The sequence below is a fragment of the Aeromonas sp. s11 genome, from assembly GCF_040907945.1.
GTDB classification, from domain to species: Bacteria; Pseudomonadota; Gammaproteobacteria; order Enterobacterales; family Aeromonadaceae; genus Aeromonas; species Aeromonas veronii.
The window spans coordinates 1-43369 of the sequence record NZ_JBFOCU010000017.1 but is presented as its reverse complement, the minus strand read 5'-3'; the positions used below and the strand labels follow the sequence as shown (position 1 = coordinate 43369).

40 protein-coding genes, 1 tRNA gene and 1 riboswitch are annotated in these 43369 nt (G+C 60.8%); of the genes, 24 read left to right on the top strand and 17 right to left on the bottom strand.

The window, feature by feature from the left end; translation table 11 throughout:
• Positions 1-95 precede the first annotated feature (95 nt).
• Both AB5Y84_RS03680 and AB5Y84_RS03675 read left to right on the top strand, forming a co-directional pair.
• Complete coding sequence (locus AB5Y84_RS03680) at positions 96-1232, top strand: ISAs1 family transposase (RefSeq protein ID WP_024943479.1); 1137 nt, start codon at positions 96-98, stop codon at positions 1230-1232.
• A 530-nt stretch (positions 1233-1762) separates the two neighbouring features.
• Positions 1763-2527, top strand: a complete 765-nt coding sequence (locus AB5Y84_RS03675) for a helix-turn-helix transcriptional regulator (RefSeq protein WP_005336490.1) — start codon at positions 1763-1765, stop codon at positions 2525-2527.
• A 40-nt stretch (positions 2528-2567) separates the two neighbouring features.
• On the opposite strand, the gene AB5Y84_RS03670 is transcribed toward AB5Y84_RS03675, so the two are convergent.
• Positions 2568-3377: a UTRA domain-containing protein gene (locus tag AB5Y84_RS03670; protein WP_081043469.1), complete on the bottom strand. Its 810-nt coding sequence runs from the start codon at positions 3375-3377 to the stop codon at positions 2568-2570.
• A gap of 219 nt (positions 3378-3596) precedes the next feature.
• Between AB5Y84_RS03670 and AB5Y84_RS03665 the strand changes: the two genes are divergently transcribed.
• The 6 genes from AB5Y84_RS03665 to AB5Y84_RS03640 are packed head-to-tail and all read left to right on the top strand — an operon-like array spanning position 3597 to position 8876.
• The gene (locus AB5Y84_RS03665) at positions 3597-4658 is read left to right on the top strand and encodes an ABC transporter substrate-binding protein (protein ID WP_005355254.1); all 1062 of its coding nucleotides are present in this window, start codon (positions 3597-3599) and stop codon (positions 4656-4658) included.
• A gap of 9 nt (positions 4659-4667) precedes the next feature.
• On the top strand, positions 4668-5501 hold the full coding sequence (locus AB5Y84_RS03660) for an alkaline phosphatase family protein (RefSeq protein ID WP_368176408.1): 834 nt from the start codon (positions 4668-4670) through the stop codon (positions 5499-5501).
• Positions 5501-6400 (top strand): ABC transporter permease, encoded by a 900-nt coding sequence (locus AB5Y84_RS03655; protein WP_368176407.1) that lies wholly within the window; start codon positions 5501-5503, stop codon positions 6398-6400. The genes AB5Y84_RS03660 and AB5Y84_RS03655 overlap by 1 nt, the downstream gene beginning before the upstream one ends.
• Positions 6393-7169, top strand: coding sequence for an ABC transporter permease (locus AB5Y84_RS03650; RefSeq protein ID WP_005355251.1), 777 nt, complete (start codon positions 6393-6395; stop codon positions 7167-7169). Before AB5Y84_RS03655 ends, AB5Y84_RS03650 begins: the two co-directional genes overlap by 8 nt.
• Positions 7170-7175: 6 nt before the next feature.
• The gene (locus AB5Y84_RS03645) at positions 7176-8183 is read left to right on the top strand and encodes an ABC transporter ATP-binding protein (protein WP_368176406.1); all 1008 of its coding nucleotides are present in this window, start codon (positions 7176-7178) and stop codon (positions 8181-8183) included.
• Positions 8184-8222: 39 nt separating this feature from the next.
• The gene (locus AB5Y84_RS03640) at positions 8223-8876 is read left to right on the top strand and encodes an HAD family hydrolase (RefSeq protein WP_368176405.1); all 654 of its coding nucleotides are present in this window, start codon (positions 8223-8225) and stop codon (positions 8874-8876) included.
• 112 nt (positions 8877-8988) lie between these two features.
• Here AB5Y84_RS03640 and AB5Y84_RS03635 read toward each other — a convergent pair whose 3' ends face one another.
• A complete protein-coding gene (locus tag AB5Y84_RS03635; RefSeq protein WP_368176404.1) occupies positions 8989-10623 on the bottom strand; it encodes a diguanylate cyclase in 1635 nt (544 codons plus the stop codon).
• Positions 10624-10706: 83 nt separating this feature from the next.
• Here AB5Y84_RS03635 and AB5Y84_RS03630 point away from each other — a divergent pair, with 83 nt between their 5' ends.
• Together AB5Y84_RS03630 and AB5Y84_RS03625 are read left to right on the top strand one after the other, a co-directional pair.
• A complete protein-coding gene (locus AB5Y84_RS03630) occupies positions 10707-11147 on the top strand; it encodes a DUF2214 family protein (RefSeq protein WP_005355246.1) in 441 nt (146 codons plus the stop codon).
• A gap of 137 nt (positions 11148-11284) precedes the next feature.
• The gene (locus tag AB5Y84_RS03625; RefSeq protein WP_368176403.1) at positions 11285-12184 is read left to right on the top strand and encodes a DMT family transporter; all 900 of its coding nucleotides are present in this window, start codon (positions 11285-11287) and stop codon (positions 12182-12184) included.
• Positions 12185-12249: 65 nt separating this feature from the next.
• Here AB5Y84_RS03625 and AB5Y84_RS03620 read toward each other — a convergent pair whose 3' ends face one another.
• The 3 genes from AB5Y84_RS03620 to AB5Y84_RS03610 form a co-directional block, all read right to left on the bottom strand.
• Complete coding sequence (locus tag AB5Y84_RS03620; RefSeq protein WP_368176402.1) at positions 12250-12876, bottom strand: glutathione S-transferase family protein; 627 nt, start codon at positions 12874-12876, stop codon at positions 12250-12252.
• Between the two features lie 106 nt (positions 12877-12982).
• Positions 12983-14251: an aminotransferase class I/II-fold pyridoxal phosphate-dependent enzyme gene (locus AB5Y84_RS03615; protein WP_335827780.1), complete on the bottom strand. Its 1269-nt coding sequence runs from the start codon at positions 14249-14251 to the stop codon at positions 12983-12985.
• A gap of 152 nt (positions 14252-14403) precedes the next feature.
• Entirely contained in the window at positions 14404-14580 is a 177-nt protein-coding gene (locus tag AB5Y84_RS03610) for a hypothetical protein (RefSeq protein ID WP_005355239.1), read from the bottom strand.
• 100 nt (positions 14581-14680) lie between these two features.
• Between AB5Y84_RS03610 and sgrR the strand changes: the two genes are divergently transcribed.
• From sgrR to AB5Y84_RS03590, 4 genes are all read left to right on the top strand, one after another.
• Positions 14681-16384, top strand: a complete 1704-nt coding sequence (sgrR, locus tag AB5Y84_RS03605) for an HTH-type transcriptional regulator SgrR (protein ID WP_368176401.1) — start codon at positions 14681-14683, stop codon at positions 16382-16384.
• Between the two features lie 145 nt (positions 16385-16529).
• A complete protein-coding gene (katG, locus tag AB5Y84_RS03600) occupies positions 16530-18707 on the top strand; it encodes a catalase/peroxidase HPI (RefSeq protein ID WP_368176400.1) in 2178 nt (725 codons plus the stop codon).
• Between the two features lie 265 nt (positions 18708-18972).
• Entirely contained in the window at positions 18973-19368 is a 396-nt protein-coding gene (locus tag AB5Y84_RS03595; protein WP_368176399.1) for an acyl-CoA thioesterase, read from the top strand.
• 44 nt (positions 19369-19412) lie between these two features.
• Complete coding sequence (locus AB5Y84_RS03590; RefSeq protein ID WP_042081272.1) at positions 19413-20114, top strand: hypothetical protein; 702 nt, start codon at positions 19413-19415, stop codon at positions 20112-20114.
• Positions 20115-20150: 36 nt separating this feature from the next.
• Here the strand turns inward: AB5Y84_RS03590 and AB5Y84_RS03585 are convergent, their stop codons facing one another.
• From AB5Y84_RS03585 to tyrS, 3 genes are all read right to left on the bottom strand, one after another.
• Positions 20151-20900 carry a lipase secretion chaperone gene (locus AB5Y84_RS03585; RefSeq protein WP_368176398.1) on the bottom strand — a complete coding sequence of 250 codons (750 nt, stop codon included), beginning with the start codon at positions 20898-20900 and terminating at the stop codon, positions 20151-20153.
• Positions 20897-21808 carry a lipase family alpha/beta hydrolase gene (locus AB5Y84_RS03580; protein ID WP_368176397.1) on the bottom strand — a complete coding sequence of 304 codons (912 nt, stop codon included), beginning with the start codon at positions 21806-21808 and terminating at the stop codon, positions 20897-20899. The genes AB5Y84_RS03585 and AB5Y84_RS03580 overlap by 4 nt, the downstream gene beginning before the upstream one ends.
• A gap of 168 nt (positions 21809-21976) precedes the next feature.
• The gene (gene tyrS / locus AB5Y84_RS03575; RefSeq protein ID WP_368176396.1) at positions 21977-23242 is read right to left on the bottom strand and encodes a tyrosine--tRNA ligase; all 1266 of its coding nucleotides are present in this window, start codon (positions 23240-23242) and stop codon (positions 21977-21979) included.
• Positions 23243-23388: 146 nt separating this feature from the next.
• On the opposite strand from tyrS, the gene AB5Y84_RS03570 reads away from it, so the two are divergent.
• The gene (locus tag AB5Y84_RS03570; protein WP_368176395.1) at positions 23389-24246 is read left to right on the top strand and encodes a LuxR C-terminal-related transcriptional regulator; all 858 of its coding nucleotides are present in this window, start codon (positions 23389-23391) and stop codon (positions 24244-24246) included.
• Between the two features lie 12 nt (positions 24247-24258).
• On the opposite strand, the gene AB5Y84_RS03565 is transcribed toward AB5Y84_RS03570, so the two are convergent.
• Entirely contained in the window at positions 24259-25035 is a 777-nt protein-coding gene (locus AB5Y84_RS03565; RefSeq protein ID WP_368176394.1) for a substrate-binding periplasmic protein, read from the bottom strand.
• A gap of 109 nt (positions 25036-25144) precedes the next feature.
• Positions 25145-26389 carry a hypothetical protein gene (locus AB5Y84_RS03560; RefSeq protein ID WP_368176393.1) on the bottom strand — a complete coding sequence of 415 codons (1245 nt, stop codon included), beginning with the start codon at positions 26387-26389 and terminating at the stop codon, positions 25145-25147.
• A 223-nt stretch (positions 26390-26612) separates the two neighbouring features.
• On the opposite strand from AB5Y84_RS03560, the gene AB5Y84_RS03555 reads away from it, so the two are divergent.
• Positions 26613-26930: a YnjH family protein gene (locus AB5Y84_RS03555; protein WP_368176392.1), complete on the top strand. Its 318-nt coding sequence runs from the start codon at positions 26613-26615 to the stop codon at positions 26928-26930.
• A 309-nt stretch (positions 26931-27239) separates the two neighbouring features.
• Here AB5Y84_RS03555 and AB5Y84_RS03550 read toward each other — a convergent pair whose 3' ends face one another.
• Positions 27240-28688 (bottom strand): catalase, encoded by a 1449-nt coding sequence (locus tag AB5Y84_RS03550; protein ID WP_005355226.1) that lies wholly within the window; start codon positions 28686-28688, stop codon positions 27240-27242.
• 161 nt (positions 28689-28849) lie between these two features.
• On the opposite strand from AB5Y84_RS03550, the gene AB5Y84_RS03545 reads away from it, so the two are divergent.
• The gene (locus AB5Y84_RS03545; protein ID WP_368176391.1) at positions 28850-29347 is read left to right on the top strand and encodes a GNAT family N-acetyltransferase; all 498 of its coding nucleotides are present in this window, start codon (positions 28850-28852) and stop codon (positions 29345-29347) included.
• 4 nt (positions 29348-29351) lie between these two features.
• Positions 29352-30212, top strand: a complete 861-nt coding sequence (locus AB5Y84_RS03540; RefSeq protein ID WP_368176409.1) for a GyrI-like domain-containing protein — start codon at positions 29352-29354, stop codon at positions 30210-30212.
• Positions 30213-30309: 97 nt separating this feature from the next.
• Here AB5Y84_RS03540 and AB5Y84_RS03535 read toward each other — a convergent pair whose 3' ends face one another.
• Positions 30310-30897, bottom strand: a complete 588-nt coding sequence (locus tag AB5Y84_RS03535; RefSeq protein ID WP_005336432.1) for a superinfection exclusion B family protein — start codon at positions 30895-30897, stop codon at positions 30310-30312.
• Between the two features lie 169 nt (positions 30898-31066).
• A riboswitch (yybP-ykoY riboswitch) is annotated at positions 31067-31173 on the top strand.
• Positions 31174-31261: 88 nt separating this feature from the next.
• Here AB5Y84_RS03535 and AB5Y84_RS03530 point away from each other — a divergent pair.
• Positions 31262-32248, top strand: coding sequence for a sodium:calcium antiporter (locus tag AB5Y84_RS03530; protein ID WP_368176390.1), 987 nt, complete (start codon positions 31262-31264; stop codon positions 32246-32248).
• Between the two features lie 67 nt (positions 32249-32315).
• Here AB5Y84_RS03530 and AB5Y84_RS03525 read toward each other — a convergent pair whose 3' ends face one another.
• From AB5Y84_RS03525 to pepA, 3 genes are all read right to left on the bottom strand, one after another.
• Positions 32316-35168, bottom strand: a complete 2853-nt coding sequence (locus AB5Y84_RS03525; RefSeq protein ID WP_139406568.1) for a valine--tRNA ligase — start codon at positions 35166-35168, stop codon at positions 32316-32318.
• A 64-nt stretch (positions 35169-35232) separates the two neighbouring features.
• Entirely contained in the window at positions 35233-35688 is a 456-nt protein-coding gene (locus AB5Y84_RS03520; protein WP_368176389.1) for a DNA polymerase III subunit chi, read from the bottom strand.
• Positions 35689-35862: 174 nt separating this feature from the next.
• The gene (gene pepA, locus AB5Y84_RS03515; protein WP_005336423.1) at positions 35863-37371 is read right to left on the bottom strand and encodes a leucyl aminopeptidase; all 1509 of its coding nucleotides are present in this window, start codon (positions 37369-37371) and stop codon (positions 35863-35865) included.
• A 172-nt stretch (positions 37372-37543) separates the two neighbouring features.
• Between pepA and lptF the strand changes: the two genes are divergently transcribed.
• A complete protein-coding gene (gene lptF / locus AB5Y84_RS03510; protein ID WP_005356742.1) occupies positions 37544-38656 on the top strand; it encodes an LPS export ABC transporter permease LptF in 1113 nt (370 codons plus the stop codon).
• A 25-nt stretch (positions 38657-38681) separates the two neighbouring features.
• Complete coding sequence (gene lptG / locus AB5Y84_RS03505) at positions 38682-39752, top strand: LPS export ABC transporter permease LptG (protein WP_005355217.1); 1071 nt, start codon at positions 38682-38684, stop codon at positions 39750-39752.
• A gap of 74 nt (positions 39753-39826) precedes the next feature.
• Here lptG and AB5Y84_RS03500 read toward each other — a convergent pair whose 3' ends face one another.
• Positions 39827-40360 carry an RDD family protein gene (locus AB5Y84_RS03500; protein WP_368176388.1) on the bottom strand — a complete coding sequence of 178 codons (534 nt, stop codon included), beginning with the start codon at positions 40358-40360 and terminating at the stop codon, positions 39827-39829.
• A 143-nt stretch (positions 40361-40503) separates the two neighbouring features.
• Between AB5Y84_RS03500 and AB5Y84_RS03495 the strand changes: the two genes are divergently transcribed.
• From AB5Y84_RS03495 to AB5Y84_RS03485, 3 genes are all read left to right on the top strand, one after another.
• Positions 40504-40589 (top strand) — tRNA-Leu (locus AB5Y84_RS03495).
• Between the two features lie 264 nt (positions 40590-40853).
• A complete protein-coding gene (locus tag AB5Y84_RS03490; RefSeq protein ID WP_368176387.1) occupies positions 40854-41078 on the top strand; it encodes an Arm DNA-binding domain-containing protein in 225 nt (74 codons plus the stop codon).
• 299 nt (positions 41079-41377) lie between these two features.
• Positions 41378-42067: a tyrosine-type recombinase/integrase gene (locus tag AB5Y84_RS03485; protein ID WP_368176386.1), complete on the top strand. Its 690-nt coding sequence runs from the start codon at positions 41378-41380 to the stop codon at positions 42065-42067.
• Between the two features lie 71 nt (positions 42068-42138).
• Here the strand turns inward: AB5Y84_RS03485 and AB5Y84_RS03480 are convergent.
• Positions 42139-43301 (bottom strand): IS3 family transposase gene (locus AB5Y84_RS03480; RefSeq protein WP_368176341.1). Its coding sequence is split into 2 segments (ribosomal slippage): positions 42139-43046 and positions 43046-43301, totalling 1164 coding nucleotides; the frame shifts between segments, so codons are not numbered across the junction.
• Positions 43302-43369: the final 68 nt, after the last annotated feature.

Genomic DNA, 43369 nt, shown 5'->3' with positions numbered 1-43369 from the left:
CAGGGCAAGATCGCGAACGTTTTTTAAGCAGGGCACGAGGATTTGACCGACCGAACAGGGTGTGATCTTATACTCTCTTTTACGGGAGTTTCGTCATGAACCATCAAGCGGCATTTACCCAATTCTTCTCCGAACTTGAAGACCCTCGTCAGACAACCAAAATCGCGTACCCCTTCTTCGATGTGGTTTTTCTCACCGTCTGTGCTGCTATTGGTGGAGCTCAAGGTTGGGAAGATATCGAGCTTTTCGGCGAGGCACATCTGGAATGGTTTCAGCGTAATGGATTGTTTCATAACGGATTACCTGTTCACGACACCATAGCCAGGATCATCTCCCGTATTCAACCGGAGCAATTCCAGAACGCCTTCGTCCGCTGGATGCAAGCAACATCAGAACGTACCGATGGTGAGCTGATTGCCATTGACGGCAAGACCTTACGCAGCTCTTACGACCGAGACAGTCGTCAGTCTACCATTCATATGGTCAGTGCCTTTGCCGCTGAGAATCGTCTGGTGCTCGGGCAAGTCAAAACAGATGAGAAATCTAACGAAATCACCGCCATTCCTGAATTACTGGCACTCCTCGATATAAAAGGCTGCCTGGTATCCATCGATGCCATGGGCTGCCAGACTGGAATAGCCTCAACCATAGTCAAGGGCGGTGGCGACTACTTGCTGGCGGTAAAAGGTAACCAGCCCACACTGCATAATGCAGTACGCGCAGCTCTGGCCGAGTCGACCAAGAAGCCGCTGAGTGAAGAAACGCTCAGTGTCGAGAAAGAGCACGGTCGCATCGATGGCCGCGAGTACCATGTGTTACCAGCCGGAGCACTATCAGAGCAATTTCCAGAGTGGAAATCGCTGAAGACTGTCGGTGTCGCAATATCCTATCGAATTGAAAATATGGAAAAATTTTCGATGGAGTATCGCTACTACATCAGCTCGGCTGAACTGACACCAGAGCAGTTTGCTTCAGCGGTACGAGGGCACTGGGCAATTGAAAATAGCCTGCACTGGGTTCTGGATGTCGTGATGAATGAGGATGCCTGCCAGATATATCGAGGTGATGCCCCTCAAATATTGGCCTGTGCACGACACATGGCGCAAAACATGCTGCGAGCCGAAACCAGCCGTAAGGCAAGCTTGCGGAAGAAGCAGCAATTTGCGGGCATGAGCAGCCCATATCTGGAAAAGGTATTGGATTCAGGGCTGGCTGAATTGAAGTCAATTTAACAATATGTTCACGCTCTCGCCCTGCAATAACACGGTATTGACGACCGTTTAGAATACCTTGCCAGAGAGGTCGTGGTGGCTGGTGCATCAGTGGGCGGCGGGTGGCCTGTCACACTTCCCCTTGCCGGGGCCCTTGACCTGACCTGCGAATTCAGGGAAAAGAAAAGGGCGGTGCTATCAGCGCCGCCCAATGCCAGGAAAGAGAAAAAACCTTACGGTTTAAAAGATAAAAATTTGGAAGCAAACAATCGATTTCTCAACCAGGAAGGGTCTTGAATTCGATACGTTTCGATTATGCGCGATGTTCTATGCAGCACTAGCAAAATGTTTGCGGGTTGAAAGATATGCACTGTCTGGTGTCAAATTTTGCTACCTCATCGTTCAACTGGTCTGTCCTGATGGGCGTTGTAGGCGATTTTTTCTCTAGGCTGTTTTTTCGGTGTCAATATCTGAGCCTTGAAGGTAAAAACAGGTCAGAAGCTGACTCGGCATAACCATGCAATGAAAGTGCGATAACAAGGAAGAGTGGCATGACCTACAGCCAGACGCTGGCCAACAATATTCTCGACACCCTGAAGAAGACCCTGACCGACAAGGGGATCCGCTATCAGACCCTGGCAGAAGCCATGGGTGTCTCCATCGCGACCGTGAAACGGATGATGAACAAGCCCTCGCTACCGTTCGATACTCTGCTGGAGATCTGCCATCTGGTGGGGCTCTCGTTCGAGGAGTTGCTGGATCGCACTCAGGACGCCCAGAGCCGCCGCGCCGTCTTCACTCAGGAGCAGGACGAGGCGTTTCACAACGAGCCGGGGCTCTACGCCTTTCTCGCCAATATCTTCTGGCGCGACAAGACGCTGATCGATCTCAAGCGGGAGTACGGCCTGACCGATGCCTCCTGCTACCTTTATCTGCGCAAGCTGGAGAAGCTCGGCATTTTGCAGCTCGGTATCGACAACAGTTACCACTTCCTGATCAGCGAGCGGATCAGCTTCGAGCAGCACAGCCGTTTCGCCCGCCAGCAGGCGCGGCAGGCAATGTCGGTACTGGGGGAGTATCTGGTGGAGAACATGCACAAGTCGAACAACTATATGGCGCTCTGCCAGCTGCACCTCAACGAGGGGGAGGCGATGGCGCTGATCGACCGGATGAAGGAGTACTGGCATCAGGAGATCAAGCTCAACCGCCCCGCCATCGGCCAGCAGGAGCACGCCAAGACCTACACCATGTCGCTGCAACTGGCCGACTGCGGCTACCAGAGCTTTGACGACATGATCCCCAATATCGACAACTGATCCCGGCGGATCCTGTGGGATCCGCTCTGTTGGCTGGAGTCTAATCTGCGACCCGGGTTTGTTGCAGCTTGCCTGCGAGCGGCTGCAATGCTCGCGTATCCAGACAAATGCGGATGGCATCCGGCCGCCAGTGCTCGATATCGCAATCCACCAGACCACCCCGCTCGTCATAGTTGACCCGCACCAGCCGCAGTACCGCGCTCCCCTCCGCCAGATTGAGGGCGCGGGCGATGGCGCCGCGCGCCGCCGAGGGGGTGATCTCGAGACTCGCCCCACCCTGGCCTATGCCATAGCGCTGCTGATAGAGCTCGGTTAGGGAGCTGGCCAGCGGTGCGCTGGCGATATCGGGAAAGCGACTCGCCAGCAGGTGGTGGCTGACATGAAGCACCGGGCGACCGTCGATCAGCCGCTGGCGGCGGATTTCATAAAGTGGGGTGAAGGGTTCCAGCCCCATCCAGCGGCACAGCTCGCTGCTGGCAAGCTCGCTGCCGTGGGCCAGCACCCGGGTTTCGGCGGTGCGCTGCTGTTCGCCGATCCACTGGTGAAAGTGGGTGTGGATGGCGGGATCGTAGGTGAGGCGGGGTGGCGCCACAAACCAGCCGCGCCGCTCGGCACGGTAGATAAGGCCGTCTGCTTCGAGGCTGGAGAGCGCCTCCTTGATGGTGATGCGGGTGGTGGCGAAACGCTCGCTCAGGGCCCGTTCGGCGGGTAGCTGCTGCCCGGCCCCCAATTGGCCGCTGCCGATATAGCGGCGCAGGGTCTGGCAAATCTGTTCGCACTTGGAGGAGGAGCGGCCATCGGCCATGCTCTGTTCGTTTACTCTCTGCTCGCTCAATCTCGGCTCGGTCACACTCTTGTCCCTGTTGCTTATTCAGAAGGCGGGTGGCTGGCCAATCCCTTACTGGAATAGTCCAGCCTCACTCGGGTTCAGAGTTGTAACTGCTGTGGATGACAGCGCCATGACAGGGTGATTGTCATCAAACTGCCATTAAAGCGCCCCGCCACCGTCACAATTCCCCTCTAGCATCCCTCTCGAACCTTAACTGACCTAGTCCAGAGGGATGGGATGATGAAAAGCGTGATCGCAAGTGCACTGGCCATGGTGGCCATCAGCCAACCGTTGTTTGCCACAAATAGCTATGCAGCCGAAAATATCGCGGATCTCGAAAAGGCCGCCCGTGGCGAAGGCCAGCTCCACAGCATCGGCATGCCCGACAGCTGGGCCAACTGGAAGGATACCTGGCAGCAGCTGGGCAGCATCTACGGCATCAAGCATCAGGATACTGACATGAGCTCGGCGCAGGAGATCGCCAAGTTCGCCGCCGAGAAGGCCAATGCCACCGCCGATATCGGCGATGTGGGCGGCGCCTTCGGTCCGGTTGCGGTCAAGCAGGGGGTTACCCAACCCTACAAACCCTCCACCTGGGCTGACATTCCCAACTGGGCCAAGGATGCGGACGGTCACTGGATGCTGGCCTATACCGGCACCATTGCCTTCCTGATCAACAAGGATCTGGTCAAGGCCGCCCCCACCAGCTGGCAGTCCCTGCTGGGTGGCGACTACAAGGTGACCCTGGGTGACGTGGGCGTTGCCTCTCAGGCCAACAACGGCGTGCTGGCGGCAGCCTATGCCACCGGCGGCAGCGAGAAGAATCTCAAGCCCGCGCTGGAGCTGTTCGGCCAGCTGGCCAAGCAGGGTCGTCTCTCCCTGAACGATCCGACCATCGCCAACATCGAGAAGGGTGAGGTGGAAGTGGGTGTGCTGTGGGACTTCAACGCCCTCAACTACCGCGACCAGATCGACCCCAAGAAGTTTGATGTGGTGATCCCGAGCGACGGCTCCGTCATCGCCGGTTACACCACCATCATCAACAAGTGGGCCAAGAACCCCAACGCCGCCAAACTGGCCCGTGAATACATCCTCTCCGATGCCGGTCAAATCAACCTGGCCCGCGGCTACGCCCGCCCGATCCGCAGCAACGTGACTCTGCCGGATGACGTGAAGGCCAAGCTGTTGCCAGCCGAGCAGTACGCCAATGCCAAGCCGGTGCAGGATCACGCCGCCTGGGAGCAGAGCTCCAAAGCCCTGCCGCGCCAGTGGCAAGAAACCGTCATGATCAATATGCAGTAAGGGAATCCAGTGCAACACAAGGTGATAGTGGTACTTGTGGATGGTCTGGCAGCCGAGGTAGCCCACACCATGGGCTACCTCGGTGGCATGGTGGAGGCTGGGCGGGGCCTGCATACGACCCTGAATGCTGCCCTGCCGTCTCTCTCCCGGCCTCTCTACGAGTGCATCCTGACCGGCGTGCCGCCGGTGGTGAGCGGCATCACCCACAACGGGGTGAGTCGCCTCAGTCTGCATGACTCCATCTTCCATCTGGCCCGCGCTGCGGGCAAACGCACCGCAGCGGCGGCCTACCATTGGGTGAGCGAACTCTACAACCGCAGCCCCTGGCTGGCGGCCCGCGATCGCTTTACCCACGATGAGTTGTTACCCATCCAGCACGGCTGCTTCTACTGGGATGACAACTATCCCGACAGCCATCTGCTGATGGATGGCGAGTGGCTGCGCAGCCAGTACGATCCCGATTTTCTGCTGATCCACCCGATGGGGGTGGACGATGCGGGCCACAAGTTTGGCCTCGATTCCCGCCAGTACCGCAATCAGGCGCGCCGGATGGACAGCCTGCTGGCCGATCTGCTGCCCCAGTGGCTGGCGGAGGGGTATCAGGTGGTAGTCACCTCGGATCATGGTATGAACAACGACCTGAGCCACGGCGGCACCCTGCCGGAAGAGCGCACCGTGCCACTCTGGCTGTTTGGCGATGCCTTTATCGAGCGCTGGCCGGATGGGGTAGTGATCGCCCAGACCCAGCTCTGCGCCCTGATGGCCGATCTGCTGGGCATTCCCCACGACAAGCCGGCAGCGCCACCGCTGCTCAAGGCCGCCTTTATGCGCGAGGTGCACTGATGATGACTGCCACCACCGAGATCCTCGCTGATCGACCCGTGGCCACCAAGCGCAAGGTGCGCCGCCACTGGCTGCCCGCGCTGGTGCTGCTGCCGTTTATCCTCTTGATGATCCTGTTCCAGCTCGCTCCCATGGTGTGGGTGCTGGTGGGCAGCTTTCAGACCCCAGATGGCTGGGGCCTCGACTACTACCGGGAGATTTTGAGCTCCCCCTTCTACCTGCAATCGTTCGGCAACTCATTGCGCATCGCCGGTATCGCCAGTCTGGCGGGGCTTGCCATCGGCACCCTCGGGGCGGCAGCGCTGCGTCACAGCGGCGAGCGGGTCAAGCGGCTGCTGCTGGCCTTTGTCACCATGACCGGCAACTTCAGCGGTGTTCCGCTGGCATTCGCCTTTATCATCATTCTCGGCATCAATGGTGCAGTGACTCTGCTGCTGAAATCCTGGGGATTGATCGACGGCTTCAACCTCTACTCGGGGTCGGGCCTTATTCTCATCTACACCTACTTCCAGATCCCGCTCGCCCTGCTGTTGCTCTACCCGGCGTTCGATGCGCTGCAGGATGAGTGGCCGCAAGCGGCCGCGCTGCTCGGCGCGAGCAAGGGACAATATGTGTGGCATGTGGCGCTGCCGGTGCTGACGCCTGCGCTGCTCGGCACCCTGATCATCCTGTTTGCCAACGCGGTGGGGGCTTATGCCTCCGCCTACGCCCTCACCACCGGCAACTTCAATCTGGTGACCATCCGGGTGGCCAGTCTGGTCTCCGGCGACATCTTCCTCGAGCCCAATATGGCGGCGGCGCTGGCGGTGATCCTGATGGTGCTGCTGGGAGTGGTGACGGCTGCCAACCAGTGGCTGCTGAAAAAGAGCTATGTGAACAAGGGGCAATCCCATGCATGATTTGACGCCGCGCTGGCCCAAGTGGGTGCTGGGGGGGCTGGTCGCCACCCTGCTGCTGCCGCTGCTGGCTACCTTTCTCTACTCCATCTCCACCCGCTGGGGGGCGACCCTGCTGCCGGACGGCTTCACCCTCGACTGGTATCTCAAGCTGTGGGGCGACCCGCGTTTTCTGGCGGCGTTTGGCCGCAGCCTCCTGGTCTGCTTCGCCACCCTGCTGCTGGGGACCCTGGTGCTGGTGCCGACCGTGCTGGTGGTGGCCTACTACTTCCCAAAGCTGGATCCCTGGATGAACCTGCTGATCCTGCTCCCCTTTGCGGTGCCGCCAGTGGTCTCGTCGGTGGGGCTGCTGCAGATCTACGCCGATGGTGTCCTGCCCATTATCGGCACGCCGTGGATCCTGATCGGCACCTGGTTCACCGTGGTGCTCCCCTTTATGTATCGGGCGCTGGCCAACAGCCTGCAAGGGGTGCCGCTCAGGGATTTGATGGATGCCGCCCATCTGCTGGGGGCCAGTAGTCGGCGCGCCTTTCTGCTGGTGGTGATCCCCTGTCTGCGCAAGGGGCTGCTGGCGGCGCTGTTTCTCTCCCTCTCCTTCCTGCTCGGCGAGTTCGTGTTTGCCAACATGCTGGTGGGCACCCGTTACGAGACCCTGCAGGTCTACCTCTACAACATGCGCGCCACTTCTGGCCACTTCACCAGTGCGCTGGTGATGAGCTACTTCCTGCTGACCCTGCTGCTCACCTGGGCGGCCAACAGATTTCATCGGTGATCCAAGATGTTTCATTTAGAAGTGAATCAACTGCACAAATCCTACGGCGATACGCCGGTGTTCGAGGGGATCGAATTCGGCATTCGCAAGGGGGAGCTGGTGACCCTGCTCGGCCCCTCCGGCTGTGGCAAATCTACCCTGCTGCGGGCGCTGGCCGGGCTCACTCCGGTGGATGGCGGTCAGGTGCGGGTGGCCGGTGAGGAGATCACCTGGCAGGCGCCCCAAAAGCGCGGCATCGGCATGGTGTTCCAGAGCTATGCGCTGTTCCCCAACATGACGGTGTGGGACAACGTCGCCTTCGGCCTCAAGATGAAACCCCAGCCGGGGCGGGAGCTGGCGGCCAGCGTGCAGGAGGCGCTGGCGCTGGTGGAGCTGACCGGCTTCGAGCGCCGCTATCCTGCCGAGCTCTCCGGCGGTCAGCGCCAGCGGGTGGCATTGGCCCGGGCTTTGGTGGTGCAGCCGCGGATCCTGCTGCTGGACGAGCCGCTCTCGGCGCTGGATGCCCGCATCCGTCGCAGCCTGCGCCAGCAGATCCGCGAGATCCAGCAGCGCCTTGAGCTCACCACCATCTTCGTGACTCACGATCAGGAGGAGGCGCTTACCATGTCGGATCGGATCTTCCTGATGAACAAGGGATCTATCGTCCAGAGCGGCACGCCGGAGGAGATTTACACCCGTCCCGCCAGCGAGTTTGTGGCGGGCTTTATCGGCAACTACAACCTGCTTGGCGCCGAGCAGGGCAAGTCGCTGTTCGGCCCCCGTTTTCAGGGCAAGTTGGCGCTGCGGCCTGAGTCCATCACCCTGCTGCCCGCCGGGGCGACCAGCAGCGAACCCTGCCTGCCCGGCATCATTCGCCAGCAACAGCTGCTCGGCAACGTGATCCGCTATCAGGTGGAGTGCGAGGCGGGGCTGTTGACGGTGGATTGCCTCAACCGCTCGGCTGGCGATCTGCTGGCCACCGGCAGTGCCGTGACTCTGGCGGTGGCCCGGGATCAACTCTGTGAGGTAGCATGAGGCCGCATTTCATTTCCATTTTCACTGCGAGGAGCGCCCATGGCACTGGCACTGTTTGATCTGGACGAGACCCTGATTGCCGGGGATTCCGCCAGCCTCTGGCTGGAGTACATGGTGGCCGAGGAGCTGGCCCCCGCCAGCATGATCGCGGAGGAGCAGGCCATGATGTCCCTCTACCATCAGGGCAAGATGGATATGCACCAGTACATGGCCTTCACCCTGCAACCGCTGGTGGGCAAGACACGCCAGTGGCTCGACTCGCTCTGTAGCCGCTTTGCCGAGCAGGTGCTGCGCGAGCGCCTCTACCCCGAGGGGTTGGCGCGCATCGAATGGCATCGGGAGCGGGGCGACGATCTGGTGCTCATCTCCGCCTCCGGCGAGCATCTGGTGGCCCCCATGGCGAAGATGTTGGGGATGGATCACTGCGTCGCCATCCTGCTTGATGAAGAGGAGGGGATGCTGACCGGCCAGACCCGCGGCACTCTCAGTTTTCGCGAGGGCAAGGTGGCCCGCATCAACCAGCTGTTTGCCGGCAGGGACCACCTCTGGCAGGGGAGCTTTGGCTACAGCGATTCCCACAACGATCTGCCCATGCTGCGGGCAGTGAGCCATCCCCATGCGGTCAATCCGGCCCCCGCGCTGCGCCAGCAAGCCGAGGAGCTGGGCTGGCCGGTGTGGGAGTGGCTGCGCTGAGTCGCGCGCCACACTGGCTTCACGTGCGGCAAGACGCACGAAAAACAAAGAGAGAGGCAGGAACCTCTCTCTTTGTTTTTGCTGACGGCGTTGTGGTTGAGGCTGGCGGCTGTTACCCCTCGTTGGTTTGTTGCCGGGGCTCGCCAAAGGCGGGCACTTCCTCCTCGGCACTCTGGTGAGGGGTATGGCGCAGTGGGAAGCAGATACGGTTTTTCCCCTCCCGCTTGGCCTGATAGACCCCCTTGTCGGCCAGCTCCACCAGCTCTTTGGCCGAGAGCCCGAAGCGGCTGAAAGCCACCCCGCCACTGATGGTGATGGTGAGATCGGGTTCGCGCCACTCCAGCTGCTCCACCCCGAGCCGGAACGCTTCCAGCAGGGAGGGGAGCATCGGCTGCTCTTCGCCGTAACGGAAGATCAGCACCAGCTCCTCGCCGCCATAGCGGCAGAACCAGCCCCACTCGTGGAACAGATTCATGCCCAGCTTGCTCACCCGCTTGAGCACCACATCCCCTGCCTGATGGCCATGGGTATCGTTGACCCGCTTGAAATCATCCAGATCGAACATCACCACCCCGAAGGGAGCGCCACTGTTGAGCTGCTTTTGCAGGCACTCGTCGAAGAAGCGACGATTGTAGAGCCCGGTGAGTTTGTCCTGATGGGCTTGCAGGCGGATCTGGGCAAAGTCCTGGCTGGCGGCATCCATCTCTTCATAGACCTTGGCCAGCTCCAGCATGCGGCGGCCGTTGTAGGCGATACCGCCGGAGCGGCTGGCGCGGATCAGCAGGATGATCTCCCCCAGCATGCGGCGGAAGTAGCGGGTCCAGAGCAGGGCCAGCAGCAGATAGAAAATGCAGGCAACGGCAATCATCAGCAGCACGTTGATGGAGACGTTGTCGATCACCTGATGCATGTTGGCGGTAGGCTCGACACTGAGCAGGAACCAACGTTGCTCGGGGACACGGTAGTAAGAGACCATCATGCCGTTGGCATCATCGATGAAGAAACCCTGCGGCTGTTGCATATGTGTCAGCCATTCAGGGTGGGTGAGCGGTTTGAATACCTGTTCGCGATCAGGGTGGGCCAGCACCAGCCCGTCATGGTTGAGCAGAATTTGATAACCTTTGCTCAGATGATGGATCTGTTCATGGCGGTTGTTGAGCCAGTTGGTGAGCGGGGTAAGCTGGGTATCCAGGGAGAGCACACCTACTCGCTTGCCATCAGGATCTTCAATCACCTGGGCTTGCGACATGGTGAGGGTGCCCAGGGTGTAGTCGTAATAGGGGCCGGTCGATACAATCTGGTCCGGATGGCTGGCGGCCAGCTGATACCAAGGGCGGGTTCTGGGATCGAACTTCTCGTCGGCCTGCCAGGAGGGGTGGATCAGCATCTTGCGATGCTCTGTGCCCACGTAGACGTAATCGAGCTCCATCACCTTGTGGTAGGCCTGCCACTGTTGCAGGTAGCGCTCGCCGTTAAGGATCTCCGGGCCGCTGAAATCCCGATAATTTACCTGCTGATAAATGAGCGTAAACTGGCGTTTGAGGGTCGCCAGATAGGGTTCGATCAGGGTATGGAAATACTGGGTGTTGCGAGCAATCAGATATTGTTGCTGCTCGTGGCGCAGGGTGCGCTCCATATGCAGGTAGTAGATGCTGCCGAGCAGCAACACAGGGATAAAGAGCAAGAGGAGGCCCAGCCGCATGCGGGTGATCAAAGACCAAGTGTTCTTGGGCTTGGCGGGGGACATGAACAGATCCTTTTCGTCTCGGGTGACACCAGCATATATGATGCTGTGCGGCTCGTCTAAAGGCAGAAAATGAGATGTTTCCGATGCTGAACCACACTCTGCTCTCAATGATTCATTATGGCAGCATAGCGGTGCTAATCCTTGCCCTCTGTGTCGAGTATCTGATCTTTCGGCGCGGCCTGAACATGCTGCGAGTGCGCCGCCTGCTGCTGGCAGATGGGGTGGCGGCGCTGGCGCTCTTCTCCATCTTTGCCACCGGGTGTCTGCTGGCCCTCGAGCATGCCAGCTCGGTGGCAGAGATCTTTGCCCATCCTGCCCACGGCCTCAAGATGGGGCTGTTTCTGCTGATTGTTGGCTCCCTCGTTTATCCCAGCCGCCTCTTCTATCGCTGGCGTCGCGCCCTGCGTCTGGGCAAGGCGCCGATGATCTCCATTCAGCAGCACTTCCGGGTGGTGTGGATCCTGCGGGGCAATCTGCTACTGATTGCCCTGTTGGCCGTGTTCACCAAGCCCTCGCTGTTGTAACACTCGCTGTGCTCAAAAGCAGTGCGATGCAGCGCGTGGAGAGCGAGAGCGAAGACAAAGAGTGGAGACAAGAGGATAGGGAGGCGGGTATCTTGGATCGGATAACCCGTCACGCGCCGATTTAAGGAAGAATCGCCATGCGCTCCAATCTGATGTTGCTGATGGCTGCCACCATCTGGGGTATGGGCTTTGTCGCCCAGCGCCTCGGGATGGATCACATGGGGCCCTATACCTTCAATGGCCTGCGCTTTCTGCTCGGCGCTCTCTCCCTGCTGCCGCTGCTCTGGTGGCTTAAATCCCGACAACCTGTTGCCGTCGCGGGCGATCATCGCCAGCTGCTGATCGGTGGCGTGCTGGCCGGGCTGGTGCTGTTCTGTGCCGCCTCCCTGCAGCAGGTGGGGCTGCTTTATACCACTGCCGCCAAGGCCGGTTTCATCACCGGGCTCTACATCATTCTGGTGCCGGTACTGGGGCTGCTGCTGCGCCACAAGAGCGGGTTCAATACCTGGATTGGTGCCCTGATTGCTCTGACGGGCCTCTATGTGTTGAGCGTCACCGACGAGTTCACCATCGGCTTTGGTGATCTGCTGCAGGTGGTCGGCGCCCTCTTCTGGGCTGTGCATCTGCTGCTGGTGGATCACTACTCCAACCGGGTTGCACCCATCAAGCTCGCCGGAGTGCAGTTCGTGGTGTGCGGCCTGCTCAGCCTCGCCACCGCTTTTGTTATCGAAACCCCGACTGTTAGCGGCGCAGTGGCCGGTTGGCAGGCTCTGCTCTATGCCGGGCTGGTGTCGGTCGGGGTGGGTTATACCCTGCAGGTGGTAGGGCAGCGGGGCGCTCATCCGGCCCATGCCGCCATCATCCTCAGTCTGGAGACCGTCTTTGCCGCCGTGGGGGGCGTGTTGCTGTTGGGTGAGACGCTGGACGAGCGCGCCATTGCCGGTTGCGCCCTGATGCTGGCGGGGATGCTCATCTCCCAGATCCGCTTGAGATGGTGGTGGAAGTCGCGCCGGGACAAGGTGCCCGCGACCAAGTAAACCGCAGCCCGCTGCATAACAAAAACGCCCCGACAGTCGGGGCGTTTTGCATGGTAGTCGCTCGGTCAGGGGCGCTGATCCAGCTCGCGCTCCAGCTCTACCGCCTTCTGACGGGCCGGATGGGTATTGAGGCGCTGCCAGTAGGCTTGCAGGTGCGGGAAGTGGGCCAGCTGGCCGCTTTGCGCCAGCAGATCCACCAGGAAGGAGTTCATGATGTCGGCGCCGGAGAGGCGATCCCCCACCAGATAGTGGCGATTCGCCAGTACCTCATTGAGGTAGCCCAGCACCTTGGCACACTCCGCCTTGGCGTAGTCCGGCAGGAAGCGCATCGGGCTGCCATCCTTGCGCACGAACATGTCGAGCAGCAGCGGCAGAATGCCGGAGCTCTCGGCAAAGTGAAGCCACTGCAGGTATTCGGGATACTCCGGGCTATCTGGTGCCGGTGCCAGCCGATCGGCAGCATAGCGGGCAATCAGGTACTCGGTGATGGCGCCCGATTCCGCCAGCACCCGGCCGTCGAATTCGATGACCGGCGACTTGCCGAGAGGGTGGATGGCTTTTAGCTCGGGCGGTGCCAGAAAGGTGGTGGCATCGCGCTGATACGCCTTGATCTCATAGGGCAGGCCCAGCTCTTCGAGCAGCCAGATAATGCGTTGGGAGCGGGATTTGTTCAGGTGGTGCAGGACTATCATAACGACCTCGATTCGGTGGCAGGATGGGGTATACGAGCGGGTGAGGAGGGCGGTTCACCGGCAGTACAAAAAGAGCGGGCTGATGCCCGCTCCCTTGATGACTGACTCAGGCCTCCAGCGCCTGATCCAGATCTGCCAGAATGTCTTCGATCGCCTCGATCCCCACCGACAGCCGGATCATCTCCGGTTTCACCCCGGCCTTGGCCTGCTCCTCCTCGCTCAACTGGCGATGTGTGGTGGAGGCCGGGTGGCAGGCCAGCGACTTGGCGTCGCCGATATTGACCAGCCGCTTGAAGATCTTCAGCGCATCGTAGAAACGCACGCCCGCCTCGTAGCCATCCTTCAGACCGAACGAGAGGATGGCCGAGGGGCGACCGGCCATGTACTTCTCCGCCAGCAGATAGTGGGGATGACCCGGCAGACCGGCATAGCTGACCCAGGCCACTTTGGGGTGATGCTTGAGGTGATGGGCGACCCGCAGGGCGTTGTCCACGTGGCGCTCCATGCGCAGGCTCAGGGTCTCCAGCCCCTGCAGCAGCAGGAAGGCGTTCATCGGCGCCAGCGCCGCGCCGGTATTGCGCAGCGGCACGGTACGCACCCGCCCGATAAAGGCAGCGGGGCCAAAGGCCTCGGTGTAGACCACCCCGTGGTATGAGGGCTCGGGTTTGGTGAGCTGTGGGAAGCGCTCGGCGTGATCCGCCCAGGGGAACTTGCCCGAGTCGACGATGACGCCACCCAGCGAGTTGCCGTGGCCGCCGACATATTTGGTCAGGCTGTGGACCACGATGTCGGCGCCGTGTTCGATGGGCTTGCACAGCACCGGGGTGGCGACCGTGTTGTCGACGATAAGCGGCACGCCACGGGCGTGGGCTGCCTTGGCCAGCGCGGCCAGATCGACGATGTTGCCCGCCGGGTTGCCGATGCTCTCGCAGTAGACTGCCTTGGTCTTGTCGTCGATGAGGGCGGCGATGGCTTCGGCGCTGTCATCCTTGGCGAAGCGCACCTCGACCCCGAAACTCGGCAGCATGTGGGCGAACAAGGTGTAGGTGCCGCCATAGAGCTGGGGCGTGGAGACAATGTTGTCACCGGCGGCGGTCAGCGCCTGAATGGCGTAGGTGATGGCGGCGGAACCTGCCGAGACCACCAGCGCGGCGATCCCCCCTTCCAGTGCGGCCATCCGCTGCTCCAGCACATCGTTGGTGGGGTTCATGATGCGGGTGTAGATATTGCCCGGCACCGCCAGATTGAACAGATCCGCCCCGTGCTGGGCGCTGTCGAACTCGTAGGCCACCGTCTGGTAGATGGGCACGGCGACCGCCTTGGTGGTGGGGTCGCTGGAAAAGCCGTGGTGCAGGGCCAGGGTCGCATCTTTCATCACACACTCCTTGTTGGATGTTGCTTGTCGCAGTTATAGATGGATAGACGTCCAATCTATCAGGCCCGTGGCCGATGTAAACAGCAAGATCCGGCAAAGCAATGTCGCCCGCAGGGGATGCGCCTCCCGAGTGGCGGGCAGGCCTGCCTTACTCAGAGGCGGCGGCGATACTCCTTGTCATCGATCTGGTTCATGTCCCACTGCATCAGGCGGTTGAGCTGCTGCATGGGATCTTCGATAAGTGGCAAGGGGCGCGGCAGGATCCGCTTGAAGTAACGGCGCAAGGTCTGCTGGATCCGGTTCGGTTTGATGGGGTTGGCGTGGCTCATGATGGTGCTCCTCTGCTGTGGTTCTCACGTTCATCAGCAGTATTGAGCTAAAATGCGGAAGTAAAAACTGATGACTTATAGCAACAGGATTTCCTCTTTTATGCCGACCGGTCGCCTCTATCAGCAATTTCAACGACTCGCCCAGCTGCTTGGCAGCGACGAGCGGGAGATCAGCCTCGCCGAGGTGGCGGATCTGCTCTGCTGCACCCCACGCAACGCCCGTCTGCTGCTGCGGCGGATGCAGGATCAGGGCTGGCTCAGCTGGTCGGCGGAAGCGGGGCGGGGGCGGCGCTCCCGGCTCACCCTGCTCGATAGTCAGGAGAGCCTGACCCGGCGCCGCTTGCGGGATCTGCTCAGTCAGGGCCAGTTGGCGCAGGCGGTACGGCTGGCCGAAGATCGCCTCGATCTGCTCACTCCATTGCTGATAGAGCAGCTCGGTCAGGCCACCCGCGAGGGGCGCCAGATCCTGCGGGTGCCCTACTACCGACCGCTGCCGCAGTTGCTGCCCACCGGCCCGATGCGCCGCTCCGAAATTCACCTGAGCCGCCAGATCTTCAACGGCCTCACCCGGCGAAATGAGGAAAATGGGGAAATCGAAGGGGATCTCGCCCACCACTGGGAGTGTCTGGGTCCTTGCCACTGGCGTTTCTACCTGCGCCCGGCGGTGCGTTTTCACCACGGTCGCGAGCTGGTGGTGGAAGATGTGATGGAGAGCCTGCTGGCCCTGCGGGCTCGCCCGCTGTTCGCTCATCTGGACCGGTTGGAGAGCCCCTGGCCGCGCACGCTGGATCTCTATTTCGACAGCCCGGATCCCTGGCTGCCCCACCTGCTGGCCGAGCCGGTGGCGACCATTTTGCCACGGGAGCTCAAGGGGGAGGCGGGCTTTGCCCTGCAACCTGTGGGCACCGGCCCTTACCGGGTGGCCGCCAACGATCCCCTGCATCTTTGCCTTGCGGCGTTTGACGACTACTTCGGCCTGCGGGCCCTGCTCGACGAGATCGATATCTGGATGCTGCCGGAGCTGGCGGAGCGGCTGGAGACCCACCTGCAGCTGGGGCGCGACAGCCCTGAGCTCGGCACCATGCGTGGCGAGTCGGAGCTCGAATCGGGCTGCTACTTCCTGCTGCAGGATGATCGTTCCGGATCCTTGCAGGATCCCGCCCTGCGGCAGTGGCTGGGCCAGCTGCTCAATCCGGTGGCCCTGATGGGGCGGGTCGCCCCCGAGTTGCAACGGGGCTGGACCAGCGCCCTCGGCCTGCTGCCCCACTGGCGCGAAGCGCTGCCCGTGCCCTTGCCCACACCGGCGCAGTTGCCGACCACCTTGGTGCTCGCCTGCTTCAATCAGCATCTGGAGTTCAACGAGTGCGCCAACGCCATAAGCAGCCTGCTGGCCGAGCAGGGGATCAGGCTGGAGGTGCGCACCCTCGATTACGGCCGCTGGGTGAGTGGCGAGGATGAAGACGTGGATCTCTGGCTCGGCACCCTCAACCTCGAACATGCCGGCCCCTTTGCCCCCTACGCCTGGTTGCAGGGCACCCCGTTGCTGCGCAAGGTGTGGAGCAGTCAGCATGAGTTGTGGCAAGGGTTGATGCAGTGGCGCGCCAGCGGTGAGGAGCCCGGCCCCCGCGCCCTGCTGGCAACTGTGCAGCAGCAGAGCTGGTTTGTGCCGCTGTTTCACCACTGGCTGGAGCTGGAGAGCCGTGTCGGCGTGCACGGGGTGCGGATGACGGCGCTCGGCTGGTTCGATTTTCGCAGCGCCTGGCTGCGGCCCGAGCCGCCCCATCAGCCCGCAGAGGCGCCATAGTTCGTCCAATTTCTGTCGCGGCCGACGAGTGCTCCGTGGCCGCTTGTGTGAAAGATCCCTAAATCGGCCGCTGCTGCACAGTTTGTGTCACGCCTCTGTGCCATGCTGTTTCAGGTTATGGACAGCAGAGCAAATGAGGAAAACGATGAGCAATAATTCAGACAGTTCCGCAGGAAAATGCCCGGTCATGCACGGGGGAACCACCTCCGTCGAGACGTCCAGAATGGAGTGGTGGCCGAAGAGCCTCAACCTCGACATTCTTCACCAACACGATACCAAGACCAATCCGCTGGGGGCCGGTTTCAACTATCGGGAAGCCTTGAAGGGGCTCGATATGGCGGCCCTCAAGCAGGATGTGACCGCCCTGATGACCGACAGTCAGGAGTGGTGGCCCGCCGACTGGGGCCACTACGGCGGCCTGATGATCCGCATGGCCTGGCACTCGGCCGGGACTTACCGCATCGCCGATGGTCGCGGCGGTGGCGGCAGCGGCAACCAGCGTTTCGCCCCCCTCAACTCCTGGCCGGATAATGCCAACCTCGACAAGGCTCGTCGCCTGCTATGGCCCATCAAGAAGAAGTACGGCAACAAGATCAGCTGGGCCGATTTGATTATTCTGGCGGGCACCGTGGCTTATGAGTCCATGGGGCTCAAGACCTTCGGCTTCGCCTTTGGCCGCGAGGATATCTGGCATCCGGAGAAGGATATCTACTGGGGATCGGAGAAGGAATGGCTGGCGCCCAGCGGCAAGCCGGGCGGTCGTTACTCCGGCGAGCGGGATCTGGAAAACCCGCTGGCGGCGGTGATGATGGGGCTTATCTACGTCAACCCGGAAGGGGTGGATGGCCAGCCCGATCCCCTGAAAACCGCGCAGGATATGCGGGTCACCTTCGCCCGCATGGCGATGGATGATGAAGAGACGGTGGCGCTGACCGCCGGTGGCCACACTGTCGGCAAGGCTCACGGCAACGGCGATGCCAAGCAGCTCGGGCCCGAGCCGGAAGGGGCCAGCCTCGAGGAGCAGGGGCTCGGCTGGATCAATCACCACAGCCGCGGCATCGGCCGCAACACTGTGACCAGCGGCATCGAAGGGGCCTGGACCACCCACCCGACCCAATGGGACAACGGCTACTTCGATCTGCTGTTCAAGTACGACTGGTGGTTGCAAAAATCACCGGCGGGGGCCCATCAGTGGGAACCGATCAATATCGCCGAAGAGGATATGCCGGTGGATGTGGAGGACCCCTCGATCCGCTGCAAACCCATGATGACGGATGCCGATATGGCGCTCAAATTCGACCCCGAGTATCGCAAGATTGCCGAGCGCTTCCGCGATGATCCGGCTGCCTTCTCCGACGCCTTTGCCCGCGCCTGGTTCAAGCTGACCCACAGGGATATGGGGCCGAAGAGCCGCTATGTCGGCCCCTATGTGCCGACAGAAGATCTGATCTGGCAGGATCCGGTGCCAGCCGGACGTGCCGATTATGATGTGGCGGCGGTGAAGGCCAGGATTGCCGCCAGCGGCCTCTCCATCAGCGAGCGGGTGAGTACCGCCTGGGACAGTGCCCGTACCTTCCGAGGCTCCGACAAGCGGGGTGGAGCCAACGGTGCCCGCATCCGGCTGGCGCCGCAGAAGGATTGGCCGGGCAACGAACCGGCGCGGCTGGCGAAGGTGCTGGCGGTCTATGACCAGCTGGCGGCCGAGTGTGGTGTCAGCGTCGCGGATCTCATCGTGCTGGGGGGCAACCTCGCCATCGAGCAGGCTGCCCAGGCCGCCGGAGTGACGGTGAGCGTGCCGTTTGCGCCGGGCCGGGGGGATGCTACTCAGGCTCAGACCGATGTGGCCTCGTTCGAGGTGCTGGAACCGCTGGCCGACGGCTTCCGCAACTGGCTGAAGCAGGACTATGTGGTGACGGCGGAGGAGCTGCTGCTGGATCGCGCCCAGCTGATGGGGCTCACCGCCTGCGAGATGACGGCGCTGGTCGGCGGGATGCGGGTGCTCGGCACCAACCACGGCGGTACCGGGCACGGGGTCTTTACCGATCGGGTCGGGGTACTCAGCAACGACTTCTTCGTCAACCTGACCGACATGGGCTACCAGTGGCTGCCGAAAGCGAGCAATCTCTACGAGATCCGCGATCGCCACAGCGGTGCCCTGAAGTGGACGGCCACCCGGGTGGATCTGGTGTTCGGCTCCAACTCGGTGCTGCGCGCTTATGCCGAGGTCTATGCCCAGGATGACAACAGCGAGAAGTTTGTCTGTGACTTCATCACCGCCTGGAACAAGGTGATGAATGCGGATCGCTTCGATCTGCTCGGCTAGTCCCCAAGCCGTTTGGTTATCTGCACCAGCCCCGCACAGCCAAGATGTGCGGGGCTTTTTACTGCCAGCTTTTCTGTGCAGCCCTACAATCCGCCGCGCTGCGACACCCGCTGGCCGGTCGCGCAGGGCCGCTGGCATCCCTGTGCTTGGGCCAGCAGTATCATGTAACATGCTGATCCGCTGATGATGCCCGGCGGCCACCCCATTGGCCACTGATGTCCCATGAACGGACAAGGACAGAAACAAAGAGACAAGGAGTCAACCCATGCTGGAAATGCAGATCCAACCCCGCTTTCAGGAGACGGATGCCCTCGGCCATATCAACAATACGGTGCCGGCGGTCTGGTTCGAATCGGCGCGGGATCCCCTGTTCCGGATCTTCTCCCCCGATCTGGATGTGCATAACTGGCATCTGATCATCGCGGGCTACACAGTGCAGTTCAAACGGGAGCTGTTCTACGGCCAGCCGGTCACCATCAAGACTGGCGTGCGCCGCATCGGCACCAGTTCATTTACGGTCTGGCAGGAGGCCTGGCAGGGCGGCGAACTGGCCGTCACCGCCGAAATGACCCTGATCCATTTTGACTACCGGGCCCGCCAATCCCTGCCCCTGAGCGATGCTCACCGGGAAGGGCTGCGGGCCTGGCTGACAGAGAGTTAACCACGGGCCGGATGGCCCATCACAGGAGTGTTATGTACAACTCAATGCGCAACACAGCGATCGCGCTGACCCTGGGATTCTGCTCCCTCCCTTCTCTGGCCGCTTCTCTCGCCGAGCAGTTTACCCTGATGGAGAAGGGGGCCGAGAGCGCCCTCGATACCCGTCAATTCAGCCATGACGGCGTCGATATCAAGGCCTGGATCGATGGCGCCCCCGTCATCATCGCCGTGCCCATCATGAACGAGCTGGGCAAGCTGGAAGGGGAGAGCCGCTACTACTTCAAGGGCGGCAAGCTGTTCGGGGTCAAAGAGCCCGCCGCCCAGTTCGCCTTTGACGACAGCGGCAAGCTGACCCAATGGCTGGACGAGAAGGGTCAGCCCGCCGAGTTCGTCAGCAAGATGAGCATGCAGCAGCGTCAGGAGTGGCTCACCAAGCGGGCTGCCGAGCTGAGCAAGCTGTTTGTGGTGAGCGCGGCCGAACAGAAGGCGGCCAAGGGGGGCGTCAAGCTGAAGGGGGCGGATCTCGCTCACTGGCTCTGCAACGGCAAACTGATGGATCTCGCCCACGGCGACAAGGTGATCTTCGAGCAGGATAAGCTGAAGATTGGCGAGCAGGGGATCGAGGGGGAGGTCTCCCTGCGTCAGGAGAAGGGGTGGCAGGAGCTGAGCCTCAAGTGCGAGGTGCAGGGCACTCAGGTGACCCGCCTCACCTGGCAGCCGCTGCCGGGGGCCAACAAGCCGCAATAAGCGCAATAGCAAGGGGGCCCATCGAGGGCCCCCTTCTCATTCGGCTTGTGGCTCCCCCAGCTTGAGCCGGGTGAGCGCCTCGACCCGGCGCCACTGTCCGGGCTCGAACCAGCGGGCCAGCAGCTCCTGCTGCTGTTCGGCCCTGGCCTCGTTCGGTAGTTGCCTTAGCTCGGCCAGAAAACCGCTGAGCTGCTCCTCGAACCCTTGCCGGTTCTGCTCCAGCTGGCGCATCCGATCCACCGCTTCCGGCCCCCCCGTCTCCAGCAGCAGAGCCTCCCGTTTGGCTGGCTCCATCTGCGCCAGCCCTTGCAACTCCTCAAGCAGGCGGCTGTTGGCCTCCGCCTCGCGAAACCAGCCCGGTTGCTCCGCCAGCCAGAGATCCAGCTCGCTGGCCAGCTGCGACTTGTCGCTGTCTCTCGCCTCCGCCAGCGCCCTGCGGCGCAGGGTCAGCTGCTCCATCAGCCTATCCTCGGCAAACAGCTGAGCCTGCTCCGCCGGGGTAAAGCTCTGCTGGCGCAGCTGCTCCCGCTCGTCAAACAGGATCTGCAGGCTGGCGAGGGAGATCTCGGTGGGCACCGTCAGGCTGTTTTGGGCGGAGATAAAGGTGCGATAGCGCGCCTGCAGGGCATCGGCGGCCTCCTGCTCGGGATCGTGCGGGTGGCTCTGTGCATGCTGGCTGGCTTGAGCGGGGGATGAGTCTGCCGTCGGTACATTGGGCCAGAGCAACACCCCGCCAAGCATCAGGGTGATGGCGCAGGGCACGACGAGCAGGGTGGCTATCTTCATAGTCCCAGCTCCTTGAGACGGTTGGCATGCTGGCGATAGAGGGTGACCGGATCGGTCTCGAACAGATGGTGGATGCCGAAGGACTGGTTCACTTCGTCCAGATGGTTCATCCGGTAGTCGGTGCCGATCACCTTGCCGAGGTGGCTGCTGCAGACCCCGACCAGTCCGTCATTGGGCTCCTTGAAGAAGGCGCCGGTCAGCGCCAGCGCAGGATCCACCGGATCCAGCAGATTGGTCAGGTTGCCGCGCCCGCTCCAGGAGAAGTAGTAGACGCCGTTGCTGGCCTGCATCGGCCCCTCGCCGCAATAGCGGCTGGGCAGCCCCTCCGGGTAGCGCTGGTTGAACTGGCTGGCCCCCTTGTTGGTGAGGGCATCGAGGGCGGCGACCGGATCTTGCGGCAGCTGGCTCCCGCCCGAGAGCAGTGAAATCATGCCAGAGAGGGCGTGGGCCGCGGCGGCCGCCAGCTTCTCGGCGGCACTGCCGGGGGCGGCATTGGCCCGCACCAGATCGGCAATCTCGGAGCCGTAGTTGACGCCGCCGACGCTGGTGGCGGAGGCGACCAGCTCGGGGGCGACCGAGGCGACATAGCGGATGGTGGGGCCGCCGTGGGAGTGGCCGATCAGGTTGACCTTCTCGGCGCCGGTGGCCGCCAGCAGCAGCTCAATCTGGGCGAGCAGTTGCTCCCCCCGTTGCTCCGAACTGGCGGTGGCTGACACCTGAGCCACGTAGACTTTGGCACCATCCCGGCTCAGGGCCTGGGGAATGCCGTAGAAGTAATCGACCCCGAGCAGCTTGTCGAAACCGAACAGGCCGTGCACCAGCACTATGGGGTAGCGGGTCTGGGTGTATCCGCTGGCGTGTGCCAGCATGGGCAGGGTGCAGAGCAGCACCAGAAGCCATCTCTTCATCATCAGCATCCTTGTTGATTCGTGAGGAACAGATTGTGTGGCGTACTCCATGTTCGCCGGTGCCAGTATGGTGGCTGCTGACGGGAGAGGCTGTGAGGGGGATCGCAACTCGGGATTCAAAAGGGGTTCTGGGGGCGGGCGGGGAGGCTGTGCTCCCCGCCCTGCGGCTTATTGCCACTCCACCAGGTGATACTGCTTCTTGCCCCGGCGCAGCAGCAGGTAGCGGCCAAATAGCCGATCATTGGTACTCAGCTGTTCATCCTGCTTGATCACACCATTGAGGCTGATGGCCCCCGCCGCCAGCAGTTCGCGGGCGATGCGCCTGGAGTTAGCCAGACCGCAGCTGACCAGCAGGCTGACCAGATCCGTCTCGCCGCTGACGGTGCTGCTCGGCATACCATCCTGTGCCAGCTGGGCCAGGTCGCTCTCGCCGAGGCGAGCTACATCGCCGCTAAACAGCAGTTCGCTGATGCGCTGCACCGCCGCCAGCGCCGCCTTGCCGTGTACCAGCTCGGTCAGCTCGTTCGCCAACACCTGCTGGGCCTGCTTGCGCCCCTGCCGCTTGGCATCTTCCGCTTCCAGTGCATCAATCTCGCTCAGCAACATAAAGCTGTAGTAGCGCAGGAAGCGGTAGACATCCTCATCCGCGGTGCCGAGCCAGAACTGGTAGAAGGCGTAAGGGGAGGTGAGCGCCGGATCGAGCCAGACCGCGCCACCCTCGGTCTTGCCGAACTTGGTGCCGTCTGCCTTGGTGATGAGGGGCAGGGTCATGCCGTGTACCTGCGCCTGATGGAGGCGACGGGTCAGATCCATGCCGCTGGTGATATTGCCCCACTGGTCGTTGCCGCCAATCTGCAGGGTGCAGCCGAGCCTCTGGTGCAGCACTGCAAAATCGTAGGATTGCAGTAGAGCGTAGGAGAACTCGGTGAACGAGATGCCCTGATCCGGACGGGCCAGCCGCTGGCGCACCGACTCCCGCGCCAGCATGGCGTTGACCGAGAAGTGCTTGCCGATATCCCGCAGAAAGTCGAGGGCGGACATCTGCCCCATCCAGTCGCCATTGTTGACCAGTTGCGGGGCCGACAGGTCCTCATCGGCGGGCAGCAGCGCCCTGATTTGGGCCGACAGGCTGGCGACCCAACCCTGCACGGTATCGGCACTGTTGAGGCTGCGCTCGGTCGCCTTGAAGCTGGGATCGCCGATAAGGCCGGTTGCCCCGCCCACCAGTGCCACCGGGGTGTGGCCCGCCAGCTGGAAGCGGCGCAGCATCAAGAGCGGCACCAGATGACCGATATGCAGGCTGCCGGCGGTGGGATCGAACCCGCAATAGACGGTGCGCGGGGTGGCAAGATGATCGGCCAGAGCCGCCGGGTCGGAATTCTGGGCCACAAGGCCGCGCTCGGTCAGCTCATCAAGCAGGTGGGGGTTGATCATGGGTACTCCAACAACAGGGGGAAAAGCCGTCATGCTCGCCGTTCTAGTTGGTGGCGGATATGTCCCCTTAGGGACAGTTTTGCCACTCTCGTGCTAGCATTCAGCCATAGCGGGGAATCGCTCCCCGTCACCGGAAACGTGCCTCCATGACCCAGCCATTCACCACAGATGCCTTGACCCGCAGCATGACCGGGGTGGTCGATGCCCTGCACAGCAGCGCCTTTGCGGCGGCGCTGGTGCGGCTGATCCAGCAACAGGTGGCGTTTGATTGCGCCCTGCTGCTCGGGGTGGGGCAGCGCCCCGTCTACCTCTACGACAACCTCAATCATCAGCGGGCTCTGCTCTTTGATCGCTACCTCACCAGCCACTTCAGTCAGGATCCCTTTATGCAGGCGCTGGAGCAGGGCTTGCCTGCCGGCGTCTGGACCCTGGCGCAGGTCTCCCAGGGGCGGCTCGATCCCGAATATCGCCACCACTTCTATCAGGCTACCGGCTGGCAGGAGGAGGTGGGGCTGATCCTGCCGGTGCGGGACGGGTTGACGCTGATGCTGTTTCTGGGGCGCCTCGACAAGCGCAGTACCCTCAGCCGTGACGAGCTGGCGAGGCTGGAGCAGCTGTTCCCGCTGGTGCATTCGCTCTGTCGTCAGCAGTGGCGGCAGAGCCAGCCGCTGTTGGCCCAGAGCACTGCGCTGCCAGACAGCGCCAGCCTCAAGAGTGCGGTGGAGCAGGCGATGGCGAGTGTCGGGGGCGATAGGCTTACCCGGCGTGAGCGGCAGGTGGCGGAGTTGCTGCTGCAGGGGCTGGATACCGAGGCGATTGCCGCGGAGCTCGGGATTGGCAGCGGCACGGTGAAGAATCACCGCAAGCATCTCTATGGCAAGCTGCGACTCGGCTCGCGGGCCGAGCTGTTCACTCTCTTTTTGAACCACCTCATTACGGCTCCGGTGGAGGCATCACAGGCATCACAGGCGTCATCGGCGGGAGATAGAGAGAGCCCGCCATAGGGCGGGCCGGGGTTACTCTAGGCGCGGGATGGTGGGAGTGGTTTCAGGCAGGATACTGAGCAACTGGTAGCGCTTCACCAGCTGCTTGTATTCATCCCCCTGTCTGACCTTGTCCAGCGCCTGTTGCAGGCGTGCAACCTGCTGCTTGTCTGCCCGCAGGTTGAAGGCGAAGCAGTTATCCTGCTCTTCAATAATCGCGACGGTGACAAAATCCTCGCTGGGGAAACCCAGCTCCTTGGCCTGATGGCGCAGCATCACCTCGTTGCCCGCCACCAGATCGGTGCGTGCCATGATGAGCTGGCGCACCACCTGATCCATACGCTCCACCGCCATCATATTGCCCGGGCTGATCCCGCGGTTGAGTAGCAACTGCTCCCCGACATCCGCCTGCATCACACCGATCTGCAGCTTGGCGAGATCCGCTTTGCTGGCCACTTTGGGGGCATCCTGCTTGCGGCCGACCAGCGCGACCCTGGAGTGGCTGATGGGGCAGACCCAGAGGAAATGGGGATCCCGCTCCTTGGTGTGCGCCGTGGTAAAGAGCACGGCCTCTTGCTGCTGGGTCAGCAGATACCAGCCGCGGGCCCAGGGCAGAAAGTGGATGGGGTGCTCCGGCTCCCCCATTTCACGCCACATCAGGCGCAGCAACTCGACCGCCAACCCCACAGGCTGACCATTTTTATCCTGGCCATTGAGCGGCATGTTCTGCTCCGAATAGTAGATAAGTGCCGGAGCCGGGAGCGCGATAAACAGGGCGAGAGAAGCGAGAGCAGGGAGCAGACGACGCATGATGCACTCCTTGTGCGGGTAGTTACCTAACAGTCTATGTGGCCTTTTCCATAACGTCATGATCCGGTAGCGGGATAAAAAAAAGGCCACCTTGCGGTGGCCTGTCGGTTTATTTGAGCAGGGCTTCCATCTCCGCCTCTGCCTTGGCGCGAGCCTTGGCCTCCGCCGCTCTGGCGGCATCGGCGACGCTCTCTCCGGCCGTATGGGATGCGGTACTGACGGCCTGCCGGGCTGGTTCTGCAACGGCCTTGGTAGCTTCTTGCGCCGCGGGCGCAGCGGCGCTGCTGACGGCCTGTTTGGCAGGAGCTGTAACAGCCTTGGTGGCCTCTTGCGTCGCGGTTGCAGCGGCGCTGTTGACAGCCTGTTTGGCAGGCGCGGCAAGGGCTTTGGTGGCTTCTTGCGTCGCGGTCGCAGCGGCGCTGCTGACGGCCTGTTTGGCAGGAGCGGTAACAGCCTTGGTGGCTTCTTGGGTCACGGTCGCAGCGGAGCTGCTGATGGCCTGTTTGGCCGGAACGGTAACGGCCTTGGTGGCTTCTTGGGCCGCGGTTGCAGTGGCGCTGCTGACGGCCTGTTTGGCAGGTGCAGCAACGGCTTTGGTGGCTTCTTGCGCCGCGGTCGCAGTGGCGCTGCTGACTGCTTGCTTGGCAGGAACGGCAACAGCCTTGGTCGCTTCTTGAGTTGCAGTGCGGGTAAGAGCGGTCGTGCTTTGGCTCACCGCTTGGGTGGCCTGCCCTGTGGCGTTGGCGGCTGCGCCGCTGATAGTCTGACTTGCGCTGTTGGTCAGCGAGCCGGTGACGCCGCGAGTCACTGTGCCCAGCGCGCTGCCAAGGGAGAAGGGGGAGGCGCCACTCTGACTGGTCGCCGCGCCGGTCAGGGCATTGGTCGCCGGGGTGAGCTGGCTGGTGGGGGTCTGCCAGCCCTGCATGGCGGTTGGCCAGGTCGGTGCCGTGCCCGCCAGATTTTCGCCGAAGGTCAGGGTGGTGCCATCCCCTTTTTGCAGCAATACCGACATCTGGTTGGTTTGCGAGTTCCACACCATCCCCGCCTGCTTGGCGATATCCGGCACGGGCGCATACTCGGAGACCACATAGAAAAGCGGCCCCTCCTGCTGTAACTTGTCGGCAGTCTTGAGCAACTGCATGGTGCTGTCGTAGTTGGGACCAAGGATGGCGGTCATCCGATCCTTGATCAGGGGTTGTTCGAACAGATTGACCTCGTTCGGGTCAAAGCCGACCAGCGGCTTGAGCAGGGCCCACATCAGTTGGCTGGTGGGGCTCATCATCAGCAATGGGGCAACGCAGGCGGACAACATCAGGCTCAGGCAGGCCGCCTGAAGCAACGGCATGATACGCATTGGGATAATATCCAAATAACGATTTGATAAATAAGGTTATATTTTGTCAGGACGTGACAAATTCACCGGAAGTTTGCGCGTGGCAGCGAGAGACTGCCCGCAGACGCTGGCAGGCTACCATATTGGTTCCACAATGCCAGCAGGCAGTATGATTGTCAGTCAAGTAAACCCCGGGGCTGGTCGACTCTTCGAGAATGCCTTCCATCGAAACAGGATCCCTCTCATGAAAAATGTACTGCTCTGCCTGCTGGCCTCCCTCTGGCTCGCCCCCGCTCTGGCCGCGTCCAAAACCACTGTGGTGGGCGAGTCTGCCAGTCCCGAGCTGCTGTTGCCGCTGGGCTCATTGCCCGAGCGGGTCTGCTGGTTTGCGGATCAGAAATATTCCGAAGGGGCCCGCATTCTGCAGGGAGATATCTGGCTGGAGTGCGGCCCGCAGAACGACCTCGAGAGCAATGGCCCGTTGGCCTGGCGCTCTCCTGCGGTGGTGTTGCCTGCCACCCGTGGTGCGAAAGATCAAAAGACGATTTCCGTGGGTCAGTGAGGCTTTTCTTGATCCAGCTAAAGACATGGACGTGATCCCTGTCGCATAATGCAGCTCCTTTCTTCTCTTGGCTGGAACCTAAGAAATGGCTCGTCGCTCTTCCAATGCACAACGTCGTCGCAGTAGCTGGTGGTACAAACGCTTGTTGGCAAGGGAGCGGGAAGAGCGCGAAGCGCGTTCCGTCCGGGATTGATACAGCATTGAAAACAGAGCCTTGGGCTCTGTTTTTTATTTATCAAATACCGTCATGACGAGAACGGGGGCCATCAGGCCCCCGTTTTGCTTTTGCAGATGTTGCCTGCTTGCGGCTTAGCGCTGCAAGGCGGCCAGTGCCAGTTCGACTCGTTTGGCATACTCGGGGTCGGCCTGCTCGAAGTGTTTGAGCTGGGCCGCGACGATGGCGTCATCCTCCACATTGATAAGGGAGCGGGCCAGGTTGGCGGCGAGCCGCGAGCGCTGCCCCTCGTCCATGATGCGGAACAGGTTGCCCGGCTGGCTGTAGTAGTCGCTGTCGTAGTCACGAAAATCGTAGTGCAAGGCTGCCCCTTCCAGACTCAGCGCCGGTTCGTGCTGCTCGCTCGGCTGCTGGGTGCCGAAACGGTTCGGCTGATAGTTGGGGCTGGCGCCGCCATTGCTGTCCGCCCGCATGGCACCGTCACGATGGGCACCGTGATGGAACGGGCAGCGCGGGGCGTTGACCGGCAGCAGACCGTGGTTGACGCCAAGGCGATAGCGCTGGGTGTCACCGTAGGAGAAGAGTCGCCCTTGCAACATGCGATCCGGCGAGAAGCCGATCCCGGGCACCACGTTAGCCGGGGTAAAGGCGGCCTGCTCCACATGGGCGAAGTAGTTGTCCGGGTTCTGGTTGAGCTCCAGCACGCCCACCGGGATCAGCGGGTAGTCGCTATGCGGCCACACCTTGGTGAGGTCGAACGGGTGGATGTTGTAAGTCTGGGCTTCGGCCTCCGGCATCACCTGCACATAGACCTTCCAGCGCGGGAAGTCGCCCCGCTCGATAGCGTTGAACAGATCCGCCTGACTGGTCTCCCGATCCTGCCCGACGGCGGTGGCGGCCTCTTCATCGGTGTAGAAGCTGTGGCCCTGCTCGGTCTTGAAGTGGAACTTGACCCAGAAGCGCTCGTTGGCATCGTTGATAAAGCTGAAGGTGTGGCTGCCGTAGCCGTTCATCTCCCGCAAGCTCTTGGGGATGCCGCGATCGCTGAACAGTATGGTGACCTGATGCAGGGATTCCGGATGGCGTGACCAGAAGTCCCAGGCGGCGGTGGCGCTGCGCAGGTTGGTGCGCGGATCCCGCTTCTGGGTGTGGATGAAGTCAGGGAATTTCAGCGGATCGCGGATGAAAAAGACCGGGGTGTTGTTGCCCACCAGATCCCAGTTGCCCTGTTCGGTATAGAACTTGAGGGCGAAGCCGCGCACATCGCGTTCGGCATCGGCGGCGCCCTTCTCACCGGCCACGGTGGAGAAGCGCAGGAATACAGGCGTCTGCTTGCCGATGGCGCTGAACAGATCGGCCTTGCTGAACTGGCTGATGTCGTGGGTCACGGTAAAGGTGCCGTAGGCGCCCGAGCCCTTAGCGTGAACCACCCGCTCGGGAATGCGCTCGCGGTCGAAGTGGGCGAGTTTCTCCATCAACCAGATATCTTGCATCAGGATGGGGCCGCGCGGGCCGGCGGTGAGGCTGTTGTTGTTGTCGACGACGGGGGCGCCGTTGGCGCTGTGCAGGGTCTTGTCAGTCATGGCTTCTCTCCTTGTTGATATGGGGTCAGCCTACGGATCTGCGCCGTGCTCGGCCAATGGGCCTTTCCTCGCCCTTTGATAGGCAAGACAAATGGGTGCGGGTAGGGGATGTGTAACCGCGCCGGATGTTGCATGATGGTGGCTTCGAGAAGGAGCCTCATATGCAGATTACTATCCGTCATGCCGAACCCACCGATGCCCCCGCCTTGCGGGATCTCTACGCCATGCCCAATGCCCAGGCGGGCACTCTGCACCTGCCCACACCTCCCCTTAGCCAGTGGCAGAAGCGGTTGGAGAGCAGTGATGTGGTCGCCTTGGTGGCGGAGGTAGAGGGGCTGCTGGTGGGCCAGATCTCCTTGCACGTAGAACCCAATCCCAGACGCAAGCATGTGGCCGGGATCGGCATGGGGGTACGGGATGACTGGGCTGGCAAGGGGGTTGGCTCTGCCCTGATGACCGCGGCGCTGGATCTGGCCGATAACTGGCTCAACCTGCACCGGATTGAGCTGACCGTCTATACCGACAATGAGGCCGCACAGGCGCTTTATCGCAAGTTCGGTTTTACCGAGGAGGGGCGAGCCCGTGACTATGCCTTCCGCCAGGGGCGTTATGTGGATGCGCTCTATATGGCCAGAGTCGCGGGGGGCGCCAGTCGCTAACGGTATGGTCGATTATCAGGCCAGATTGCGCCCGGTGATCCGGGCGCTGGAGCAGAATCCCGATCTCTCCATCGAAACGCTGGCAAGCAGTGCCTGCTTGTCTTTCTACCATTTTCACCGGGTGTTTACGGCTGTGGCGGGGGAGACGCCCGGGGAGATGTGTCGTCGTCTGCGCATCCAGCGGGCTGTTTGGCAGCTCTGCTATACCGATGCCAGTGTCACGGCCATTGCGTTGGGGGCGGGGCTCGCCAGCTCCCAGGCGTTTGCCAAGGTATTTCGCCGTTACTATGGTTGCACGCCGGGAGAGTTTCGCCGCGACAAGAGCAAGAATGGACACTTGATGAGCAAGGATGGACACGCACTTGTGCAGCCTAATCCTTATGCTGAGGGTCACTCATCAGCAAGGAGCAATACCATGAAAACCACCGAGATGGACGCCCGTACTCTGGCCTATATGCGTGTCACCGGCCCCTATGGCGAGGGGTATGACCCCGTTTGCAGCCAGCTGCATCAGTGGGCCAGCGCCCGCGGTCTGGAAGGTGGGGAGTGGATCTTCATCTATCACGATAACCCCGAGGTGACTCCGCCAGCCCAGTGTCGCACTGACATCGGGGTGACGGTGCCTGCGGGGACGGTGGGGATGGGTGCGGTCGAGATCCAGATTATTCCCGCCGGTCGTTACGCCCAGTCCCGTTATCTTATTACCGACCGCAGTCAGTATGGCCCTCGTTGGCAGGAGCATATCGGCGACATCGTTGCTGCCGGGCTGGAGTTTGGCAATGGTCCCTGCTTCGAGCTCTATCACAGCATGAGCGATGATCCGGTGCAGGACGATGTCAGCTTTTGCTCCAGCCTAAAGGGGTAGGGCACAACAAGACGCAAGGGATGGTACAGAACGTCGCGCAGAAACGAGAGAGCCGGACAGTGTCCGGCTCTTTTGCATCTGGCGGATGGGGCGGCGGTTAGCGCTGGAACCCCTTCTGGGCGAACTTGGGTCTGGCATTCATGATCTGCTCCACCTGCTCGTCGCTCATCTTGCCGCGCGACAGCCCCAGCACCTTGTAGGTGAGCAGCGGTCGGGCGGGCAGGGCGATCATCAGGGCGCGGATCTGGTTCTCGTCATCCTTCTCCCGGGTCGGCTTGCCGTAGGCGTAGGTGAGGACGCCAGCATCCATCAGGTTTTTGACGGCGGGCTCGGTGATCGGCAAGTTTATGACGCTTTTACGCTGCAGCACGAACTCGCGCAACACCGCTTTTTCGTTGAAGTCGAGGAAGCCGATCATCTGGGCCAGCTGGTCCTGCTGACGGCGCGCCTGCCACTCTTCGCATGCCCACTCCCAGGCGATCAGGAAGCCCTGACTGCAGAAGTAGGAGATGGCGATCAGCATGCCGACCCCCAGCCAGGCCGCATGATCCGCAGCCCACTGGCTGACGGCCCCTTTCATCAGCCCGGCCGGAAACAGCAGAATGATGCTGCAGCAGAGCAACAACCAGACCATCAGCCAATTGAGGCGGTTCAGTTGATAGAAATGTTGGATCCACCGTTTCATTGTTCATCCTTCCCAAACTGTTGTGGATAGTGAACTACCTACAGCAATCGGTGTGCCAACAGCGTAATGGCGCCTGGGAGGGGAGGCTGGCGATACATTTCCTTACAACTTATTGAATGAGTTATCAGTAATTTGCCTTGTGAGGTGACGGTCGAGTTGGTAAAACGTCCCCTCAGTCATTGGGGAGTAGCAACCCGCCCGTATTCCGGGCCGGGCCCATGTCAACACTCTTGGATCCTCGCATCCATGGCATGGGCGGCGATAGGCACTATCGCTCTGCAAGACCTTTGGCCTCGATATGCACGCCAGCCGGGCGAGCCATGTCGGGTCCATCGGTTATTCTGCTCGCCTGGCGGTATCTATTATGTTGATTACCCTGCTGTTATTTCTCGTCTCTGCGGTCACCATCTACCTTGCCTGCGAATACTTCGTCAACGGCATCGAATGGACCGGACACCACTTCAAACTCTCGCAAAGTGCCACTGGTTCGCTGCTGGCTGCACTGGGTACGGCCCTGCCCGAATGCATCGTCACCCTGACCGCCCTGCTGATGGGCAACACGACCGTCCAGCAGGAGATCGGCATCGGCGCCGCCCTCGGCGGGCCGCTGGTGCTGGCCACCATCGGCTATGGTGCGGTCGGTCTCACTCTGCTGCTTTGCATGGGGCGTACCGAGCGCGCCATCAATGGGGAGGTACAGCGCGAGATTGGCCGGGATCAGCGCTGGTTTATGGGGATCTTTTTGGTGGCGACCATGCTGGGTCTGGTCGCCTTCACCGGCAAGAGCTGGCTGGCCCCGCTCTTCCTGCTGGTCTACCTCGTCTATGTAAGGCGCGAGCTGAAACAGAGTGACAGCCACGAAGTCGAATTGCCGGAGCCCCTCAAGCTGGCCCCAGATGCCGGGATCCCACCCCTTGGCAAGGTGTTGCTGCAGACACTGGCTGCACTGGTGGTGGTGGCGCTGGCGGCTCAGCTGTTTGTTCATCAGCTGGAGAGCATGGGCGAGCTGTTTGGCCTCTCGCCGGTACTGGCGGCCCTGCTGCTGAGTCCGGTGGCGACCGAGATGCCGGAGCTGATGAACGTGCTGATCTGGGTGCGACAGGGCAAGAATCGGCTGGCGCTGGCCAATATCTCCGGGGCCATGATGATCCAGGGCACTATCCCCAAGGCCTTCTGTCTGCTCTTTACCCCCTGGTTGCTGGATGGCGCCATGATGGCCTCCTCGCTGGTGACGCTGCTGGCGGTGGGGTTGCTCTGGTGGGGGTTCAGAAAGGGGGCGATGACCGCCGGACGGCTGGCGCTGGTTGGTCTGCTCTATCTCGGTTTGTGCGGCTGGCTACTGGTGAGCTGAAACGGGAAGCGCGGATATGAAAAAGCCCCCTTGGCAGGGGGCTTTGTTGTATCGGTTGGGGCGGTGCTTACAGCGCGGCGATTTCAGCCTGCTGGGCTTCCAGCTTGGTCAGTTGGAGACGGTAATCTTCCAGCTTCTCGCGCTCTTTGGCGATGACCGCTTCCGGCGCCTTGGCGACGAAGGCTTCGTTGCCGAGTTTGCCTTCGATACGGCCGCACTCGCCCACCAGACGGGCAACCTCTTTGGCCAGACGGGCCAGCTCGGCATCCTTGTCGATGAGACCGGCCATCGGGATCATCAGCTCGGTAGCGCCGATCAGCTTCTTCACTGACAGCGGGGCGGTTTCACCGTCCGCCAGAACGCGGATGGACTCCAGACGGGCCAGCGACTTGAGGAAGGCCTCGTTGTCAGCGGCGCGCTGGGCATCCTTGGCATCGCACTGGAGCAGCACGTTGAGGGGCACGCTCGGCGCCACGTTCATCTCGGCACGGATGTTGCGGATACTGACGATGAACTCCTTCACCCACTCCTGATCCGCCATCGCGGCTTCGTCCACCTTGGCGGCGTCGAACTCCGGGAAGGCCTGAATCATGATGGTGTCGGCGTGTACACCGGCCAGCGGAGCGACCGATTTCCAGATGGTCTCGGTGATGAACGGGATGATCGGGTGCGCCAGACGCAGCAGGGTTTCCAGCACGGTCACCAGGGTGTGGCGGGCAGCGCGCTGCTCGGCCTCGGAACCCTTGGTCAGCACCGGCTTGGTCAGCTCCAGATACCAGTCACAGAACTGGTTCCAGATAAATTCGTACAGCACGCCAGCCGCGATGTCGAAGCGGTAGGTATCGAGGGCGGTACGGAAGTCACGGATGGCCACTTGTAGCTGGGACTGGATCCAGCGATCCGCCAGGCTGAACTGCATTTCGCCACCGGCAAAACCGCAATCCTGATCTTCGGTGTTCATCAGCACATAGCGGGAGGCGTTCCACAGCTTGTTGCAGAAGTTGTTGTAGCCGTCCAGGCGCTTCATGTCCCAGTTGATGTCACGACCGGTAGAGGCCAGCGCGGCCAGAGTGAAGCGCAGGGCGTCGGTACCGTGGGCATCGATCCCTTCCGGGAATTGCTTGGCGGTACGCTTGGCGATCTTCTCGGCCATCTGCGGCTGCATCATGTTGCCGGTGCGCTTCTCCAGCAGATCTTCCAGCGAGATGCCGTCGATCATGTCGAGGGGGTCCAGCACGTTGCCCTTGGATTTGGACATCTTCTGGCCCTCTTCGTCACGGATGAGGCCGGTGATGTAGACGGTCTTGAACGGGACTTGCGGCTGGCCGTTTTCGTCCTTGATGAAGTGCATGGTCATCATGATCATCCGGGCAATCCAGAAGAAGATGATGTCGAAGCCGCTCATCAGCACGTCGGTCGGGTGGAAGGTCTTGAGTGCCTCGGTGTTGTTCGGCCAGCCCAGAGTGGAGAAGGTCCACAGGGCGGAGCTGAACCAGGTGTCGAGCACGTCTTCGTCCTGACGCAGTACGGTTACGGCCGGGATGCTGTGCTTGGCGCGCACTTCGTCTTCGCTGCGGCCAACGTAGACGTTGCCGGCGTCGTCATACCATGCCGGGATGCGGTGACCCCACCACAGCTGACGGGAGACGCACCAGTCCTGAATGTCGCGCATCCAGGAGAAGTACATGTTTTCGTACTGCTTCGGCACGAACTGGATACGGCCATCTTCCACCGCCTCGATGGCGGTCTTGGCCATCGGAGCCACGCGCACGTACCACTGGTCGGTCAGCATCGGCTCGATGGGCACGCCACCGCGATCGCCGTACGGCTGTTGCAGTATGTGATCCTTGATCTCGTCCAGCAGACCCAGCTCTTCCAGCTTGGCCAGAATCGCCTTGCGGGCAGCGAAACGCTCCAGACCGGCGAACTCGGCCGGCAGGGCGGCGTCGTAGGCAGTGCTCGGGTTGCCGTTGGTGTCGACCACTTCGGCCTCGGCACGCACGTGGGCGTCCAGCGTGAAGATGTTGATCATCGGCAGGCTGTGGCGCTTGCCCACTTCGTTATCGTTGAAGTCGTGGGCCGGGGTGATCTTCACGCACCCGGTGCCCTTCTCCATGTCGGCGTGTTCATCGGCGACGATGGGGATCAGACGGTTCACCAGCGGCAGCAGGATGTGCTGGCCGATCAGCGCCTTGTAACGCGGGTCTTCCGGGTTCACGGCCACGGCGGTATCGCCCAGCATGGTCTCCGGACGGGTGGTGGCGACGATCAGGTAATCCTTGCCTTCGGCAGTCTTGGCGCCGTTGGCCAGCGGATAGCGCAGGTGCCACATGTGGCCCTTGATCTCGCGGTTTTCCACTTCCAGATCGGAGATGGCGGTGTTGAGTTTCGGATCCCAGTTCACCAGACGCTTGCCGCGGTACATCAGGCCATCTTCGTAGAGACGGACAAATACTTCCTGCACGGCGGCGGAGAGACCCTCATCCATGGTGAAGCGCTCGCGCTCCCAATCCACGGAGTCGCCTAGACGGCGCATCTGGCGGGTGATGGTGCCACCGGACTCTTCCTTCCACTGCCAAATCTTGTCGATGAAGGCATCACGGCCGTAATCGTGGCGAGTTTTGCCCTCTTCTGCGGCGATCTTGCGCTCAACCACCATCTGGGTGGCGATACCGGCGTGGTCGGTACCTGCCTGCCACAGGGTGTTTTTGCCCTGCATGCGGTTGTAGCGGATCAGGGTATCCATCAGGGTTTGCTGGAAGGCGTGACCCATGTGCAGGCTGCCGGTGACGTTCGGCGGCGGGATCATGATGCAGAAGGAGTCTTTGCTGGTGTCGCCGTGGGGCTTGAAGTAACCCTGGGCTTCCCAGTGCTGATAGAGCGCCTGTTCGATGGCGTTGTGATTAAAAGTCTTTTCCATGGTCTCGCCGTAATCTGGATGGATGGAGTCTGGTGTTGATTCTTTATGGATCAATTGGTTGCAGTCAGGGCTGCGCCGGATCCGGTGCGGCAAGGACGGGCTGATCCCTCATTTCGAGGGTATGGCCTGCCTGGCGATAGTGCTTGTAGCGCTCGCGGGCTTGCTGCTTTTGTGTTTCGTCAGTGGGGACAAAATCTACCACTTGAGCGAAGTGTCCTGCAAACAAAGGTGTCGCAGTGGCCAGATTGATGAGGCGGGCGTAGCGCCGTTTCGGTGGCTGATAGCCGATCTCCACCGGGGCAATGCCGCTTTCGCCTTGCAGCTGGTGCGGTACGAAGCGCTCCGGCGGCAGCTGCCACAACAGCTCGTCCAGACGCAGGGCCTGGGCCTCGTCGTTGCAGAACAGGTAGATATGGCCCGCGCCCCACGACTCGGCAGCAAGAGTGCAGGCCAGTCGCTCGACCGCAGAAGCCCGCGCGTCATCCTGTTCGCTCATCAGGTAAAAGGTCACTTGGCTCATCAGGTTGATCCCGTTTTGCGGTGACGGACTGTTGACCGCCTCATGAGGCTGACGGGGCGTTTCCCGTCCGCAGCTCACTGATTCAAGAATGAAACAAGGAAGAGGCGGGCCTCTTCCTTGTGGTTCAGGGTAACGCCAACCCTTCCGATGCAGCCATCGGCAGGGGCCGGAGAGTTACTCTTTCTCTTCGATATCCACGCCAGCCCGGTTCAGCAGGAACTGGGTCAGCAGGGGCACCGGACGACCGGTGGAGCCTTTATCCTTGCCACTCTTCCAGGCAGTCCCGGCGATATCCAGGTGGGCCCAGTTGTACTTCTTGGTGAAGCGTGACAGGAAGGCGGCTGCGGTGATGGTGCCGGCCGGACGACCGCCGATGTTGGCCATGTCGGCGAACGGGCTGTCGATCTGCTCCTGATACTCGTCGAACAGCGGCAGACGCCAGGCGCGATCACCCGCCTGCTCGGAGGCGTTGAGCAGCTCGTGGGCCAGCGGGTTGTGGTTGGCCAACAGACCCGAGGTGTGGTGGCCCAGCGCGATGACGCAGGCTCCGGTCAGGGTCGCCACGTCGATCACGGTTTCCGGATCGAAGCGGTCCACATAGGTCAGCGCATCACACAGCACCAGACGACCTTCCGCATCTGTGTTGAGCACTTCGATGGTCTGGCCGGACATGGAGGTGAGGATGTCACCCGGACGATAGGCGTTGCCACCCGGCATGTTCTCGCAGCCCGCCAGCACGCCGATGACGTTGATCGGCAGTTGCAGCTGGGCCAGCGCATGCATGGTACCGAGCACGGAGGCGGCGCCACCCATGTCGTACTTCATCTCGTCCATGCCGTCGGCCGGTTTGATGGAGATGCCGCCGGAGTCAAAGGTCAGACCCTTGCCGACCAGCACGATGGGCTTGGCATCCGGATGACCCTTGTATTCGATGATAGCCATCATGGCTTCGTTGTCGGAGCCGCGGGCCACCGCCAGATAGGAGTTCATGCCGAGCTCGGCCATCTCCTGCTCGCCCACCACCTTGGTGGTGATGTTGTCGTAGGCATCGGCCAGACGACGGGCCTGGGAGGCCAGATAGGCCGGGTTGCAGACGTTGGGCGGCATGTTCGCCACGTCGCGGCAGACCCGCACACCCTTGGCCACGGCCAGACCGTGAGCGATGGCTTTTTCACCAATGGTCAGTTCCCGACGCGTCGGCACGTTGAATACCAGCTTGCGCAGCGGGCGACGTGGCTCGGCCTTGTTGGTCTTGAACTGATCGAAGCTGTAGAGGCCCGCCTTGGTGGTTTCTACCGCCTGGCGCACCTTCCAATAGGTATCCCGACCCTTGACGTGCAGCTCGGTGAGGAAGCAGACCGCTTCCATGGAGCCGGTTTCGTTCAGGGTGGTGATGGTCTTGTTGATGATCTGCTTGTACTGGCGTTCGTCGAGTTCCCGCTCCTTGCCGCATCCGACCAGCAGTACGCGCTCGCTGAGCACGCCCGGTACTTGATGCAGCAGCAGCATCTGGCCTGGTTTCCCTTCCAGGTCGCCACGGCGCAGCAGCGAACTGATATAGCCATCGCTGATCTTGTCCAGTTGTTCGGCAACCGGAGAGAGGCGACGAGGCTCAAATACGCCGACTACGACGCAGGCGCTCCGTTGCTTCTCTGGACTGCCACTCTTTACACTGAACTCCATGGAATCTCCTACATCCTAAAGACAAAAGGCACCTTTTATTGAATAATGCGGTGCTTGTTGGGGTATCAGAGGCGGAGCGAACAGCCACAGGCTCCGCAGTTCAAACTGGTAAAAATCCAATATACGGCCCTATTTTTCAGGCATTCGACTAAAAACACAAGTTTACTTGGGAATGACTGTGATCGTTTTCCGATATTTGTTCAGGGAAACCCTGAAAACCCAGCTGGCAGTGTTATTCGTATTGCTGCTTATCTTTGTCAGCCAACAATTTATCAAGATCATCGGTGACGCCGCCGATGGCGAGGTGCCGACACGTCTGGTCTCCACCCTGCTGCTGCTCAACTTGCCCAATATGGCGCTGTTGATGCTGCCTATCAGTCTCTTTTTAGCCATTTTGTTTGCCCATGGTCGCCTCTACGCCGAAAGCGAGATGACGGTGATGCATGCGGTCGGCTTCAGCCACCGTTTCGTGATGCGCAGCGCCATGTTGCTGGCCTTGCTGACGGCGGTGGTTGCGGCGTTCAACACTGGCTGGATCGCCCCGCAGGCCAAGGAGCGCGAGTATCAGGTGATCGACGAGTTCAAGTCGGATCCGGGTATCTCCTTCCTGCAGGCTGGCCGCTTTATGGAGCTCGACAAGGGGCGTCTGGTTGCCTATATCCAGGATTTGAACGACAACGGCTCAAAACTGCAAAAGATCTTCGTGCTGCAGCGGGCGGAGGGGAACAATCCTCCCTCGGTGGTGGTGGCGACCGAAGGGGTGGTGACGGTCGATGAGAACGGTCTGCAGTGGCTGACTCTGATGGATGGTTCCCGCTACGAAGGGAACTTCTCCGGCAAGCAGTTCCAGATCTCCGATTTTCGCGAATATGGTCTGGTGATCCGCCAGCAAGAGATGGAGCGTTCCAACCGCAAGGCGGCGGCCAAGCCGACCATGGAACTGTTCGGTACCCAGGACAACGCCATGATGGCGGAATTGCAGTGGCGTATCTCGCTGCCCCTCTCCATTCCGGTGCTGACCCTGCTGGTGGTACCGCTGGCGCGGGTCAATCCCCGTCAGGGGCGCTACGCCAAGCTGTTGCCGGCCATCATGCTCTATCTCTCCTACTTCCTGCTGCTCAGCGCCGCCCGTTCGGCCATTGACAGCGGTCGGCTGCCCTACTGGCCGGGGATGTTCCTAGTGCCGCTCGGTTACCTGCTGTTTATCGGCCTGCCCCTCAATCTGCAGGGCACCAGCTGGTGGAACGGGGTGAAAGGGCGCTATTTCAACAGAAAATCAGCATGATGCTGCAACATAGGAACTTCTGCTGATGTTTGGCATTCTCGATAGATATATCGGTAGGGTCATCTTTATGTCGATCCTGCTGTGTGAAATCACGCTGGTTGGTCTGGCGGGGCTCATCAAATATGTGGAGCAGCTCAAGTCGGTCGGTGACGGCAACTACGACATGATCAACGCCCTCTACTATGTGCTGCTCTCCATGCCCAAGGAGGCGGTGCTCTTCTTCCCGCTGGCCGCGCTGCTGGGTGGCCTGATTGGTCTGGGTCAGCTGGCGACCAGCTCCGAGTTGGTGGTGATGCAGGCGGCGGGTCGCTCCAAGATCAGTATTGTAATGGCGGCGCTCAAGACGGCGATCCCGCTGATGATCATGGTGGGGCTGATGGGGGAATATGTGGCCCCCATCGCCAAGCGGATGGCCGATGACATCAAGGCGGGCGCGCTCTCCGAAGGTCGTCTGACGGTTTCCGCCTACGGGGTGTGGGCTCGCGATGGCAACAACTTCGTCAATATCAACGGGGTGCGTAACGATGGCGCCCTCACCGGCATCACCCTCTATCGCTTCACCCCCGAGCGCAAGCTGATCGACGTGGTGCAGGCGCAGGAGGGGGTGTTCGAGCGCCACCACTGGCTGCTCAAGCAGACCCAGGTTACCCGCTTCGACGATCCCGCGCAGATCCGCAGCGAGCAGCATGACAAGATGGAGTGGAGCTCGGAGCTGACGCCCAAACAGCTGGGGGTGGTGAGTATCGACCCCGAGAACCTCTCGGTCTCCGGTCTGCTCGACTACATCGGCTATCTCGATGCCAACAAGCAGGATGCCGGTCGCTACAAGCTGGAGATGTGGCGCAAACTGCTGTCACCGCTCTCGGTGGTGGCGATGATCCTGCTGGCCTCCTCCTTCATCTTTGGCCCGCTACGCTCGGTGAGCATGGGGGCTCGGATGCTGATGGGGATCATGACCGGCTTTGCCGTCTATGTGAGTGATCGGGTGTTTGGCCCCATCAGTCTGGTCTATGCGGTACCGCCCATTCTGGCGGCTATCGCGCCCAGCCTGCTGTTTGGCGGTATCTCCTTCTACATCCTCAGCCGCAAGCAGTAATCCGCACGAGGTTATGAGGAAATGCAAAGAGGGCACCTGTTGGTGCCCTCTTTCGGTATTGCATTGATCCGGGATTACTTGTTCAACAATTCCAGATTTTCCTCTTTGCTCAGCACGATCACTTCGCACTCGGCCCAGATATCCTGAAACGCCCGTGGGCGCTGGCGGTTGAACAGGCACATCAGGTTGCCCAGACCAAAGGCGGCAGTGGCGAGACGGATCAGCGCCTGGGTAATAAGGATATGGCTGCCATCCTCGTTCTGAATGCGCAGCCGCCAGGCGCGCATGCCGACGGTCTGGCCAGCACGTGTCCAGAACCAGGTGTAGAAACCGCAGATGACGAAGGCGAGCCACAGGGTGTAGATCAGGCTCAGGTGGTGTCGGGTCAGCAACCAGACGGTATCTTCACCCGCCGGTACGCTGGCCATGCCGGTGACCAGCAGCAGCTTGGCGACACCCATGCCGATGAAGCCGGCGATGATCAGCAGCGAAGTCACCACCAGCGCATCATAGATCAGGGCGCCGAGGCGACGCATCAGACCCGCTGACGGGTATGGCTGAGTGGCGGTAGAGGGGGATTTTTGTTGGACTTTTTTAGGCTTGGCCATCGTTTTTATTCCATTAAGATGATGGCGGCATTCTATGTAACTGGCCCCGCATCGGCAAGGCGTTGAATAAATGAACAAACGGGAGTGTTCAATCGAAAAACACCTTGCATGGCATCGCGCCATTCGTATAATCCCTCGCAGTTGCCCGGGTGGCGAAATCGGTAGACGCAGCGGATTCAAAATCCGCCGGTGAATAACCGTGTCGGTTCGAGTCCGACCCCGGGCACCATATCACAGTTTCATGCCGTATCACGGCAGACCTGAAACCCGCATAGCTTAAGGCTCTGCGGGTTTTTTGTTATGTCTTGTCGTATCATTTGGTCTCATAGCATACCCCAAATACTGGGGGCCTTTCTGGGGGCTCAATGTTAAGCCTCCAGAATTTAGGCCCCCAACTGTGGGCCAACTGTTAACCTGCAAGGCTACTAGCTCGATGCTTCCGCCACAATCTGCAGTAACTTAGGCCCCCATCATTGGATATGGAGGCCCCCAGATGCCTTTAGATAACATCACAGTCAAGCAGGCTATATGGAGTGGCAAGCCGAGCGGCGACAAGCTAACGGATGAAAAGGGCATGTTCCTGCTGGTTAACAAGTCTGGCAAGTATTGGAAACTCAAGTATCGTCATGCGGGAAAAGAGAAGAAGCTCGCCCTGGGCGTTTATCCCGATGTGTCCCTGAAAGAAGCGCGAGCTAAGCGGGATGATGCCGCCGCCTGATCGCCGAAGGGTATGACCCCAGTCTTGTCCGTAAGCAAGAGAAGATCGCCACTAGGCTTGCCAGTGAGAACAGCTTTGAGGCACTGGCTCGGGAATGGCACCATAGCCAACTTGCCATTTGGAGCTCTGGTCACGCCACCCGAGTAATAGAGTCGTTGGAGGCGGATGCCTTTCCTGAGCTGGGATTAGTCCCTGTCACAGAACTGACGGCCCCTATGATGCTGGATACCTTGCGTAAGGTGGAAAAGAGGGGGGCAACGGAGACAGCAAGAAGGATATTACAGCGGTTTAGTGCCATCATGCGTTATGCCATCCAGACTGGGCGAGCCAAGTACAATCCGGCCCAAGATCTTAAAGGGGCCCTAAAAGCCACCAAGCAGGAGCACAGACCGGCCTTACCCCGTGTGGAGCTGCCTGAGTTTTACCGCCGCCTAGCAGTTGAACCACTGAACCCTGCGACCCGCCTTGCCTTCCATTTGCTGATGCTGACTATGACCCGCCCCGGTGAGGTGCGTTTTGCCCGCTGGGCAGAGTTCGACCTGGATCGGGCGGAGTGGCGGATCCCTGCTGAGCTGATGAAGATGCGAGCCCCCCATATCGTTCCTCTCTCTCGCCAAGCGCTAGCCGTGCTTGATGAGCTGCGCCAACTTACAGGACATTGTGAACTGCTATTCCCGAGCGAGCGCAGCCTGACCAAGCCGATCAGCGAGAACACCCTGAGCTATGCCATGGGGCGTATGGGCTATGCAGGCATTGCTACGCCGCACGGGTTCAGGGCACTGGCCTCGACCACCTTGAACGAGGAAGGGTTTGATCCTGATGTGATAGAGCGTCAGCTCGCACATGCAGAACGCAATAAGGTGCGGGCGGCCTACCATCGTGCCGAGTACCTGGACGACCGCCGCAAGTTGCTGCAGTGGCTGGCAGATTTTTATGAATCCCAGAAGGGTGGCAACGTGCGCCCAGTGAATCTTACATCAGTGGACTAACAACATTGAAAGGTGGCTCGATGACAATAACTCAGAATAAGCGGAACATTCTGAAACAACTTGTGTAGTGGTCAACTAAATCCGGACACTTGGTTAGGCCGTTCTTCGGCTTTTGCTGGCGGTATCCCGTCATTGTGTTGATGTGGACGCCGCCAGTTGTAGTAATCCATCAGGTAATAACTGATATCCCGCTTTGCTTCCCGCAAGCTCATATATCCCATAGCCGGGAGCCACTCTGACTTCAGGCTTCTGAACAACCGTTCCATCGGGGCGTTATCCCAGCAGTTGCCACGCCGACTCATGCTCTGGGTCATGCGATAGCGCCACACTCGTTGCCGAAATGCCCTACTGCCATATTGGCTGCCCTGGTCAGAGTGAAATAGCACACCAGATGGGCAACCCCGCTGCTGATAGGCCATCTCCAGGGCTTTGATTGCCAATTCTGCATCAGGTTTATCAGACATCGCCCAGCCCACGACCCGCCGAGTGTGCAGGTCAAGCACCGCTGCCAGGTAATGCCAGCAACCACCGGCCCAGACGTAGGTGATATCGCCACACCACACCTGATTGGGTTGCTGGACATCAAATTCGCGGGCCAGCAGATTGGGTATGTCCGGTCGTTCAGACTGTGCCACCTGATAGCGATGAGCGCCCGGTTGCTTGGATACCAGACCGGCTTCCTTCATCAGGTTACGTACTTTGAATCGGCCAATCTGATACCCCAACTCTCGCATCATCGACATCAAGGCGCGGCTGCCTGCAGAGCTCCTGCTCTCTTTGAACAACCGGCGCAACTCACAGCGCTGTTGCATACGTTCACGGTTAATCGTCCGCCTGCGAGCCAGATAATCGTAAAAACAGGAGGTGGGAACATCGAAGGCGCAGCAGACCAAAGTGATGGGGGCTTGCTCCCTTAATCGGTCTATCAGCGCGTATGTGTGAACTCGTCCGCCATCAAGAGAGCAGTAGCCTTTTTTAGAATGTCCTTTTCACGTTCGAGCCGGTTGATACGGGCTTCCAGCTCCTGAATTTTCTGCTGCTCTGGAGTCAGTGCTTTGCTGATTGGGGTTGTGCCAGTTCGTTCGGATTGCAGCTGCAGAACCCAGCGACGGAGCACTGTTTCACCGACATCCAGTGAACGGCTGGCTTCAGGGACAGAATATCCTTGGTCGAGCACCAGGGATGCGGCTTCGAGTTTGAATTCGGCAGTAAATGAGCGACGTAATCTTGTCATTGAACACCTCAGGTCATGGTGGCGACTGTACCACCTAAAATGGTGTCCGGGATGATTAGACCACTACA

What these genes read in the sequence shown, in the direction of transcription:
- AB5Y84_RS03585 (WP_368176398.1), bottom strand. Translation starts at nt 20,900, where the DNA reads ATGAAGATAGCCACCCTGCTCGTCGTGCCCTGCGCCATCACCCTGATG.
- katG (WP_368176400.1), top strand. Translation starts at nt 16,530, where the DNA reads ATGAGCAATAATTCAGACAGTTCCGCAGGAAAATGCCCGGTCATGCAC.
- AB5Y84_RS03520 (WP_368176389.1), bottom strand. Translation starts at nt 35,688, where the DNA reads ATGAGCCAAGTGACCTTTTACCTGATGAGCGAACAGGATGACGCGCGG.
- lptG (WP_005355217.1), top strand. Translation starts at nt 38,682, where the DNA reads ATGTTTGGCATTCTCGATAGATATATCGGTAGGGTCATCTTTATGTCG.
- AB5Y84_RS03490 (WP_368176387.1), top strand. Translation starts at nt 40,854, where the DNA reads ATGCCTTTAGATAACATCACAGTCAAGCAGGCTATATGGAGTGGCAAG.
- AB5Y84_RS03550 (WP_005355226.1), bottom strand. Translation starts at nt 28,688, where the DNA reads ATGACTGACAAGACCCTGCACAGCGCCAACGGCGCCCCCGTCGTCGAC.
- AB5Y84_RS03570 (WP_368176395.1), top strand. Translation starts at nt 23,389, where the DNA reads ATGACCCAGCCATTCACCACAGATGCCTTGACCCGCAGCATGACCGGG.
- AB5Y84_RS03540 (WP_368176409.1), top strand. Translation starts at nt 29,352, where the DNA reads ATGGTCGATTATCAGGCCAGATTGCGCCCGGTGATCCGGGCGCTGGAG.
- AB5Y84_RS03610 (WP_005355239.1), bottom strand. Translation starts at nt 14,580, where the DNA reads ATGAGCCACGCCAACCCCATCAAACCGAACCGGATCCAGCAGACCTTG.
- AB5Y84_RS03545 (WP_368176391.1), top strand. Translation starts at nt 28,850, where the DNA reads ATGCAGATTACTATCCGTCATGCCGAACCCACCGATGCCCCCGCCTTG.
- AB5Y84_RS03665 (WP_005355254.1), top strand. Translation starts at nt 3,597, where the DNA reads ATGAAAAGCGTGATCGCAAGTGCACTGGCCATGGTGGCCATCAGCCAA.
- AB5Y84_RS03645 (WP_368176406.1), top strand. Translation starts at nt 7,176, where the DNA reads ATGTTTCATTTAGAAGTGAATCAACTGCACAAATCCTACGGCGATACG.
- AB5Y84_RS03650 (WP_005355251.1), top strand. Translation starts at nt 6,393, where the DNA reads ATGCATGATTTGACGCCGCGCTGGCCCAAGTGGGTGCTGGGGGGGCTG.
- AB5Y84_RS03640 (WP_368176405.1), top strand. Translation starts at nt 8,223, where the DNA reads ATGGCACTGGCACTGTTTGATCTGGACGAGACCCTGATTGCCGGGGAT.
- AB5Y84_RS03565 (WP_368176394.1), bottom strand. Translation starts at nt 25,035, where the DNA reads ATGCGTCGTCTGCTCCCTGCTCTCGCTTCTCTCGCCCTGTTTATCGCG.
- AB5Y84_RS03635 (WP_368176404.1), bottom strand. Translation starts at nt 10,623, where the DNA reads ATGTCCCCCGCCAAGCCCAAGAACACTTGGTCTTTGATCACCCGCATG.
- AB5Y84_RS03530 (WP_368176390.1), top strand. Translation starts at nt 31,262, where the DNA reads ATGTTGATTACCCTGCTGTTATTTCTCGTCTCTGCGGTCACCATCTAC.
- AB5Y84_RS03560 (WP_368176393.1), bottom strand. Translation starts at nt 26,389, where the DNA reads ATGCGTATCATGCCGTTGCTTCAGGCGGCCTGCCTGAGCCTGATGTTG.
- AB5Y84_RS03620 (WP_368176402.1), bottom strand. Translation starts at nt 12,876, where the DNA reads ATGATAGTCCTGCACCACCTGAACAAATCCCGCTCCCAACGCATTATC.
- AB5Y84_RS03500 (WP_368176388.1), bottom strand. Translation starts at nt 40,360, where the DNA reads ATGGCCAAGCCTAAAAAAGTCCAACAAAAATCCCCCTCTACCGCCACT.
- AB5Y84_RS03655 (WP_368176407.1), top strand. Translation starts at nt 5,501, where the DNA reads ATGATGACTGCCACCACCGAGATCCTCGCTGATCGACCCGTGGCCACC.
- AB5Y84_RS03680 (WP_024943479.1), top strand. Translation starts at nt 96, where the DNA reads ATGAACCATCAAGCGGCATTTACCCAATTCTTCTCCGAACTTGAAGAC.
- AB5Y84_RS03615 (WP_335827780.1), bottom strand. Translation starts at nt 14,251, where the DNA reads ATGAAAGATGCGACCCTGGCCCTGCACCACGGCTTTTCCAGCGACCCC.
- AB5Y84_RS03590 (WP_042081272.1), top strand. Translation starts at nt 19,413, where the DNA reads ATGCGCAACACAGCGATCGCGCTGACCCTGGGATTCTGCTCCCTCCCT.
- AB5Y84_RS03485 (WP_368176386.1), top strand. Translation starts at nt 41,378, where the DNA reads ATGCGTTATGCCATCCAGACTGGGCGAGCCAAGTACAATCCGGCCCAA.
- AB5Y84_RS03525 (WP_139406568.1), bottom strand. Translation starts at nt 35,168, where the DNA reads ATGGAAAAGACTTTTAATCACAACGCCATCGAACAGGCGCTCTATCAG.
- AB5Y84_RS03675 (WP_005336490.1), top strand. Translation starts at nt 1,763, where the DNA reads ATGACCTACAGCCAGACGCTGGCCAACAATATTCTCGACACCCTGAAG.
- tyrS (WP_368176396.1), bottom strand. Translation starts at nt 23,242, where the DNA reads ATGATCAACCCCCACCTGCTTGATGAGCTGACCGAGCGCGGCCTTGTG.
- AB5Y84_RS03630 (WP_005355246.1), top strand. Translation starts at nt 10,707, where the DNA reads ATGCTGAACCACACTCTGCTCTCAATGATTCATTATGGCAGCATAGCG.
- lptF (WP_005356742.1), top strand. Translation starts at nt 37,544, where the DNA reads ATGACTGTGATCGTTTTCCGATATTTGTTCAGGGAAACCCTGAAAACC.
- pepA (WP_005336423.1), bottom strand. Translation starts at nt 37,371, where the DNA reads ATGGAGTTCAGTGTAAAGAGTGGCAGTCCAGAGAAGCAACGGAGCGCC.
- AB5Y84_RS03580 (WP_368176397.1), bottom strand. Translation starts at nt 21,808, where the DNA reads ATGAAGAGATGGCTTCTGGTGCTGCTCTGCACCCTGCCCATGCTGGCA.
- AB5Y84_RS03595 (WP_368176399.1), top strand. Translation starts at nt 18,973, where the DNA reads ATGCTGGAAATGCAGATCCAACCCCGCTTTCAGGAGACGGATGCCCTC.
- AB5Y84_RS03625 (WP_368176403.1), top strand. Translation starts at nt 11,285, where the DNA reads ATGCGCTCCAATCTGATGTTGCTGATGGCTGCCACCATCTGGGGTATG.
- AB5Y84_RS03535 (WP_005336432.1), bottom strand. Translation starts at nt 30,897, where the DNA reads ATGAAACGGTGGATCCAACATTTCTATCAACTGAACCGCCTCAATTGG.
- sgrR (WP_368176401.1), top strand. Translation starts at nt 14,681, where the DNA reads ATGCCGACCGGTCGCCTCTATCAGCAATTTCAACGACTCGCCCAGCTG.
- AB5Y84_RS03555 (WP_368176392.1), top strand. Translation starts at nt 26,613, where the DNA reads ATGAAAAATGTACTGCTCTGCCTGCTGGCCTCCCTCTGGCTCGCCCCC.